36 protein-coding genes and 1 tRNA gene are annotated in these 57,412 nt (G+C 72.9%); 17 read left to right on the top strand and 20 right to left on the bottom strand.

From position 1 onward, the window contains the following. Nucleotides 1–192: 192 nt before the first annotated feature. Nucleotides 193–789 (bottom strand): cysteine hydrolase family protein, encoded by a 597-nt coding sequence (locus ABZ497_RS27575; protein WP_329489941.1) that lies wholly within the window; start codon nt 787–789, stop codon nt 193–195. 116 nt (nt 790–905) lie between these two features. On the opposite strand from ABZ497_RS27575, the gene ABZ497_RS27570 reads away from it, so the two are divergent. Continuing rightward, nucleotides 906–1,964, top strand: coding sequence for a helix-turn-helix domain-containing protein (locus ABZ497_RS27570; protein WP_359809041.1), 1,059 nt, complete (start codon nt 906–908; stop codon nt 1,962–1,964). Here the strand turns inward: ABZ497_RS27570 and ABZ497_RS27565 are convergent. Beyond that, nucleotides 1,865–2,899, bottom strand: a complete 1,035-nt coding sequence (locus ABZ497_RS27565; RefSeq protein ID WP_359809039.1) for a TetR/AcrR family transcriptional regulator C-terminal domain-containing protein — start codon at nt 2,897–2,899, stop codon at nt 1,865–1,867. The genes ABZ497_RS27570 and ABZ497_RS27565 overlap by 100 nt on opposite strands. 246 nt (nt 2,900–3,145) lie before the next feature. Between ABZ497_RS27565 and ABZ497_RS27560 the strand changes: the two genes are divergently transcribed. Beyond that, nucleotides 3,146–4,258, top strand: coding sequence for an FAD-dependent monooxygenase (locus ABZ497_RS27560; RefSeq protein WP_359809037.1), 1,113 nt, complete (start codon nt 3,146–3,148; stop codon nt 4,256–4,258). A gap of 54 nt (nt 4,259–4,312) precedes the next feature. Here the strand turns inward: ABZ497_RS27560 and ABZ497_RS27555 are convergent, their stop codons facing one another. The 3 genes from ABZ497_RS27555 to ABZ497_RS27545 form a co-directional block, all read right to left on the bottom strand. Then, nucleotides 4,313–4,840 (bottom strand): hypothetical protein, encoded by a 528-nt coding sequence (locus ABZ497_RS27555; RefSeq protein ID WP_359809036.1) that lies wholly within the window; start codon nt 4,838–4,840, stop codon nt 4,313–4,315. Between the two features lie 81 nt (nt 4,841–4,921). After that, on the bottom strand, nt 4,922–5,584 hold the full coding sequence (locus ABZ497_RS27550; RefSeq protein WP_359809035.1) for a response regulator transcription factor: 663 nt from the start codon (nt 5,582–5,584) through the stop codon (nt 4,922–4,924). Continuing rightward, nucleotides 5,581–6,816, bottom strand: a complete 1,236-nt coding sequence (locus tag ABZ497_RS27545; protein ID WP_359809033.1) for a sensor histidine kinase — start codon at nt 6,814–6,816, stop codon at nt 5,581–5,583. The genes ABZ497_RS27550 and ABZ497_RS27545 overlap by 4 nt, the downstream gene beginning before the upstream one ends. 132 nt (nt 6,817–6,948) lie before the next feature. Here ABZ497_RS27545 and ABZ497_RS27540 point away from each other — a divergent pair, with 132 nt between their 5' ends. The 3 genes from ABZ497_RS27540 to ABZ497_RS27530 all read left to right on the top strand — a co-directional run bounded on the left by ABZ497_RS27540 (nt 6,949) and on the right by ABZ497_RS27530 (nt 9,409). Next, complete coding sequence (locus ABZ497_RS27540; RefSeq protein WP_359809031.1) at nt 6,949–7,869, top strand: ATP-binding cassette domain-containing protein; 921 nt, start codon at nt 6,949–6,951, stop codon at nt 7,867–7,869. Further along, entirely contained in the window at nt 7,866–8,714 is an 849-nt protein-coding gene (locus ABZ497_RS27535) for an ABC transporter permease (RefSeq protein ID WP_359809029.1), read from the top strand. Before ABZ497_RS27540 ends, ABZ497_RS27535 begins: the two co-directional genes overlap by 4 nt. Nucleotides 8,715–8,890: 176 nt before the next feature. Further along, on the top strand, nt 8,891–9,409 hold the full coding sequence (locus tag ABZ497_RS27530; RefSeq protein WP_329489950.1) for a cupin domain-containing protein: 519 nt from the start codon (nt 8,891–8,893) through the stop codon (nt 9,407–9,409). A gap of 188 nt (nt 9,410–9,597) precedes the next feature. On the opposite strand, the gene ABZ497_RS27525 is transcribed toward ABZ497_RS27530, so the two are convergent. After that, nucleotides 9,598–10,092 carry an ATP-binding protein gene (locus ABZ497_RS27525; RefSeq protein WP_359809027.1) on the bottom strand — a complete coding sequence of 165 codons (495 nt, stop codon included), beginning with the start codon at nt 10,090–10,092 and terminating at the stop codon, nt 9,598–9,600. 170 nt (nt 10,093–10,262) lie between these two features. Between ABZ497_RS27525 and ABZ497_RS27520 the strand changes: the two genes are divergently transcribed. From ABZ497_RS27520 to ABZ497_RS27505, 4 genes are all read left to right on the top strand, one after another. Beyond that, nucleotides 10,263–11,213, top strand: coding sequence for a helix-turn-helix transcriptional regulator (locus tag ABZ497_RS27520; protein WP_359809025.1), 951 nt, complete (start codon nt 10,263–10,265; stop codon nt 11,211–11,213). Further along, nucleotides 11,131–11,307: a DUF397 domain-containing protein gene (locus tag ABZ497_RS27515; protein WP_359809047.1), complete on the top strand. Its 177-nt coding sequence runs from the start codon at nt 11,131–11,133 to the stop codon at nt 11,305–11,307. Before ABZ497_RS27520 ends, ABZ497_RS27515 begins: the two co-directional genes overlap by 83 nt. 148 nt (nt 11,308–11,455) lie before the next feature. Continuing rightward, the gene (locus ABZ497_RS27510) at nt 11,456–12,784 is read left to right on the top strand and encodes a hypothetical protein (protein WP_359809024.1); all 1,329 of its coding nucleotides are present in this window, start codon (nt 11,456–11,458) and stop codon (nt 12,782–12,784) included. 71 nt (nt 12,785–12,855) lie between these two features. After that, nucleotides 12,856–12,939: transfer RNA gene (locus tag ABZ497_RS27505), tRNA-Leu, on the top strand. Nucleotides 12,940–13,016: 77 nt separating this feature from the next. On the opposite strand, the gene ABZ497_RS27500 is transcribed toward ABZ497_RS27505, so the two are convergent. Continuing rightward, complete coding sequence (locus tag ABZ497_RS27500) at nt 13,017–13,940, bottom strand: RNA polymerase sigma-70 factor (protein WP_359809022.1); 924 nt, start codon at nt 13,938–13,940, stop codon at nt 13,017–13,019. 70 nt (nt 13,941–14,010) lie between these two features. Further along, nucleotides 14,011–14,484, bottom strand: coding sequence for a carboxymuconolactone decarboxylase family protein (locus ABZ497_RS27495; protein ID WP_359809020.1), 474 nt, complete (start codon nt 14,482–14,484; stop codon nt 14,011–14,013). Between the two features lie 249 nt (nt 14,485–14,733). On the opposite strand from ABZ497_RS27495, the gene ABZ497_RS27490 reads away from it, so the two are divergent. Continuing rightward, nucleotides 14,734–18,708: a hypothetical protein gene (locus ABZ497_RS27490; protein ID WP_359809019.1), complete on the top strand. Its 3,975-nt coding sequence runs from the start codon at nt 14,734–14,736 to the stop codon at nt 18,706–18,708. Nucleotides 18,709–18,857: 149 nt separating this feature from the next. Here the strand turns inward: ABZ497_RS27490 and ABZ497_RS27485 are convergent, their stop codons facing one another. Next, entirely contained in the window at nt 18,858–21,326 is a 2,469-nt protein-coding gene (locus ABZ497_RS27485) for a SpoIIE family protein phosphatase (RefSeq protein ID WP_359809018.1), read from the bottom strand. A gap of 704 nt (nt 21,327–22,030) precedes the next feature. Here ABZ497_RS27485 and ABZ497_RS27480 point away from each other — a divergent pair. The 3 genes from ABZ497_RS27480 to ABZ497_RS27470 all read left to right on the top strand — a co-directional run bounded on the left by ABZ497_RS27480 (nt 22,031) and on the right by ABZ497_RS27470 (nt 26,179). Beyond that, the gene (locus ABZ497_RS27480; protein ID WP_359809016.1) at nt 22,031–23,116 is read left to right on the top strand and encodes an alpha/beta hydrolase; all 1,086 of its coding nucleotides are present in this window, start codon (nt 22,031–22,033) and stop codon (nt 23,114–23,116) included. A 245-nt stretch (nt 23,117–23,361) separates the two neighbouring features. Further along, nucleotides 23,362–24,279, top strand: a complete 918-nt coding sequence (locus ABZ497_RS27475) for a diiron oxygenase (protein WP_359809014.1) — start codon at nt 23,362–23,364, stop codon at nt 24,277–24,279. A 238-nt stretch (nt 24,280–24,517) separates the two neighbouring features. Further along, nucleotides 24,518–26,179 (top strand): FAD-dependent oxidoreductase, encoded by a 1,662-nt coding sequence (locus ABZ497_RS27470; RefSeq protein ID WP_359809012.1) that lies wholly within the window; start codon nt 24,518–24,520, stop codon nt 26,177–26,179. A gap of 219 nt (nt 26,180–26,398) precedes the next feature. Here the strand turns inward: ABZ497_RS27470 and ABZ497_RS27465 are convergent, their stop codons facing one another. The 9 genes from ABZ497_RS27465 to ABZ497_RS27425 form a co-directional block, all read right to left on the bottom strand. Continuing rightward, entirely contained in the window at nt 26,399–27,151 is a 753-nt protein-coding gene (locus ABZ497_RS27465) for an SDR family oxidoreductase (RefSeq protein WP_329489963.1), read from the bottom strand. Nucleotides 27,152–27,239: 88 nt separating this feature from the next. Further along, a complete protein-coding gene (locus ABZ497_RS27460) occupies nt 27,240–28,208 on the bottom strand; it encodes a GNAT family N-acetyltransferase (RefSeq protein WP_359809010.1) in 969 nt (322 codons plus the stop codon). Between the two features lie 453 nt (nt 28,209–28,661). After that, nucleotides 28,662–29,681, bottom strand: coding sequence for a BadF/BadG/BcrA/BcrD ATPase family protein (locus ABZ497_RS27455; RefSeq protein WP_329489965.1), 1,020 nt, complete (start codon nt 29,679–29,681; stop codon nt 28,662–28,664). Nucleotides 29,682–29,816: 135 nt separating this feature from the next. After that, nucleotides 29,817–31,097 carry a 6-phospho-beta-glucosidase gene (locus ABZ497_RS27450; RefSeq protein WP_359809045.1) on the bottom strand — a complete coding sequence of 427 codons (1,281 nt, stop codon included), beginning with the start codon at nt 31,095–31,097 and terminating at the stop codon, nt 29,817–29,819. Nucleotides 31,098–31,105: 8 nt separating this feature from the next. Further along, nucleotides 31,106–32,020, bottom strand: a complete 915-nt coding sequence (locus ABZ497_RS27445; protein WP_329489966.1) for a carbohydrate ABC transporter permease — start codon at nt 32,018–32,020, stop codon at nt 31,106–31,108. Between the two features lie 20 nt (nt 32,021–32,040). After that, the gene (locus ABZ497_RS27440; protein WP_359809008.1) at nt 32,041–33,039 is read right to left on the bottom strand and encodes a sugar ABC transporter permease; all 999 of its coding nucleotides are present in this window, start codon (nt 33,037–33,039) and stop codon (nt 32,041–32,043) included. A 21-nt stretch (nt 33,040–33,060) separates the two neighbouring features. Further along, a complete protein-coding gene (locus ABZ497_RS27435; RefSeq protein ID WP_359809007.1) occupies nt 33,061–34,371 on the bottom strand; it encodes an extracellular solute-binding protein in 1,311 nt (436 codons plus the stop codon). A gap of 199 nt (nt 34,372–34,570) precedes the next feature. Beyond that, nucleotides 34,571–35,761, bottom strand: a complete 1,191-nt coding sequence (locus ABZ497_RS27430) for an ROK family transcriptional regulator (protein WP_329489969.1) — start codon at nt 35,759–35,761, stop codon at nt 34,571–34,573. A 297-nt stretch (nt 35,762–36,058) separates the two neighbouring features. After that, nucleotides 36,059–37,279: a mechanosensitive ion channel family protein gene (locus ABZ497_RS27425; RefSeq protein WP_329489970.1), complete on the bottom strand. Its 1,221-nt coding sequence runs from the start codon at nt 37,277–37,279 to the stop codon at nt 36,059–36,061. A 524-nt stretch (nt 37,280–37,803) separates the two neighbouring features. Between ABZ497_RS27425 and ABZ497_RS27420 the strand changes: the two genes are divergently transcribed. Next, on the top strand, nt 37,804–38,448 hold the full coding sequence (locus tag ABZ497_RS27420) for an HNH endonuclease (protein ID WP_352293908.1): 645 nt from the start codon (nt 37,804–37,806) through the stop codon (nt 38,446–38,448). A 145-nt stretch (nt 38,449–38,593) separates the two neighbouring features. On the opposite strand, the gene ABZ497_RS27415 is transcribed toward ABZ497_RS27420, so the two are convergent. Both ABZ497_RS27415 and ABZ497_RS27410 read right to left on the bottom strand, forming a co-directional pair. Beyond that, complete coding sequence (locus ABZ497_RS27415) at nt 38,594–42,565, bottom strand: beta-N-acetylglucosaminidase domain-containing protein (protein ID WP_359809004.1); 3,972 nt, start codon at nt 42,563–42,565, stop codon at nt 38,594–38,596. Between the two features lie 205 nt (nt 42,566–42,770). Continuing rightward, nucleotides 42,771–46,979 carry a ricin-type beta-trefoil lectin domain protein gene (locus ABZ497_RS27410; protein WP_359809002.1) on the bottom strand — a complete coding sequence of 1,403 codons (4,209 nt, stop codon included), beginning with the start codon at nt 46,977–46,979 and terminating at the stop codon, nt 42,771–42,773. A 322-nt stretch (nt 46,980–47,301) separates the two neighbouring features. Between ABZ497_RS27410 and ABZ497_RS27405 the strand changes: the two genes are divergently transcribed. The 3 genes from ABZ497_RS27405 to ABZ497_RS27395 all read left to right on the top strand — a co-directional run bounded on the left by ABZ497_RS27405 (nt 47,302) and on the right by ABZ497_RS27395 (nt 57,290). Continuing rightward, on the top strand, nt 47,302–54,285 hold the full coding sequence (locus tag ABZ497_RS27405) for an RHS repeat-associated core domain-containing protein (protein WP_359809001.1): 6,984 nt from the start codon (nt 47,302–47,304) through the stop codon (nt 54,283–54,285). A gap of 664 nt (nt 54,286–54,949) precedes the next feature. Beyond that, on the top strand, nt 54,950–57,049 hold the full coding sequence (gene malQ / locus ABZ497_RS27400) for a 4-alpha-glucanotransferase (protein ID WP_359809043.1): 2,100 nt from the start codon (nt 54,950–54,952) through the stop codon (nt 57,047–57,049). A 1-nt stretch (nt 57,050) separates the two neighbouring features. Next, on the top strand, nt 57,051–57,290 hold the full coding sequence (locus ABZ497_RS27395; RefSeq protein WP_329489973.1) for a hypothetical protein: 240 nt from the start codon (nt 57,051–57,053) through the stop codon (nt 57,288–57,290). Nucleotides 57,291–57,412 lie beyond the last annotated feature (122 nt).

Here is a 57,412-nt window from a genome sequence, read left to right as displayed (position 1 = left end):
CTCGCCCTGGCGGTCGCCGCTGCGGGCATCCGGGTCAACGCCGTGCGCCCCGGCCTGATCCACACCGACCCGCCCCCGCACCCCGGTGTGCGGGGGCGGCCGCCGCCGGGTCCTGTCGGTGCCTGGAGTGACTGCCGGGGCGGGGTTTCGTCCTGCTCGACGCGGTGGAGGGCGCGGCCCATGAGGCGCTGATCAGCTGACCGCCGCCGCCAGGACGGCGCCGGTGGTGACCACCTTGGCGAAGCGCATCGCGTGCAGCACCGTCGCGGTGGCCCGGGCGAGTTCGGCGGCCGGCACGGTCACGCCGTCCGGCCCGGCCATGTCGAAGGTGTGCATGGCATCGGTCGGGAAGATCGTGTCGTACCCGAGGTTGCCCGCCATCCGCGCGGTGGTCTCGTTGCACACGTTCGTCATGATCCCGACGATGACGACCTGGCGGGCGCCCCGCTGCCGGAGCCAGGCGTGCAGGTCCGGGGTGCCGTAGAAGGCGCTGTTCACCGGCTTGGTGATGTGCAGGTCCGCCTTGACGTCCGCCACCACGTCCTTCAGCTCGTACCCCGGGGTGCCCGGCGCCAGCGGCCCGGTCTGCGAGGCGTGCTGCACCACCACGACCGGGCGCCCGGTCTCCTGCCAGGTGCCGATCAGCTCGCCGATCCGCCGCTCGGCCTCCGGGTTGTCCCGCTCGCCCCAGAACGCGTGGTCGTCGAAGCCCTTCTGGACGTCGATGACGACGAGTACGGCGTCGGAGTCGATGGTGAGCGGGGCGTCGAATGCGTCGGTGTTCGTCATGCGTCCATCGTGTCGGCGCCCGGGCAGCCCGGGTGAGGGGCGCCGGCGCCACCCATCGATCGATTCCTGCCACCGCGCCCGGGCGCCAGGGCGCCCTTCGTCGCTAGATTTCTGCCATGCGGACTGTGGGTTGCCTGATCTTCGAGGGCGTGCGGGCGTTCGACTACGCGGTGATCGGCGAGGTGTGGTCGAACCGGCTGACCCGGCCCGGGCTGCCCGCCTTCGACCTGCGGGTCTGCGGGCCGCAGGGCGCCCGGGTGCGGCTCGGCGGTGGGCTGGAGCGGGTGCCGGACTTCGGCCTGGAGACGCTGCGGGAGTGCGATCTGGTCGTCGTCCCGGGGATGGAGCGGCTGAACGAGCCGCGCGACCCGGCCGTGCTGGCCGCCCTGCGCGCCGCCCACGAGGGCGGTGTCGCCATCGCCTCGCTCTGCGCGGGCGCCTTCGTCCTCGCCGAGGCCGGGCTGCTGGACGGCCGGACCGCCACCACCCACTGGGCGCTCGCCGGCGAACTGGCCCGGCGCTTCCCGGCGGTGGACGTCCGCCCGGAGGTGCTCTTCACCGGTGAGGGCGGGCTCTGGACCTCCGCCGGGGTGGCGGCCGGCATCGACCTCTGTCTGCACCTGGTGCGCGCCGCGCACGGCCAGCAGGCCGCCGCCACGATCGCCCGGGCGATGGTCACCGCGCCCTTCCGGGCCGGCGGGCAGGCGCAGTTCATCCCGTCGCCGGTCCCCGAGGACGCCGGCGGTGACGACGTCCTGGCCCGGGTCCGCGCCGAGGTCCTGGCCGCCCTCGACACCCCGTGGACGGTCCGCGGGATGGCCGGGCTGGCGCTGATGTCGGAGCGCTCGTTCGCCCGCCGCTTCGCCGGCGCGACGGGCACCACGCCGCTGCGCTGGCTGCTGGAGCAACGCGTGCTCCTGGCCCAGCGGTTGCTGGAGGAGACGGACCTGCCGGTGGACGCCGTCGCGGTCCGCTGCGGCTTCGGTGCGGCGGTCTCGCTGCGGCCCGTCTTCGTCGCCCGGGTCGGGGTCGCCCCGCGCGAGTACCGCCGGGCCTTCCGGGGGCGCGAGGGGGATCAGGGACCGGCGGGCGCCCCCGGGCCGACGCGCGAGGCCAGTCCGTCCAGCAGGTTGGCCAGGCCGAACTCGAACAGGGTGTCCAGGTCCAGGTCGTAGCCGTTCGGGAGGTCGGCCATCAGCCGGCCGAACACCGGGAAGCGGCCGGAGTCGGCGAGCGCGCCGATGACGGGGAGCTGGCGGTCCATCCACTGGTCCTCGGTGACGCCGGTGGCGGCCCGGGCCTGGTCCTCGCGCTCCAGGTTGACGGCGATGCCCTCGATGTAGCTGTACAGCAGCACGTGGATGTCGAGCATGGCCGGCGCGGAGAGGTCGTGGCCGTCGAGCGCGGCGAGCGCCCATTCGGCGTGGACCAGCAGGTTGGGCAGCAGCAGCGGCCGGGTGACCGGGCTGAGCTGCGCGAGCCAGGGGTGGCGGCGGAACAGGGCCCAGAGGGTGCGGGCGCCCAGCTCCAGGCGGGGCCGCCAGCCGGCGGGCGGGTCGGCCGGGTAGCGGGCCTCGCCGAATGCCGCGTCGGCGGCCAGCATGACCAGCTCCTCCTTGCTGGTGACGTAGCGGTACGGCGACATCGCGGACACCCCGAGCCGCCCGGCGACGGCGCGCATCGAGAGCGAGCCGAGCCCTTCGGCGTCGGCCAGCTCCAGCGCTGCCCGGACGATCCGCTCCCGGCTCAGCTCGCCGTCCCCGGCGGGCGCGCGGTCCGGTGCGGGGGTGGTGGCGGCTGCGGTGGGCGGGGCGGGCACGGGCGCGACGGCAGCTGCGGCCGGCGCGACCTCCGGGCCTGCCGCGACCGCCGCGTCCGGTCCGGTCGGGCCGCCGGCCACCACGGTGCCGACCCGGGCCCGGGCCTCCACCAGCCCCTCCAGCCGCAGCACGGTCAGCGCCTTGGTGGCGGTGGCGAGGGCGACGCCCCACTCCTGGGCGAGCCGGCGGTTCGAGGGCACCCGCTCGCCCGGGGCGAGCGTGCCGGTGGCGATCCGCCGTCGGAGGTCGGCGGCGATGCGCCGGTAGGGCGGGTCCATGTCCGTGGCCATGCTGTCGACTCCTCGGAAGATCTTTTCGCGGTCGTCCGCCCTGTACTAGCTCAGAGCCGACCGGCCGAGATGCCTGCCGAAAGGCTTGCTGTACTAGCACAGATGCGGCCTGACCTGCTGGTCAGGCCCTTGCGTGGCTCTGAATTTACGTCGTACATTCAGGGCGGGAGCTGCGCGCGAGCAGCTCGCTTACAGCGTACAGACACAGGCGTCCGGGTGACCGGCCGCGAACAGGGGGAGTTCCTCATGCAGACCGTCCTCGTCTCCGGTGGCGGCATCGCCGGCCTCACCCTCGCCCACTGGCTGCGCCGCAACGGCTTCGCCCCGACGGTGGTGGAACTCGCCGCCGCCCCGCGCCGTGGCGGCCAGGCCGTCGACATCCGGGGCGTCGCACTCGACGTCGTCGACCGGATGGGTCTGACCGGGCCGATCCGGGCCGCCCGGACCCGGATGCGCGGCATGTCCGTCCTCGACGCCGACGGCAACGAGGTGCACCGCTCCACCGAGGCCACCTACAGCAGCGGCCGGCTCGACAGCGACGACGTCGAGCTGCTGCGCGAGGACCTCGTCGCCCTGCTGCACGAACACGTCTCCGAAGGCGTCGAGTTCGTGAGCGGCGACAGCATCACCGGGCTCCGGGAGGACGAGCACGGCGTGCACGTCACCTTCGCGCACGGCGCGCCCCGCACATTCGACCTGGTGGTCGGCGCGGACGGCCTGCACTCCGGGGTCCGCAGGCTGGCCTTCGGCCCCGAGGAGCGGTTCCTGCGCCACCTCGGCTCCCACGTCGCCATCTTCGGCGCGGACAACTTCCTCGGCCTGGAGGACTGGCAGGTCTGGCAGCGCGACGGCCACGCCGGCTACGGCATCTACCCGGTGCGCGGCAACCGCGAGCTGCGGATCACCTTCGGCTACGGGAGCGACGAACCGGCCGTGCGCGACATGGCGCTGGCCAGGCGGCAGGTCGCCGAGCGGATGGGCGCGCTGCGCTGGGAGACGCCCCGGCTGCTGGCCGCGCTGGAGCGGGCGCCCGACTTCTACGCCGACGTGATGGCCCAGGTGCACCTCGACCGCTGGTCCGTCGGCCGGACCGCCCTGGTCGGCGACGCCGGGTACTGCGCCTCGCTGCTCTCCGGCCAGGGCACCAGCCTCGCGCTGGTCGGCGCCCATGTGCTCGCCGACGAGCTCGGGCGGGAAAGGGCGGCGGGCGGGGACCACCGCGCCGCCTTCACCCGCTACGAGGAGCGGATGCGCCCCTTCGTGGCCCTCAACCAGGCGCTGGCCACCGAGAACCCCGGCGGCCCGCCGGCCGAGGAGTCGGTCGAGCGGGCCAAGCACGCCATCGCCCTCGACCGCTGAGCGGCTCAGGCGCCGAGCGGGCGCAGGGGCAGGGGCAGGGGCAGGGGCAGGGGCTCAGGGCCGAGGACGCCCCTGGAAGTCGCCCGCCCGGCGCAGGACGAGGTCGGCGACGGCCTCCCAGTGGGCGTCCGGCGCGGTCACGACGAGATGCCCGGCGCCGCACGGCAGCGAGGCGCTGGTGCAGCCGTGGGACCGGTACCCCGCCACCCGGGTGGCGAGCCCGTCCAGGCGGAGGACGACCTCGTGGCGGACGGGCCCGAGGTCCTCCGGGAACGTCCCGTGGCTGATCCGCCCGGAGTTGGCGAGGAAGACCCAGAGCTCGGACTCGGGCGTGCTGAATGGCCGGACCCGGTGGCTCTCCGGCAGCGGCCGGGAGGTCTGGACGGTCGCCACCAGGTCGGTGCCGCGGTGGTAGCCGACGTCGAGGCAGTGGAGGAACCCGTCCGAGCTCTGCCGCCCCAGCAGGGTGAGCCACCCGGCCGGGGCGTCGCGGAGCACGGCGACCGGCTCGCCGAACTCCTCGGCGGTCTCCCGGTCGGGCGTCCGGATGCCGGGCGGGCGCCGGTCGTCGCTGTGGAACACGGCTCCCCCAAGTGCGGGCTGCGCGGGTCGACTTGGCCCGGTACACCACGGCGGGCCGGTCCCCCGGGCCGGGTCGGGCGGTCACCGGGACGGCGTGACCAGCCCGGCCTCGTAGGCGGTGATCACGAGCTGGACCCGGTCCCGGGCGCCCAGCTTGGCGAGCAGCCGCGACACGTGCGACTTGGCGGTGGCCACCGTGATGAAGAGGTCCTCGGCGATCTCGGCGTTCGACCGGCCGCGCCCGACCAGGGTCAGCACCTCCCGCTCCCGCTCGGTGATGCCCTCGACCGTCGGGGGCGGGCCCTCCGGGGCGGCCCCGGGGCGCCCGACGAAGTCCGCGATCAGCCGGCGCGTCACGCCCGGCGCGATCAGCGCGTCGCCGTCGGCGACCACCCGGACCGCCGCGAGGATGTCGTCCAGCGCCATGTCCTTGACCACGAAGCCGCTCGCCCCGGCCCGCAGCGCGTCGTAGACGTGGTCGTCCTCGTCGAAGGTGGTCAGCACGAGGACGCGGGCCGTCGCCGGTCCGGCCGTGATCAGCCGGGTGGCCTCGATCCCGTCCATGCCGGGCATCCGGATGTCCATCACCACGACGTCGGGGCCCAGCTCGCCGACCAGCCGGACGGCCTCGGCGCCGTCGGCGGCCTCGCCGACCACCAGCAGGTCGGGGTGGTCGGCCATGATCACGCGCAGTCCGGACCGCACCAGCGGCTGGTCGTCGACGAGCAGGACGCGGACGCTCATCGGGCCACCGCCGTGACTGCGGCGGGCAGCGGCAGCCGGGCGGCCACCCGGAAGCCGCCCCCGGGGCGCGGCCCGGCGCTCAGCCGGCCGTGCAGCAGGGCGACCCGCTCCCGCATGCCCACCAGCCCGAAGCCGTGGTCCGGCCCGCTCGTGGCGGCGCCGCGCCCGTCGTCGACGATCTCCACCGACAGCTCCCCGTCCCCGTGATCGATGGTCACCTGGCAGTGCCCGGTGGCCGCGTGGCGGACCACGTTGGTCAGCGCCTCCTGGACGATACGGTAGGCGGACAGCTCGATCTCGGCCGGCAGCGGACGCCGCTCCCCCCGGTGGCGCAGGTCGACCCGCACCCCCGCGTCGGCCGTCGCCGCCACCAGCCCGTCGATGTCCGCCAGACCCGGCGAGGGCGCGAGCGGCGCCCGCTTCGACTCCGCGGGCCCCGGGTCGCTCTGCCGCAGCGCCACCAGCGTGCGGCGCAGACCCGCCAGTGTCTCGCGGCTGGTGGCCTCGATGGCGCGCAGCGCCTCCCGGGCCTCCGCGGGCTGGGTCTCGATCACCCGGCTCCCGACCCCGGCCTGGATGGCGATGATGCCGATGCTGTGCGCGACCATGTCGTGCAACTCCCGCGCGATCCGGAGCCGTTCGGCGGTCACCGCCTCGGCCACCTCCTGCGAGCGCAGCGCCACCGCGTGCTCGCGGCGCTCGCGGACCAGCAGGCCGACGGTGCAGGCCGCGGCCGTCGCCAGGACGGCGATCACGGCGTTGGCGGTCAGGTTGTCCCCGTGGGCGAAGCCGCCGACCAGCAGCAGTTGGACGAGGGTGGACACGGTCACGGCGCCGATCCAGGCCCGGCGCGCACCGGTGGCGACGACGAAGCCCAGGAGGGCGTCCACCGCCAGGAAGGGCAGGAACTGGCTCTGGTAGGTCAGCGCCAGGTGCGGACCGCCGGAGTTCCCGGTGCCCACCACCACGAGGGCGGAGCCGAGCAGAGCCATCGTCAGCGCCAGCAGCGGCATCCTCCGCAGCACACCGACGAGCAGGCTCACGGCCAGCAGCGACCCGACGGCGTGCAGCGCGTGCGGAGCCCGCGGCGTGGCCCCCGCCAGCAGGGCCGTCGCGAGGACGTAGACGGAGCCGCCCACCCAGGCCGCGACCCGCGTGCCGGTCACCGGCACGGCGCCTCTCGGCCGGGGCGGGGGCGTGGCGGTGCGCGGGGTGATCGTTCCGACGTTCATGCCGTGAGGTTAGCCAGCGGCCGGCCACGCGGCATCGGCCCGGGGGCGTACGCCCGTGGGCGGATCCCGCCGGCCGAGGTGTCGCCCCGGGCCCGATGCCCGGACGAGGGCCGCCCGGGCAGAGTCGTCCTCGTGATCGAAGTCAAGGAACTCACCAAGCACTACGGCGGCAGGACCGCCGTCGACCGTCTCACCTTCACCGTGCGGCCGGGCCGGGTCACCGGATTCCTCGGCCCCAACGGTGCCGGCAAGACCACCACCCTGCGGATGATCCTCGGCCTGGACGCGCCGACGGCCGGCACCGCCACCGTCGGCGGCCTCCCCTTCCGCACCCACCCGCGCGGCCTGCGGCACGTCGGCGCGCTCCTCGACGCCAACCAGGTGCACGGCGGACGCAGCGCCGCGGCCCACCTGTCCGCCCTGGCCCGCAGCAACGGCATTCCGCTGCGCCGGGTCGACGAGGTGCTGCGGGAGGTGGGGCTGGCCGAGGCGGCGGCCCGCCGGATCGGCGGGTTCTCGCTGGGCATGAAGCAGCGGCTCGGGATCGCCTCCGCCCTGCTCGGCGACCCGCCCGTGCTGGTCTTCGACGAACCGGTCAACGGCATGGACCCGGAGGGCGTGCTCTGGATGCGCCGGCTGTTCCGGCGCCTGGCCGCCGAGGGGCGCACGGTGCTGCTGTCGAGCCACCTGATGTCGGAGATGGGGCACACCGCCGACGACCTCGTGGTGATCGGCCGGGGCCGGCTCATCGCCGCCGAGCCGGTCGGGGAGTTCGCGGCCCGCAGTGCCGGCCGGGGCGTCGTGGTGGGCACCCGGCAGGCCGCCGAACTGGCGGCGGTGCTGACCGCCGCGGGCGGCTCGGTCGCACCGCCGGACCCGGCCGGTACCGGGAGGCTCACCGTGACCGGACTGCCGGCGGACCGGATCGGCGCGCTCGCCCTGGAGCACCGGATCCTGCTGGACGAACTGACCACCCGGAACGCCTCCTTGGAGGAGGCCTTCATGGAACTCACCGCCGACAGCGTCGAATACCTGGCAGGAGAGCCCCGATGACCACGTCCACGGCCGCCCCGGCGGCAGCCCCCTCAGGCGCCCCCGCAGTCGTCCCGGCGGCTGCCTCTCCCGTGCGCTTCGGAGATCTGCTCGCCTCCGAGTGGATCAAGATGCGGTCGCTGCGCTCCACCCCGTGGGCGATCGCGGTCACCACGGTGTTCGTCATCGGCTCCGCCGTCGCGGCGACGATGGCGGCGCACGACGGCGACGCGGTCCCGGGCGCGCCCCGCGAGTTCCTCCCCTTCAACGCCTTTCCGGCGGCCGGGTACTGGATCCTGATGATGGTCGCCGCCACGATGGGCGCCATCACCGTGGTGAGCGAGTACAGCAGCGGGCTGATCCGCACCACCACGGTGGCCGTCCCCGCCCGTGGCCAGGTGGTCCTGGCCAAGGCGGCCGTCACCGCCGTGCTGTGGACCGCGGTCGGCGCGGTGACCGCCGTCGGCTCCTTCCTGGCCTCCCAGGCCGTGCGGGGCGGGGGAGCCCCCGCCACCCACCCCGGGCTGGCCCGGGCCCTGGTGGCGTGCACCCTGGTGGCCCCGATCTGCGCCCTGGTCGGGCTGGGTCTCGGGGTGCTGATCCGGCACACCGCCACCACCGTGGTCACCGGGGTCTTCACGCTGGTGCTGCTGCCCACGATGTTCTCCGAGGGAACGCGCTGGTCGGCGGACGTCAACCACCTGATGCCGTCCGCCGCCTGGCGGCGCCTGGTCCAGAACTGGGCGGCGGATCCCGACTCCCTCGCGTACACCGCGACCGTCCCCGGCTCGTGGGCGGTGTACCTGCTCTGGCCGCTGGTCGCCGTCGTGCTCGCGGTGGTCGTCGTGCGGCGCCGGGATGTCTGAACGGCTGGTGCGGAGAGCGCGGATGACGCCGGGTCATGTCGGGCGGCATCGAGAATTGACCCATGGAAGTGGGTCGGAAATGCACCCTGGCCCGGGTCTCTCGACTGCGTAGAGTCGTAGACACAAGGCCACGGCGAGAGACCCGGGGCCCACCACCCGAAACACGGAGAACGACTGTGAACACCGCTGCGAACCTCATCCCGGCCGCCGCCGACCTCAAGCCCGTGCTGACCCGCGCGGCCGAGGCCGAGACCACCAGTGACCCGAGCAGCGTGATGACCCTGCTGGCCGACTGCGGCACCGACGGCAGCTCGATCACCAGCTACCGCTCGACCTTCGCCAAGGGCGCGGTCGGCGCCCCGGCCCACTTCCACACCCGGGCCTCGGAGCTGTTCTTCGTGATCGACGGCTCGCTGCAGGTGCTGGTCGAGAACGAGATCAAGGTCCTCGGCGCCGGCGACCTGCTGCTCGTCCCGCCGCACACCCCGCACGCCTTCGCGGCGGCGCCCGGCTCCGAGGCCGACGTGCTCTTCGTCTTCACCCCGGGCATGCCCCGCTTCGACTACCTGCGCCTGCTCGGCCGGGTGATGCGCGGCGAGGCGAGCCCGCAGGAGATCAAGGACTCCTCCGAGCAGTACGACAACCACTACGTCGACAGCCCGCTGTGGCGCGCCACCCTCGACGCCGCGAAGTAACGAGCAGCGGATAGTCGTCGACCGGGGGAGGAGCGGCGAACGGGGTGGCAGCCCTCAGCGCCGCCACCCCGCCCGGGACTTGCGCCGCATGGGGCATCGGTACGCACGGGCCGATGGGTTGAGCCAAACCCCACGTTGGGGGGAAACCGTTGCGGGGCGCACGGTGAGTGCGCCGGGCGGCGCTGCCGTCAGACGGCGATGACGGCGGGAGAACGACCGAAGGCGGGACCGGTGTACTCGGGTCCGGGGGCGACCAGGGCCCAGACGAACTTGCCCACCCCGCCCGCACGCGGGCGGCAACCCCACCGGTCCGCGAGCTCGTTGACGAGGAAGAGGCCCCGCCCGTGCTCGTCGTCGGTGGCGGAGAGCCGGGCGGTCGGACGGCCCGTGCCCGCGTCGTGCACCTCGATCCGGAGTCGGTCGGTGATCAGCGCGAACCGGACCTCGATCATGCGGTCCGGCGGCGCGTCACTGTGCTGGACGGCGTTGGCGAAGAGTTCGCCGAGCAGCAACTCGCCGACGTCCGAATAGCGTTCGCCCTGCGGCATCCCGGCCAGATAGGCCCGCAGCATCAGCCGGGCCAGGGGAGTGCAGGCAGCCCGGGAGTCCAGCCGCGCCGCGAATTCACGCGGCCGACGGTGCTGGGGGCCGAACAGCCGGCGGTCTACGCAGTTCTTGGACATGGCGTGGCTACCTCCTGGGGCGATGGGGGAGTGGAAGCGGCTCGCGGGACGGCGCGTGGTCACGCGGTGCAAGCAGAAGATTGCGTTCCGGCATCAATCATCGAGGGGACGGAGGTACGGTGGCGACCAATTCGGCGTGACGGGGGGTCCCGCCACGAGAGGGGGCGGGGATGTCACATCGGAAGGGCCGCTCGGGGCCGACTGCCAGTTCGGCCGAACTGTTCGGCGAGGAGCTGCGGTTCGCACGAGAGGCGGCCGGGCTCACGCAGGAGGAGCTGGGCAAGCTCCTGCACTGCGACCGGACGGTGGTCACCAAGTCGGAGGGCGGCAAGCGCAAGTTCCCGGTCGAGCTGCTGGAGGAGGCGGACAAGGCGCTGCGGACGGGAGGCCTGCTCTCCCGGCTGTACGAGCGGGTCGACTGGAACGCGGAGGTCGAGCACCCTGACTGGTTCCAGAGGTTCGTGGAACTGGAGGCCGCGGCAGTGGCCGAGAGAGTCTTCCAGTACGCCCGGATCAATGGGTTGCTCCAGTGCGAGGAATACGCCCGTGCCCTGTTCAGTCTGGGAGAGGCCCGTGGCAACGCAGAGCTGCTTGCCGAGCGTGTGTTGGCTCGGCTGAGTAGGCAGGACCGCTTCCTCGCGTCCGACGGTCCGTTGCTGCTGGTGGTCCTTCATGAGAGCGCCATTCGCAATGTCACTGGAGGGCCAGGTGTCATGCGGGCCCAGATGGAGCACCTTCTCGCGATGAGTGATCGACCCAACGTCGGCATCCAGGTGGCGCCCTTCCAGAATGCGGGGATCAGGCTTCCATCTGTCTCAATGTTCCTTCTGGAGATGGCAGATGGGGTCGAGTGGCTCTACTCGGAGAGCCTCGTCCGAGGGCACTTCAGCGAGGAGCCGGCGCTCGTTTCGGAGCATCGGCGCGACTATGATCTCGTGCGCGGGGAAGTACTCTCGGCCAGCGACTCCCGCGCGCTGATCGCCGAAGCGATGGAGGAGTACCGAGATGACGAAGTCCGAGTTCGCCGCGGCTTCTTGGCTGAAGAGCAGCTACAGCGCCGATCACGGCGGCGAGTGCATCGAAGTAGCCCCCGGATTCCCCGGCCTCGTGCCGGTGCGTGACTCGAAGGACCCCGACGGGCCCGCCCTCCTCTTCCCCGCCTCCGCCTGGGACTCCTTCCTCGCCGCCGTCCGGGCCGGCGACTTCCCCGTCTGACCGGTCGGCCAACTCCGGCCATCCACCGACTGCGGTCGAACAATCTCGATCACTCTGCGTGTTCCGCTGGTGCGGTGCGTAGTCAAACCATTACGGTCACCGACTGTGCGCACGTGATCCCCCGTTCGACTGGACCGAGGCGGTAGTCATGACACAGGAACCCCGGATCGACGTAGCCCTGACCCTCAAGGGGGGCCAGGCGGAGCCCAGCCAGGCGGAGGTGGCGGAGCTCGCCGCCTCGCTGACGACCGACGTGTGGTTCGCCTCCGCGCTGGAGCGCTCGGCTCCCGGCGGGCGCCAGGCCGACGTGGTCTGGGAGCTGACCGGCGCCGAGTACAAGGGCCAGGCCGCGAAGGGCAAGGCGGCCGTCTACTACGCCAACCCGAAGCTCGGCCTGCGCAAGCCCTTCCTCTTCGCGGACGGCTTCAGCTACGGCCCGAGCAAGCTCCCCGAGCTGTTCGCGTACTTCAACCAGCCCTACGACGACAAGCAGGGGCTCTTCGACCAGCTGCTCGCCCGGGGCTTCGACATCGTCCTGCTCGGCTTCGAGGAGCGGCACACCCACATCCAGGCCAACGCCGAGGTCGCGATCGCGGCGATCGAGAAGCTGATCGACGAGCGGGTGGGCGACGAGCGGCTGACCGTCGGCGGGGTGAGCATGGGCGGGATCGTCACCCGCTTCGCGCTCGCCAAGCTGGAGACGCAGAAGATGGACCACCAGACGGAGACGTACCTCTCCTACGACTCGCCCCACAACGGCGCGTGGATCCCGCTCGTGCTCCAGCAGATGGCCTACTTCTTCGAGGACTACACCCCGGCGGGCCCGGACGGCGCCAAGCAGGCCGACCTGATCCGCAGCCCCGCCGCCCAGCAGCTGCTCTGGGCCTGGGTGGAGAACTCCAAGTACTCCGGGCCGGTCGCCACCTCCAGCCCGCTGCGCGAGGAGTTCCTGGCGGACCTCAAGCGCTTCGACGATTTCCCGTCGATCCCGCGCAAGCTGGGCGTCTCCAACGGTCGTCGCGACGGCGTCGGCCGCCCGCTGCCGGCGGGCGAGGTCGCCTTCGACTGGCAGGCCCTGATCGCCAGCGCCACGGCCCGCTTCCAGCCGGAGCGGGGCGAGGAACAGCCGATCGGCGGCATGCACCTCGGCCTGGCGATGCGCCGCAGCACCACCACCGAGGTCCCGGCACTGGACGGGGCGCCCGGCGGCACCCTGGACTCCTTCGGCAAGGTCGCGGACGCGCTGAAGGCGAAGATCTCCGAGGACTTCCGCAGCGGCGCCTTCGTCCCGTCCGTCAGCGCGGCGGCGCTGGACTTCGACCCGGTGCAGTGGAACGTCGACGTGAACCTCTCCATCACGGACGCCGACCTCGACCGGGGCCACCTGGACGAGGTCGCCTTCGACGACGACAACACCGTGCACAGCAACGGGTCGCCCGTGCTGCTGGACTGGATCGTGGAGCACCTCGCAGGCTGATCCCGGCGGCCCCACTGACCTGGTTCGGAGCACCCGCGCGGATGGGCTACGATTTACCTCATCACCCAGATGCGCGGGTGGCGGAATAGGCAGACGCGCTGGATTCAGGTTCCAGTGCCCGAAAGGGCGTGGGGGTTCAACTCCCCCCTCGCGCACACTTGGTCGTCAGACCAGCAGAAGGCCGGTCGGCCCGACTCACGTCGGACCGACCGGCCTTCTCGTTGTCCCGGGGTCACCGCCTCGAGCGGCCGGCCTTCCGGACCTCGTCGTGGACGGCCCAGGCGTCGGCGACCGGGCCGAGGTGGCCGAGCTTGTCGGGGTTGAGCACCAGGCGGATGGCCTGGATCCGGCCGTCGAGCACGTCGAGCGACAGCGCCTGCAGCACCCTGCCGTCCCGGTCGCGGAGGATCGCGCCCGGCTGGCGGTTGACCTCGTGCGGCTCGCAGGTCACGTCGACCAGCGCCAGCCGGGGGAAGAAGGCGGCCAGCAGCCGGGCCACGTTCCCGGCGCCGACGATGGCCCTGGCCAGCTGCGGGGTCTTGCCGCCGCCGTCGCCGACCATCGTCACGTCGGCGGCCAGCAGCTCCTGCAGACCGGCCACATCACCCTCGCGCAGGGCCTCGAAGAACCGCGCCGACAGCTCCTCCTGCTCCGTGCGGACCGCCTCGAAGCGCGGCCGTCCGGCCTCCATGTGCCGGCGGGCCCGCACTACCAGCTGCCGGCAGGCGGCCTCGGACCGGCCGACCGTCGCCGCCACCTCGTCGTACCCGAAGCCGAACACCTCCCGCAGCACGAACGCCGCCCGCTCCAGCGGGCTGAGCCGCTCCAGCAGCAGCAGCGCCGCCATCGACACCGAGTCGGCCAGCTCCGCCGACCGCGCCGGGTCCTGGTAGGGGTCGTCCAGCAGCGGCTCGGGGAACCACGCGCCCACGTACGCCTCCCGCCGCACCCGGGCCGAGCGCAGGACGTCGATCGAGATCCGCGTCACCGTCGCCGACAGGAAGGCCCTGACCGACGTGGGCCGGGTCGCCGAGCCGTCGTAGCGCAGCCACGTCTCCTGCACCGCGTCCTCGGCCTCGCTCACGCTGCCCAGGACGCGGTAGGCGATCGAGAACAGCAGCGACCGCAGCTCCTCGAACTCCTCGACCTTGCTCACGCCGGATCCCCTCTCCTGATCGTCCGAACCATCCGCGGGCGGGGGCCCCTCGCCCCCGCCCGTCGCGTACTCAGTGGAACTGACCGACCTCGTAGTCGCCGGCGGGCTGCCGGGTGATGACGTTGAGCCGGTTCACCATGTTCATGAGCGAGACCAGCATCGTCAGGGCGGCCAACTGCTCCTCGTCGAAGTGCGCCGCGGCCCGCGCCCACACCTCGTCGTCGACCCCGCCGGCCGCGTCCGCGACCCGCGTCCCCTGCTCCGCCAGCTCCAGCGCGGCCCGTTCGGCCTCGGTGAAGACCGTCGCCTCCCGCCACGCCGCCACCAGGTTGAGCCGCGCCGCGGTCTCGCCGGCGGCCGCGGCCTCCTTGCCGTGCATGTCGATGCAGACCGCGCAGCCGTTGATCTGGCTCACCCGCAGCGCCACCAGCTCCTGCGTCGCCGCCGGCAGCGGTCCGTCCTTGAGCGTCCTGCCCAGCGCCATCAGGTGCCTGAAGGCCTTCCCGGCGGCCGGGGTGGCGAACAGGCTCAGTCGCGCGTCCATGGGGGTGCTCCTCCGTTGTCGTCCGTCCCTGCACCCCTTGAGACGGACTGGGCGGCCGGGTTGTGACACGCACGGATGTGACCCGCGTCTCGGCGTCGCCGGTGCGTCCCGCGGGGCGCGAAATTGGCGATCAAGGCGGGGCCGTCGTCGCTAGACTCCGCCTGCCCAGGAGCTGCTGTGACGGTCACGGCAGTCGGGCGTTCCAGACCTTGGGGGGTACGTATGAGCATGCTGCCGTCAGGCAGACGCGTGCGACAGAGACGGAGGGGAGCGGGCATCGCCGCTCCGGGGACCCTGCTGCTCGCCGTGCTGGCCGCACTGGTGGGCCAGATCGCCCCCGCGGCGGCGGCCACACCGCCGGCCGCCTCGGCCTCCGCCGCGCCGTCGGCCGCTTCGCCGGCCACGCCCGCCGCGCCGTCCGCGAGCCCGGGCACGGCGCCCGCCGCCGGCCCGAAGGCCGCGCCCACGATGGACCCGACGACCGAGCAGGCGGCCGCGGCCCGCGAGCTCGCGGAGGCCGGGCCGACCGGCGCCTGCCCGGAGACGCTGACCGCGGGGACGGTGGTCACCTGCACCCTCGGGGGCTACCAGAGCGCCACCCTCTCGTTCACCCTGACGCAGGCCCAGGACCTCGTGTTCGTCCAGGCCGTCGGGTCGAGCGGCGGAGCGGGGATCTACCAGTCCCTGGCCGCCCCGGACGGCACCGCGGTGACCTGCGAGAGCCCGTCGGGCGGGCCCACGTGGGGGAGTTCGCTGCTGCGCTGCGCCACCGGCCAGGCCGGGACGTACAAGCTCACGGCCCGCGACGGCAGCGGTCAGCAGAACGGCCTCGCGGTCTCGTACCTGCCGCTGCTGTCGCCCGGTTCCTGCAAGGCGGCGAGCGGCACCGACCTCGCGCTCGGCGCTCCGACCGCGTTCCACGGTGAGCTGCCGGTCGGCTCCTCGGGGCACTGCTTCGCGCCGGCCGAGCTGGCCGCCGGGGACGTGCTGCGGCTCCACTCGTCGGTCTACCAGACCGCGGAGGACGTCTACGACGCCACCGGCAAGCGGGTCTGCACCACCTACGGCACGAGCGAGTCCACCGAGCTCGACTGCACGCTCGCCGGTCCGGCCCCGTACCGGGTGACGACGCAGCAGGTCTGGGGCTCGGCCCAGACGTACGACCTCACCCTGGCGCGGCTCACCCGCCCGGAGGGCTGCCCGGTGGTGGACGCCCAGGCGTTCGGCGTCGCCCCGGACCTGAGCCCGGTCGCGCGCTGCCGTGCGCTGCGGTTCACCGAGCAGGCCCCGTACTCGTTCGCCGCGCTCCGGGCCGACGGGTCCGAGCTGTACGGCGGACTGTTCGCCGCCGACGGCACCCAGCAGTTCGGCGGCTGCGCGACGCACGCCGGCTGTCAGCTCCCTCCCGGGACGTACACCTGGGTGGTCGAGGGGCGCAGCCCGAGCGTCGGCGCGTTCGGGATGTCCTTCCGCTCGGACGCGGAGACCCGGGGCTGCACCCCGGCCAAGGACGACGGCCTGGTCTCCGGCCCGGCCACCGGCACCTTCGGCGCCCAGGGCGCACAGGCCTGCCGCACCCTGCCGACGGCCTCCGGGAACGGTCTCTACCTGCTCGACCGGCCACCGACGGGCGGGAGCAGGACGAGTGTCACGGTCTACGACGCGGCCGGTGCGGTCCAGTGCGACCACGTCGTCTGCAAACTGACCGGTACGGCGCCGTTCCGCGCCGTCCTGAGCGGCACGGCGAACCAGGCGTACCAGCTGGTGATCCACCGGACCGGTGAGACGGCCGGCTGCGCCGCCTGGTCGCGGAGCGGGTACGACGGCTCCTGGGGCGCGGAGGTCACGCTGACCAACGAGCTGCCGCAGGCGTGCCTGGCCCTGCCCGCCGATCAGCACTCCACCGCCGAGATGGCCGACTACACCAACACGCAGAACCAGCTGAACGCCGCGCTGGAGATGGTCGACCCGCAGGGCAACGTGGCCTGCTCGACGGCTTCGAGCTCGGTCATCACCTGCCCGCTCACGGCCGGCGTGTCCTACACGGCGCTGCTGACCAACCTGCGGTGGGGCGACAGTTACAAGCTGGTCCGCCGGGACATCTCACCCAGCGCGGACTGCCTCGCACCCGTCTCCACCACGGCCGGTGGCCGCTCCGTCCCGATGGACCTGCACTCCGCGCTGGACGCCCGGTGCGTCCGGGTCGCCGCCGCCGCCACGGACAAGTTCTGGCTGGGCGCGCGGCCGACCGGTGGCTCGGTGCAGGCGCAGGTCCTCGACGCGGACGGCAGGAACGTCTGCGTCCAGGGCGGTGTCTCCTGCAAGGTCACGGGCTCCACCTCCTACACCGTGCTGGTGCTCGCGGCCGGCTACCAGGGCAAGGACATCCACGTCAACGTGGACACCTGGAAGGTCGGTACCGCGGACGGCTGGGCCGCGGAGTGCACCGCCCACCCGCTCCCGGCGGACGGCTTCCCGGTGCGGAGCGGGGTGCTCACCGAGTCGTCGTCCGGCTACTGCGCGGTGATCGACATGAAGCCGTCGCAGTCCTTCAGCGTCTTCGGCACCAGTAGCGCCGTCGGCGGGGACCAGCCCTCCATCTCCCTCGTGGGACCGGCGATGTGGGACGGCTACGACCTCAGCTACCAGTGCAGCGGCAGCTACGGCCAGTTCGGCACCCGCTGCCAGACCACCCAGAGCGCCGCCGCGGGGCAGGCCGTCCTGGTGGTCAGCGCGGCGAAGGCGGCGACGCCGGTCGAGTACAGCATGCAGGGAGCCTGCGGCGTGTTCGACTGCAGCAGGCCCCGGGTGGAGGTCCTCGGCTCGATCAGTCCCGCGACCGGCGCGGCCGGGACGCAGACCCAGGCCGTGCTGCGCGGCAGCAACCTCACCCTGGGATCCAAGGTGAAGCTGAGCCGCAACGGCTCCTGGAGCAGCACCCAGCCGTTCGTCAAGCCCATCTCGGTCAGCCCGGACAGCACGTCGCTCACCGTCCTGGTCGACACCAACGGCCTGGAGCCGGGGAGTTACGACCTGCTGCTGGACGCGGGCGGCACGGGCAGCGGCCTCACCAAGGCGTTCACCGTGACGCCCGCGGTGGCGGCGGCGAAAGGCCGGTTCGTCCCGGTCACACCGGCGCGCATCCTGAACACCGTCTCGGGCGTCGGCGCTCCCGCCGGCCGGCTCGGCCAGGGCGGCGTGGTGTCGCTCCAGGTGACCGGCGTGGGCGGCGTCCCCACCACCGGCGTCACGGCGGTCGTGATGAACGTGACGGCGGTCAACCCCTCGCAGAACAGCGCCGTCTCGGTGTACCCGAGCGGCCAGGCGGTGCCCGACCTGCCGACGGTGAGCTTCGCGGCCGGGCAGAACGTGCCCAACCTGGTGACCGTGCCGCCGGCCAACGGGAAGGTGGACATCCGCAACGCGTGGGGCTCCGTCGACCTCGGCGTCGACATCGCCGGGTACTACACCGACAGCGGGGCCGGCGCCCTGCTGAGCCCGGTCACCCCGGCGCGCATCCTGAACACCGTCTCGGGCGTCGGCGCTCCCGCCGGCCGGGTCGGCGGGGGCGGCGTGGTGCCGCTCCAGGTGACCGGCGTGGGCGGGGTCCCGGCGACCGGCGTCACGGCGGTCGTGATGAGCGTGACGGCCGTCAACCCCTCACAGGTCGGCTATGTGACGGTCTACCCGAACGGTCAGGCGGCGCCCGACGCGTCCAACCTGAACTTCACCGCCGGGCAGAACGTGTCGAACCTGGTGACCGTGCCGGTGGTGAACGGGAAGGTGGACATCCGCAACGCCTGGGGCTCCGTCGACCTCGGCGTCGACGTCGTCGGCTACTACGGCGGCACGGGCGCGAGCTACTCGGCGGCCCGGCTGGTGCGGTTGCTGGACACCCGGGACGGCGAGGGCGCCCGCGCCGGTGCGCTGGGCGGGGCGGAGGACATGGTCAGCCTGAAGGTGGCCGGCGTCGAGGGCGTGCCTGCGACCGGCGTCACCTCGGTGCTGTTGAACGTCACGACGGTCTGGCCCACCGAGACCAGCTTCCTGACGGTCTATCCGCACGGGATCGACCGGCCGGACGCCTCGAACGTCAACTACCGGCCGGGCACGGTGGTGTCGGCCCTGGTGATGGTCCCGGTGGTGGACGGCCGGGTGTCGTTCGCCAACCAGTGGGGCTCGACCGACGTGGTCGCCGATCTGATCGGCTACTTCTCGGCCTGATCCCCGGGCTGGTTCCAGGTCTGATCCCCCGGCCCGCTTCCGGGCGGCCGTACGAGGGCCGGTCGGCCCGACACTTCGTCGGGTCGACCGGCCCTTCGCCGTCCCGGCCCTTCGCCGTCCCGGGCGGGCCCGGGCCCGGGCCGGGGTGGCTACGGCAGCTCCTGCTCGGCCCAGATGGTCTTGCCGTTGCGGGTGTAGCGGCTGCCCCAGCGGCTGGTGAGCTGGGCGACCAGGTACAGGCCCCGGCCGCCCTCGTCGGTGAGCCGGGCCCGGCGCATCCGCGGCTGGGTGGCGCTGGGGTCGGAGACCTCGCAGGTCAGCCGCTCCGCCAGGATCAGCCGCACCTCGACCGGGCCGCCGGCGTAGCGGATGGCGTTGGTGACCAGCTCGCTCAGCACCAGCTCGGTGGTGAAGACCAGCTCCTCCAGGCCCCAGTCGCGCAGCCGCGCCGTCGCACTCCCGCGGACCCGGGCGACGGCCGCCGGGTCGGCCTCCACCGACCAGGTGGCGGTGGCGTCGGTCGGCACCGCCCGGGTGCGGGCGAGCAGCAGGGTGACGTCGTCGGCCAGCCGGTGCGCCGGCTGACCGTCGACGATGGCGCGGCCGAGCTCCCGCAGCGGCGCGGCGGCGGCGCCGGGGCGGGACATCCGGCTGCGCAGTTCGGCCAGCCCCTCGTCGAGGTCGCCCCCGTACCCCACGATCAGCCCGTCGGTGTAGAGCGCCAGTACGCTGCCCGGCGCCAGCTCGACCTCCGCCACCTCGAACGGCAGACCGCTGACGCCCAGCGGCGGGCCCGGGCGCACCGGCACGTACTCGACGGTGCCGTCCGGCGCCGCGACGGCGGGCGGCGGGTGTCCGGCGGAGGCCATCGCGCACCGCCGCGAGACCGGGTCGTAGACGGCGTAGACGCAGGTGGCGCCGAACGGGCCGGTTCGCTGACCGGCGGGCCACTCGCCGTCCTCCTCCGGCCTCTCGCCCTCGATCAGCAACTGGCAGACCAGGTCGTCGAGATGGACCAGCAGCTCGTCGGGTTCCAGGTCGAGGTCGGCGAGGGTCCGGACGGCGGTGCGCAGCCGGCCCATGGTGGCGCTGGCCTCCAGTCCGTGACCGACCACGTCCCCGGCGACCAGCGCGACCCGGGCCGAGGAGAGCGGGATCACGTCGAACCAGTCGCCGCCGACGCCGCTGGCGGTGTCCGTGGGCAGGTAGACGCTGGCGGTGGTCACGGCGGCGGTCTCGAAGTGCGCGGGCGGCAGCAGGCTGCGCTGGAGGCTGACGGCGGCGCGGTGCTCGCGGGTGTAGCGGCGGGCGTTGTCCAGCGCGAGGGCGGTGCGGGCGGCGATCTCACGCAGCAGGTCCAGATCGGCCGGTTCGTAGGCGAGGCGGCCGGCGGCGCGGTGGACGGTCACCCGGCCGAGGAGGCTGCCCCGGGCGCGCAGCGGCGCGGTCATCGTGCCGGCCGTGCTCGGGGAGGCGTCCGCGGTGGTCAGGGTAGGAGGGCCGGCGGGGGCGATCGGTGAGCCCTCGGTGTCGAACTCCACCGCCGTCGTCTCCGCCACCCGGTCCAGCCCCGCGTCCTCCAGCAGGTCCGCGTCCCCGGTGACGGCGGTCCGGCGGAGCAGCAGCCGGCCGTCCCGGCCCGGCGCCGGCTCCTCGCCGGTGAACACCGCCTCGGCGATCTCGACCACAGCCAGGTCGGCCAGCCCGGGCGCCAAAACGGCGGCGAGGTCCCCGGCGGTGCCGGTGACCGAGAGCGATCCGCCGACCGCCGCCGTCGCGCGGTGCAGCACGGCGAGCCGCTCGCCGGAGCGGTGGAGCGCGGTGACGTCGGTGAACAGCGCCGTCACCCCGATCACCTGACCGTCGGCGGCCTGCAGCCGGAAGGCCGAGATCGCCATCGCCGCGCCGCCGCCCGGCTCCTCGATCGTCCGCACCAGCTCCCCGGAGATCACCAGCGGCCGGCCCGTCCGCAGCACCTCGTGCAGTTGCGTCTCGACCGCCTCGGCGCCCGCGGGCTCCAGGAAGTCCCCGAGGCGCCGTCCGGTCAGGTCCGGCGGGAGGCCGGAGTAGGGGAGCAGGTGGGTGTTGGTCCTGACCAGTCGCAGCTGGGTGTCGAACACGGCGAGGCCCACCCGGTCCTGGAGGAACAGCTCCCGGGTGAACGCCTGGTCCTGCCGCCACTGGGTGACGAGTTCGGCGGGGGCGGCGAGCACGAAGTACCGGGCCGCGCCCGAGGGCTTCCGGCCGTCGCTGTCCTCCAGCGGGAGCACCTGGAAGACGATCCCCAGCTCCTCGCCCCGGCCGGAGCGCACCAGCGCGGTGCCGGACCAGGTGTCGGAGGACTGCTCCGGGGACTGCGTCGCCGCCGGCTCGGCGGAGGCCGCCCGCTCCGCTGCCGCCCGCTCCGCTGCCGCCGCGCGTTCGGCCCGGCGTTCGGCCAGTAGGGCGGTCCAGGTGGCCGGGTCGGCCAGCAGCTCACGGACCGGGCGGCCGCAGACCTCGGAGGCGGGCAGGGACAGCAGCTGCTCGGCCTCCCGGGTCCAGCGGACGATCCTGCCGTCCGCGTCCAGCAGGGCACCGGCCGCGCTGTCGACGAAGGGGGGTCGTCGGCTGTCCATGGTGCGCACCTCGGATGTGTCGTGCGGTCTCGGCCGTCTGGGGTTCGTCCGTCCGTCCGATGGTCACCCTCCCTCCGGCCGTCGGGCCGCATGCCGCCGCAGGCCGCCATCCGGGTGATGTGCTGCCCCGCCGTCGCCGGGCCGCCGGGTCACCGCCCGCCGGGCAGGGGCGGCGGCAGAGCCGGCGTCCGCCGGGGGGACCGGGTGCCGGGCGCGGCCCACCGGTGACCGGGGGCCGAGGGGGAGGAGGTCCACCGTGCTCATCCGGTCGCTCCTCTCCTCCGGCCGCGAGCGCGCCGCTCCGTACTCCCCGCTGCCTGGCCCGGGGCTTCTCCATCATCCCTCCGGCGCGCTTCGCCGCCAGTCACGGCGGGCTACCGGCGGCGGCCGGGCCGGGGCCTGTGCGGGGCCCGGGCCGGGGTGTCCCGTCAGGCGTTGCCGGGGTGTCCCACGGGCTCGGGGTGCGGTCGGTGCGCCGGGCCGGGGCCCGTCCCGGCCCGCGCCCGTCCGGTCGAGGACCGCCGGGCGCCCGGCATCCGCCGCGCGGACATCGCGCGAGGCCCGGGCCGTCACCGACCGGACACACGAAGGGGCCCGCTGGGCCGAACCGGCGAGTAACACTACGCTGAGCCGCCTCGATCCCGAGCCGTCCTGCCGGTCCACCGCGAGCGGCCGGCCCGGGCCCCGACCACGCAGGAGGCACCATGACGATCCCGACCCGGGCACCGGCACCGGCCCCGATCCCGGTCCAGGTCCGTGCCCAGGCCGCCGCCGTCCGCGCGGCCTACGCGCTGCCGCGGCCGCTGCGCCGGCTGATCGCCGGCGCGCCCGTCCGACGGGACGGCCAGCGGCTGGCCCTCGACGCCCAACTGCTGCTGAGCCTCCAGCGGATCTCCGGGAACCACCTGGTCAGGCCCGCCGGAGTGGCCGCGTCACGGGTCGGGCTGGACCACGGCCGCCACCTGGTGAGCGGCCCGGTGATCGAGCCGGTGGCCACCCGCGAGATCCGGATCCCGGTCGAGCACGGCGAACTGCCGGCCACCCTGTACACGCCGGACGGCCTGGCCGCCCCGTCCGGGCTGCTGGTCTTCTTCCACGGCGGCGGCTGGGTACTCGGCACCCGGACCAGCCACGACAACACCGCGCGCTTCCTCGCCCGGCACGCGGGTGTCCGGGTGCTCTCGGTCGAGTACCGGCTGGCCCCGGAGCACGTCTTCCCGGCTGCCGTGGACGACGCGCTGGCCGCCTTCGACCACGCCCACGCCGAGGCCGCCGACCTCGGCGTGGACCCGGACCGGATCGCGGTCGGCGGCGACAGCGCCGGCGGCAACCTGGCGGCCGTCACCGCCCAGCTGGCGGTCCGGCGCGGCGGGCCCGCGCCCGCGTTCCAGCTGCTCTTCTACCCGGCCGTCGACGCCTCCCGGCGCCGCCCGTCCCGGGAGCTGTTCGCCGACGGGTTCCTCCTCACCAGCGCGCACATGGACTGGTTCGCCGACCACTACGCACCCGAGGGCGTGGACCGCTCGGACCCCCGGCTCTCCCCGCTGCTCACCCCCGACCTGACCGGCCTGCCGCCCGCGTACATCGCCACCGCGGGCTTCGACCCGCTGCGCGACGAGGGGGAGGCGTACGCCGAGCGGCTGCGCGAGGCGGGCGTGGTGGTCGCGCTCAGCCGCCAGCCCGACCTGATCCACGGCTACATCAACTACCTGGGGATAGGCCGGCGGTTCCGCGAGGCCACGGCGGAGGCCGCCGGGGCACTCCGGCTGGCGCTCAGCCCGAACGCGTGAAACCCCCGGCAGCGTGACGGGCCGCGATGCCCGAGGGACCGCAACGCCCGAGGGACCGCAACGCCTGACGGCCCGCAACGCCCGAGTGGATGCGACACCTGACGGGCCGCCATGCTGACGCGCCGCCCGGGTTCCGCCGGAGGCCGGTGCGCGAGGGCTTCTCGCGCCCGGCCTCTTATTGTACTCTCCGTCTAATAAGCGGGGCGGGCGGGAACCCCGCGCAGGGCACGCACCTGGAGGCAGCCATGGCTCACCCCGGCACGGCAGCAGGGATCCACGCTCACACCTCGGCCGACGACGACGTCTCGAAGCGACTGCTCGACTCGGCCGCGACCCTCTCCTACGACCCGGCGACCGAGATCGACTGGGAGGCGCCGCTCCCCGAGGACGGCTACGGGCTCAACCCCGAGTGGAGCACGCTCTACGGCACCCGGCTGTGGGACGAGATGACCGAGCGGCAGCGGGTCACCCTCACCCGGCACGAGGTCTGCTCGATCATGACCACCGGCATCTGGTTCGAGATGATCCTGCAGCAGATGGTGCTGCGCGACCAGTACCTGAAGAACCCGGCCAGCGCGGAGTTCCGCTTCGCCCTCACCGAGATAGCCGACGAGTGCCGGCACTCGATCATGTTCGCGCGCGCCTGCGAGAAGATGGGCGTCCCGCAGTACCGGCCGGCTGCGGTGATCGCCCAGGCCGGCCGCCTCTTCAAGGCCACCGCCAAGGGTGAACTCGCCTACGGCGGGATCCTGGTGGCCGAAGAGGTGCTCGACGTCATGCAGCGCGACTGGATGCGCGGCGAGAACGTCCTGGACATCGTCCGCGGGACGTCCCGGATCCATGTCGTCGAGGAATCGCGGCACATGAAGTTCGCCCGCCAGGAGATCCGCGAGCGGCTGCGCGGCGCCGGCCGCGCCCGTCGGCGGGCCGCCGGGACCGGCATCGCGGTGGCGGCCTACGTCATCGTCAGCAGCATGGTCCACCGGGGCGTGTACCGGGCCGCCGGGCTGGACACCGAGCGGGCGCTGGCCGAGGTGCGGGCCAACCAGCACCGCAAGGCGATGATGCGCACCAGCTCCAGCCACCTGATGGCCTTCCTCGGCGAGGCCGGGCTGCTCAACAGCTCCGCGGCCGCGGTCTACCGCCGCGTCGACATGCTCTGACCCGAGCCGACCCGAGCCGACCCGAGCCGACCCGAGCCGGCGCTCGCCGACCCGAGCCGACCCGAGCCGGCGCTCGCCGACGCGACCGCGACGCCGCCCCGTCCCGACCCCGTCCCGACCCCGATCCGTCCCGCCCCGAGAGCCGGCCGACGCCCGCGCCGACCGGCTCGACGCCTGCGCCCGACCCGACCCGGCGTGACCCGACCGCCCCCCCACGCAGCGAGGACCCCACCCGGCCATGGCCTACGCGATCACCCAGACCTGCTGCAACGACGCCTCGTGCGTGTCCGTCTGCCCGGTCAACTGCATCCACCCCACCCCGGACGAGCCGGAGTTCGGCCGTACCGACATGCTCTTCATCGACCCGGTCGCCTGCATCGACTGCGGCGCCTGCGCGGACGCCTGCCCGGTCGACGCCGTCTACCCCGTCGACCGGCTCGCCGGCCCCGACACCGTCTTCGGGGAGCTCAACCGCGACTACTACCGGGACCACCCGGCCGACCACAGCTGGGGAGCGCCGACCTTCCCCCGGAGCCTGCCGGACGACCTCGGGCCGCTGCGGATAGCGATCGTCGGCACCGGCCCGTCCGCGAGCTACACCGCCCAGTCGCTGCTGCGCACCACCGGCGCGGAGATCACCATGATCGACCGGCTGCCGGTCGCCGGCGGCCTGCTGCGGCACGGCGTCGCCCCCGACCACCAGTCGACCAAGCGGATCGCCGAGAGCTTCGCGAGCGTGTTCCACCACCCCCGGCTGCGGGTCCACCTCAACGTCGAGATCGGCAAGGACCTCAGCCACGCCGAACTGGCCGCCCACCACCACGCGGTCGTGTACGCGGTCGGCGCCGCCACCGACCGCCGGCTCGGCCTGCCCGGCGAGGACCTCCCCGGCAGCCTGCCCGCCACCACCTTCGTCGGCTGGTACAACGCCGACCCGACCGTCCCGGCCGAGGCCGTCGACCTCTCCGCCGAGCGGGCGGTCGTCGTCGGCAACGGCAACGTCGCCGTGGACGTCGCCCGGATCCTGCTGCTCGACCCGGACCGGCTCGCCGCGACCGACATCGCCGACCACGCCCTCGCCGCCCTGCGGGACAGCCGGGTGCGGGAGGTGGTGCTGCTCGCCCGCCGGGGGCCCGAGCAGGCGGCCTGGACGCGGTCCGAGTTCCTCGCGCTCCAGCACCTGCCCGGCGTCGAACTCGTCGTCGAGGACCACCCCGAGGTCCGCGCCGCGATCGCCGCCGCGCCGGAGGGCTCCAAGGCCGCGCTGCTCGCCGGGCTGCCGCTGGAGCACGCCGACGGCGGCGAGCCGCCGCGCCCCGGCCGCCGGATCGTGCTGCGCTTCTTCGCCGCGCCCACCGAACTCCTGGGCACGGGCCGCGTCGAGGGCGTCCGGCTCGGCGGGACGGCGCTCGTGGCCGGCCCCGACGGTCCGCGTGCCGAACCCACCGGCGAGCACGGCACCCTCCGGGCCGGGCTGGTGGTGCGGTCCATCGGCTACCGGGGCGTCCCCGTGCCCGGTCTGCCCTTCGACGCCGCCGCCGCGGCCGTGCCGCACCGGGGCGGCCGCGTGATCGACCCGGAGACCGGCCGGCCGCTGCCCGGCACCTACGTCGTGGGCTGGGCCAAGCGCGGCCCGTCCGGCGGGATCGGGGCCAACCGGGCCTGCGCGCAGGAGACCGTGGAGGCCCTGCTGGACGATGCCGCGGCCGGTGCGCTGCCCGATTCGTCCGGCACCCGACGGGAGTTGGCCCGGCTGGTCCGCAGCCGGCGGCCGGACGCCGTCGGGCTGAAGCAGCTGCGGGCCATCGACCGCGCCGAGCGCGCCCTCGGTGAGGCCGCCGGCCGTCCCCGGGTCAAGTTCGCCACCCTCCCCGCCCTCCTGGCGGCCGGCCGCCGCTGACCCCCGGGCCCGCCCCCGCGCCCGCCCGGGCCCCGGCCGGTCGTCGCCCGGTCCCGGGCGAGGGCGCCCGGCCGCGCGCGGGTCCGCTGTCCCGGCCGCAGCCGGCGCGGGTTGGCGTAGCAAGCCGGTGGTGAGGCGCCCGGCCCGGGAGCCGCCGGCCCGCCGACGGGTCCGCACCGGGCGGGACCGGCCTGCCCGGTGCGCGTCCGCTGATCGGCCTCAACGCCCCAGGACGGCGCCGCCGTTGACCCCGATGACCTGGCCGGTGACGTAGCCGGCCTCCGGGGAGGCCAGGTAGGCGACGGCTGCCGCCACGTCCTCCGGGGTGCCGGCCCGGCCGACCAGGGTGGCGGCGATCTTGTCGGCGTGGAACTCCGGCGTCCAGCCGCTGCCGAAGATCTCGGTGGACTCGACGTAGCCGGGGGCGAGCATGTTGACGGTGATGCCCTCCGGGCCGAACTGCCGGGCGAGGCCGAAGCCCCAGCCGTGCAGGGCGGCCTTGGCGGCGGCGTAGGAACCGGCCGAGTGCGGGCCGGCCCCGCCGCGCTGGGCGGCGGCGGAGCTGATCAGGATCACCCGGCCGCCCGGTCGGCGCAGCCGGTCGGCGAGCGCGCCGGTGAGCAGGACGGCGGACAGGAGGTTGGTGTCCAGGTCCCGCCGCCAGGCCTCGGCCAGGGCTTCGAGGGAGGCGTCGGCGGGCGGGGTGATCACCGCGCCCGCGTTGTTGACCAGCACGTCCACCGGGCCGAGTGCCGCGATCGCCTCGGCCGCCGCCGCGACCTCGGCGGCCACCGTGAGGTCGGCCGCGACCGGCACCACGTCGCCCCCGATCTCCGCGGCGGCCTTCGCCAGCACCTCGGCCCGTCGTCCGACGATCGCCACCCGGTAGCCGCGTCCGGCGAGTTCGGCGGCGACGGCCCGGCCGATCCCCGTCCCGCCGCCCGACACCACCGCGGTCCGTCGCTGCTCCATCGTGTGCGCCCCCTGCTCCTGCGTCGATCGACGACCCCGGCCCGGAGCCTACCGAACGGTAACTTCCCGGCGGGCCCGAACGGCCGGCTCACGCGCCCGATCGGGCCGGCCCGCCGGTCCCGCCCGGGTGGAGCGGCTTGCCGTACACCGTCGAGCCGAGCCGGACGGTCATCCCCACCCGCTGGTACAGCGCGAGCGCGCCGGTCTCCGAGTGCGTCCACAGCGTGCAGGCCCGCCGGCCGCGCCGGTGGAACGCGGCGAACGCCTCCCGCAACAGCGCCCGGGCGACGCCCCGGCCGCGGTGGTCCCGCCGGACCGCGACCCGCTCGATGTAGCCCTCGCCGGTGTCCGGCAGGTCCAGCGACAGCACCGCGCCGACCATCTCCCCGGCCGCGAACGCGACCGGTGAGAGCGCGGGCGCGAAGGTGTCCCGCTCGACGGTGTGCCGCGCCCACTCCTCGTAGGGCTTGCGCCGCACCTGCCACTCGTCGAACGCGTCCTCGGTGAGCCGGTACGCGGCCCGCTCGTCGCCGGCGCGGAACGGCCGGACGGTGATCCCGTCCGGTGGTACGGGCGCCGCCGGCCCGGCGGGCAGCGCGATCTCCAGCAGCCACTGCGTGACGAACGGCCCGTACCCGCGCGAACGCAGCAGCGCGTCGGCGGCGCGGTCGCCGTCCCGGACGGTCTGCGAGAGCCGCTCGCTGCCCAGCTCCCGGGCCCGCGCCTCGACCCAGTCGAGCAGCGCGCCGCCCAACCCCCGGCCCCGGTGCGCCGGGTGGACGTCCACCTTGCTCCGCCGGCCGCCGTGCACCCAGGCCCGGGCGACCACGGTGCCCGCCGCGTCCAGCACCAGCAGCGTGTCGCGGGCCGGGTCCAGACCGGGCAGGGCCAGGTCGGCGGCCACGCCGTCGACCGCGTGCTCGGCCCCGCCGCCGGCGCCGCCGGGCAGCTCGCGTTCGCGGGCGGCGACCAGCCGGTGGATCGCCGGTGCGTCGGCCGGGGTGGCGGCCCGGCTCCGGTAGTGGGCCGGGAGGGACGGCAGCGGAAGTCGGGGCATGCCGCGACTCTGCGCCATCGGCGGCCGCCCTGTCGACCGGATCGGGCGAGCCGACCCGGCCGGACGGGGCCCGGGGCCGCCTCCGGCACGATCGGGTGCGGAGGCGGCCCACTGGCCCGAGGCCGGTCGTCACCCTACGGACGGGGCATCGACCGCGTCGTTCGACCGGCCACGATCCCCGGCGGCGTGCGCCGCCGTCGATGCCCATCCCACACCATGAAGTGCGGTTGAGGTCAAGGCCGCACGGCGCGAGAAGTCGGCCGGTCCGACTTCTCGCGCGGCCGCGGTCACGGTGGCAGAACGGCCGCGGCGACAACACGGCTGCGCGGCCGCGGTCGCCGGGGGAAGGCCCGGCACCCGCGCCGCCACCGCCCCCGGCGCCCGCCGCACGGGGACCGCCCCCGACGGGTGTGCGGACCTGTCGGGGGCGGAGTCTCGGGGGCCTGCGGTGGGTCAGGCGGCGACCGGGTGGGCCGGGTCGTACGCCTCGCGCACCCGGGCCTGGGCCGCCGGCCCGGCCGCGAGGTGGTCGAGGCCGAGCAGCGCGGCGCCGAGCACCGGCGGCGCCACGACGACCCGCGGCTCGGCCAGCGGCGCCGCCGCGGCCAGGCGCGCGGTCAGGTTGTCGAGCAGCAGCGGCTGCCGGGAGGAGAGCACCCCGCCGCCGAGCACCAGCGGGGTGGGCTCGTCCAGCAGGTCCAGGCGGCGCAGCGCGACGACGGCGAGCCGGGTGATCTCGTCGGCCTGCCGGTCGATCAGCTCCAGGGCGACCGGGTCGCCGGTCTCCGCCACCGCGAACAGCACCCGGACGATCTCGTGCAGCCGCCCGAAGGGCAGGTGCCCGAGGTGGATCGCCTCGGCGACGGCGCCGGTGTCCGGCAGGCCGAAGTGCTCGGCGATGGCGCGGGCGAGCCCGGTCGGGCCGCCGCGGCCGTCCTCGGCGCGGACGGCGTGCCACATGCTGCTGACGGCGAGGCCGCTGCCGCCGCCCCAGTCGCCGGTCAGCTCGCCGAGGGCGGGGAACCGGGCGGTGCGGCCGTCGGGCAGCAGGCCGACGCAGTTGATGCCGGCCCCGCAGACGACGGCCACGCCGCGCGGGCCGTCGGTGCCGGCCCGCAGCAGGCCGAAGGTGTCGTTGACGACGGTGTTGCTGAGGCCCCAGGGGTGCGACTCCAGGGCGGTGCGCAGGGCGGCCTCCTCCACCGGGAGGTCGGCGTTGGCGAGGCAGGCGCTGACGTGGGTGGTCAGCACACCGCTGCGGAAGGTCAGCCCGGCAGCGGTGGCCGCCTCCTCGACCAGCGGCGCGAGGCCGGCGACGGCCGCCGCGCCACCGATCTTCTGCGGTGCGAAGCCGCCGCCCCGGGCGGCGCCGAGCACGGTGCCGTCGGCGCCGATCAGGGCGACGTCGGTCTTGGAGTTGCCCGCGTCGATGGCGAGAACGCCGGGCAGTAGTGGTTCGGGCTGGTGGGTCATGAGGTCCCCGCGGCTCGTACGTGGCCCGGCCGTTGTCCCCGGCCGGGGGTGGTCGGTCTCCTCGCGGCCCGGCGGGCCGTCGCCGCGGTCGGCGGCGACGGCGGCCGGGGGCGCGGGCCGGACGGAACGGGCACGTCAGGCCCAGGCGAGGTGCTCGCGGTTGTGGGCGAGCAGCCGGTCCGTCAGCTGGTCGGCGAGTTCGATCTGGCCGACCAGCGGGTGGGCGAGCAGGGCGTCGAAGACCCGGTCGCGGCCGCCGTGCAGGGCGGCGTCGAGGGCGAGCCGCTCGTACGAGGTCACCGCGGCGATGAGGCCGGCGTACAGCGGCTCGACGGGGCGCTGCGGCAGCGGGCGCACGCCGGCGGCGTCCACCTCGGCGGGCACCTCGATCACGGCGTCGTCGGGCAGGAACGGCAGCACGCCGTCGTTGCGGGCGTTCACCACCTGCACGGACGTCCTGCCACCGGTGCCCAGCAGGGCGGCGATCAGCTGGACGGCGGCCTCGGAGTAGAACGCGCCGCCGCGCTGCCCGAGCAGCTCCGGCTTGGTGTCCAGGGCCGGGTCGGCGTACATCTCCAGCAGCTGCCGCTCGATCTCGGCGACCTCGGCGGCCCGGGAGCCCTTGACCTTCAGCTCCTCCACGACCAGGTCGTGCTGGTAGAAGTACCGCAGGTAGTAGGAGGGCACCACGCCGAGGCGCTCGACGACGCGCCGCGGCAGCCGGATGTCGTCCGCGATCTCCTTGCCGAAGCCGGTGAGCAGCTCGGGCAGCACCTCGCGCCCGGTGGTCGCGCCCGGGGCGTCGAGCAGGGTGACGCCGCGCTCCCAGGTGAGGTGGTTGAGGCCGACGTGGTCGAGGCGGATCAGCTCGGGGTCGACGCCGAGGTGCCCGGCGAACCGCCGCTGGAAGCCGATCGCGACGTTGCACAGGCCGACGGCCTTGTGCCCGGCGCGCTGCAGCGCCCGGGTGACGATGCCGACCGGGTTGGTGAAGTCGATGATCCACGCGTCGGGGTTGGTCCGGCGGACCTTCTCGGCGATGTCCAGCACCACCGGCACCGTGCGCAGGGCCTTGGCCAGGCCGCCCGCCCCGGTGGTCTCCTGGCCGACGCAGCCGCACTCCAGCGGCCAGGTCTCGTCCTGGTTGCGGGCCGCCTGCCCGCCGACCCGCAGCTGCAGCAGCACCGCGTCGGCGTCGGCGACGCCCGCCTCGACGTCGGTCGTCGTGGTGACCACGGCGCCGTGCCCCTGCTTGGCGAAGATCCGCCGGGCCAGCCCGCCGATCAGCTCCAGCCGGTCGGCGGCCGGGTCGATCAGGACGAGTTCGGCGATCGGCAGGGTGGCGCGCAGCCGGGCGAAACCGTCGATGAGTTCGGGGGTGTACGTCGAACCGCCACCCACGATGGCCAACTTCAGTGCGGACATCAGCCCTTGACCCCTGTCAGTGTCACGCCTTCGATGAAGGCCTTCTGTGCGAAGAAGAAGAGGACGATCACCGGCGCCATCACCAGCAGGGTGGCGGCCATGGTGAGGTTCCAGTTGGTGTGGTGGGCGCCCTTGAACGACTCCAGGCCGTAGGAGAGGGTCCAGGCGCCGGGCTTGTTGCTGGCGTAGATCTGCGGGCCGAAGTAGTCGTTCCAGCAGTAGAAGAACTGGAACAGGGCGACGGCGGCGATGGCCGGCTTGGCCATCGGCAGCACGACCTTGAGCAGGGTGCGCAGGTCGCCGCAGCCGTCGATCCGGGCCGCCTCGATGTACTCCTTGGGGATGGTCATCAGGAACTGCCGCAGCAGGAAGATGGAGAAGGCGTCCCCGAAGGCCATCGGGATGATCAGCGGCCAGAGCGAGCCGCTCAGCCCGAGCTCCTTCGCCCAGAACAGGTACATCGGGATGATGGTGACCTGCGGCGGCAGCATCATCATCGAGATGACGGCCATCAGCGCCAGATTGCGGCCTCGGAAGCGGAACTTGGCGAGCGCGTAGGCCACCGGCAGGCTGGAGACGATGGTCAGCGCGGTGCCGAGGCCGGCGTACAGCAGGGTGTTGCGCCACCAGGTGAGGAAGCCGGGCGTGTTCCAGACCTTGGCGTAGTTGCCCCACTCCCAGGAGGTCGGCCAGTAGTCCGTGGTGAGCGCCTGGTTGTCCGTCATGACGGAGGTGAGGAAGGCGAAGACGAACGGCAGCAGGAAGAACAGCGTGGCGGCGATGGCGAGCGAGTGCACGGCCACCCAGTTGAGCAGCGCGCGGCGGCGGGCGGCGCGGGCGGCGGCGGTGGGGGCGCCGCGCCGGGCGGGCCCCTTCGCGGGGGCCTGCGCCGTGAGGGTGGAGCTGAGAGTCATGATCGTGTCCTCACTGGGCCCTAGTCGTCGTTCGACATGAAGCCGGACTTGCGGCGGAGCAGGACCGAGGTGACCGCCATCGAGATGGCGAACAGCACCAGGGCGACGACGCACGCCGCGCCGTAGTTGAAGCGCTGGAAGCCGAGGTTGTAGACCATCTGCGGCAGGGTCCAGGTGGAGCCCTGCGGGTAGCCGGGTTCGAACTGCTGCCCGGAGTTGCCCGCGTTGCCGCCGGCCACCTTCCCGGCGACGATCGCCTGCGTGTAGTACTGCATGGTCTGGATGACGCCGGTGACCACCGCGAACATGATGATCGGCGAGATGTTCGGCAGGGTGACGAACCGGAACCGCTGGAGCGGGCCGGCGCCGTCCAGTTCGGCGGCCTCGTACTGCTCCTTCGGGACGTCCAGCAGGGACGCCATGAAGATGACCATCAGGTCGCCGATCCCCCACATGGCGAGCATGGTGAGCGAGGGCTTGGACCAGGACGGGTCGGAGAACCAGCCGGGCTGCGGCAGTCCGATCTCGCCGAGGAAGTGGTTGACCGGGCCGGTGCCGGGGTTGAGCAGGAAGGCGAAGGCGACGGTCGCGGCCACCGGCGGTGCCAGGTACGGCAGGTAGAACGCGGTGCGGAAGAAGCCGGCGCCGGTCTTGACCTTGGTGATCAGCAGGCCGATGCCGAGGCCGAAGGCCACCCGCAGGCCGACCATGATGAAGACCAGCCAGACGGTGTTGCGCAGGCCCTGCCAGAACGCCGGGAGGTCGTTGAAGACGTAGTCCCAGTTCTGCAGGCCGGTGAAGGCCGGCGAGCCGAAGCCGTTGTACTTGGTGAAGGAGAAGTAGACCGTCGAGATCAGCGGGTACAGGAAGAAGACGCCGAAGCCGATCAGCCAGGGGGAGAGGAAGGCGAGGGTGCGGGCCGCCTCCCGGCGGCGCTTCCGGCGCAGCAGGTGCTGCGTGGAGGGCGCCGCCGGGTCGGTCGATCCGGGGCCCTTGCGGGTGCCGAACGCGAGTGACATGGGAGCTCCGTGGGCCGCTGGCTACTTGGCCTGGGCGATGGCGGCGTCGATCTCCTTGGCGGTGGCCGTCAGGCCGGCCGGGAGGTCCTTCTGCTGACCGGACTCGTAGGCGTAGCCGAGGTTCTGCAGCGACACGATGTACGCGCCGCCGTTGACGCTCGCCGGCGTGGTGCCGGAGTGCTGGTTCTTGGCGATGTCCAGGAAGGTCTTGAAGTTCGCGTCGCTGATCAGCTTCGGCGAGTTGAGCGCGTCGAAGGTGCTCGGCACGTTGTGGATCGCGTTGGCGAAGCTGACCACCGCGTCGGTGTCGGTGGTCAGGAACTTGACCAGCTCCCAGGCGGCGGCCTGCTTCTTGCTGGTGCTGGCGATGCCGACGATGGTGCCGGTCTGGTAGCCGCGGCCGTAGGTGTCGACCTGGTCGTCCGGCACCGGGAACGGCGCGGTGGCCCACTCGAAGTCGGGCTTGTTCTCGGCCAGCGAGGCGGTCCGCCACTCACCGTCGATGGCCATCGCGACCTGGCCGGTGTGGAAGGGGTTCTTGGCGCTGAACTCCTCGCCGAAGGTGGCGCGGAACTTGTCCAGCTTGTCGTAGCCGCCGAGCTTGTCGACCAGGCCCTTCTGCCAGGTCAGCATCGAGGCGATCTTGGGGTCGGTGGCGAGGTTCGACTTGCCGGAGCCGTCGAAGTAGCTGGGGCCCCACTGGCCGAGGAAGTGCTCGGTGGTCGACTCGTAGCCGTGGTACAGCGGCATGAAGCCGAGCTGCTTGTAGCCGTCGCCCTCGGGGACGGTCAGCGCGGCCGCGGCGGCGGCGAACTCGCTGAAGGTCTTCGGCGCGGCGGTGATGCCGGCGGCGGCGAAGGCGGCCTTGTTGTAGTACAGGCCGAAGGCGTCGCCGAGCAGCGGCAGCGAACACTGGTTGCCCTGGTACTGCGTGTAGTTGAGCATCGCGGCCGGGAAGGTCTTGGCCGCGTCGATGTTGTCCTTGGCGAGGAAGGGCTTGAGGTCGGCGAAGGCCTTGGTCGAGCAGAACATGCCGACGTTGTTGGTGGTGAAGGAGGAGACCACGTCGGGGGCCGCGTCGCCGCCGGCCCGCAGCGCCTGGTTGACCTTGTCGTCGGCGATGTTGCCGGTCGTCTTGACGTGGATGTTCGGGTGGGCCTTCTCGAAGGCGGCGATGTTGTCGTTGATCGCCTTCACCTCGGAGTCCTGGCTCCAGCCGTGCCAGAAGCTGATGGTGACGTCCTTGCCGGAGGCGGAGTCGTCGCTGCCGCCGCCGTCGCTGGACCCGGTGCAGGCGGTGGCGAGCAGGGCCAGTACGGCGCTGCCGGTCACGGCGGCGATCGTCCGGCGGCTTCTGCGAGAGGTGGTGGAGTGCACTTCGAGATCCTCCTGGGGGCGCGCGGGCAGGCGTCATTGCCTCTGGTCCCGCGTAAGGGGGTTGGGGAGAGGTGTGCAGGGGCTTTGGTGCAGGGCTTCGGTGCGGTGGGAACCGGCGGTGGGCGGTGCGGCGGGGGCCGCGGTGGGGCGGCCTTCAGTGCGTGGAGAAGACCGCCTCGCGAGCGGCTGCCAGGGCGCGTTGCAGTGCGCCGAGCAGGACGGGTGAGCCGGGCAGGGCACTGCTGCGGACCTCCGGCCGGGCGATCGAGATCCGGGCCAGCTCCTCCTCGACGAGGGCGCGCAGCCGCTCGCCGCCCGCGTTCGGCACGCCGCCGGAGACCACCACGAGCTCGGGGTCCACGACGGCGACGATCGCGGCCAGTCCGACGGCGAGCCGGCCGGCCAGCGCGGCGAGGAACTCGTCGCCGGCCCCCGGGGTCGCCAGGGCCTTGGCGAGCGACTCCTCCGCGCTGGGCGCGCCGAGCCCGTACTCCCGGGCCAGGGCCCGGACGGCGGGTGCGCCGGCCAGCTCCTGGAACCCGCCGGAGTTGCGGCGGCGGACGTCCCGCACCACCGGCGAGCCGGGGACGGGCATGTAGCCGACCTCTCCGGCGCCCCCGGTGAAGCCGCGGTGCAGCCGGCCGGCGATCACGATCGCCGCGCCGATGCCCTCGCCGGCCCAGAGCAGGACGAAGTCCTCGAACCCGCGCGCCGCGCCGGAGGCCTGCTCGGCGACGGCGGCCAGGTTCACGTCGTTCTCGATCGACACCGGTGCGCCGATCGCCTCGGAGAGGTCCTGCACCAGTCGCGGGGAGTGCCAGCCGGGCAGGTGGGAGGCGTAGCGGAGCTTGCCGGTGACGGGGTCGGGCGCGCCGCCGACGCCGATCGCCACCGTGCGCAGGGCGCCCTCGGCGAGCCCGGCGGCCCGGACCGTCCCGGCGACGGCCGCGGCGACCCGGGTGACCGTCTCGGCGGCGGTCCAGCCCTTGGTCGGTACGACGTGCTCGGCCAGCGTGACGCCGGTGATGTCGGCGACCGCGATCCGGGCGTGGCTGTTGGTGACGTCCAGGCCGGCGACGTGACCGGCCGCCGGGTTCACTTGGTACAGCTGCGCGTTGGGGCCCGGCCCGCCGGCGGTGGTGCCCACCGGCAGGACGAGCCCGGCCGCCTCCAGGCGGGCCAGCAGCTGGGAGGCGGTGGGCTTGGAGAGGCCGGTCAGGGTGCCGATCTGGGTCCGCGAGAGCGGGCCGTTCTCCAGTAGCAGTTCGAGGGCCGCGCGGTCGTTGATGGCGCGCAGCAGGCTGGGGGTGCCGGCGAGGGGGGCCTTGGCGGATGGTCTGCTCACGACGCGGATCCTCCTCTCCTGACACGTCACGGTGATCACCGGGTGGGCTCGAAGCGAACTGTTAGGAAACTTTCCAGTCGCTTGGACAGGACCGTACGGTCCTCGTCAGGAGGGTGTCAATGGTCCCTCCGGCGGTGGATGCCGAAGCGTTACCGGGCAGCGCGAAGCCCCGCTCCCCGATGTCCGGGAGGCGGGGCTTTGCTCCGGTTCGCGCCGCGCTCCGGCGCCGTCGGCGCCCGGGTGCGCGGGTCGCCCGGGCCGGGCGGCGGGGCCGTCGGCGTCCGGGCGCCCGGGCCGTCAGGGCGCCTTGGAGGCGTCGTCGGCGGGCTTGACGGGAGCCGGTATCGGCGCCGTCGCGAGGTAGCGCGGCGAGGCCGGGTCGGCCAGCGCGGACGGCGGGGCGGTGTCGGCGGACGGTGTCACCGAGGCGGCCGTCAGCACCACCCCGGAGGCCGCCGCCCCGGTGGCCGCGGCGACGCCGGCGGCGGCCGGCGGCTCCTCCTTGACCTTGATCCCGGCCTGGTCGAACGCGGTCTTCAGCCGGTGCCGCAGCGCCCGGGCGACCGACAGCGCCTTGCCCGGGGCGGTGCGCGCCTCGACCCGCAGCACCACCGAGTCCACCGCGACGGACTCCACGCCCAGGATCGAGACCGGCGCCCAGACCAGCTCGTCGAACGGCGCCTCCTTGGCCAGCGTCTCCGCGGTCTCCTGGATCAGCGCCTCGACCCGGGCCAGGTCCTCCTTGTAGCCGACCTGGACGTCCACCGAGGCGGTCGACCAGCCCTGGCTCATGTTGGCGATCCGCTTCACCTCGCCGTTGCGGATGTACCAGATCTCGCCGCCCGCGCCGCGCAGCTTGGTGACCCGCAGGCCGACCTCCAGCACCGTGCCGGTGGCCACCCCGGTGTCGATCTCGTCGCCGACGCCGTACTGGTCCTCCATGATCATGAAGACCCCGGAGAGGAAGTCCGTGACCAGGTTGCGGGCGCCGAAACCGATCGCCACACCGGCCACACCGGCACTCGCCAGCAGCGGCGCCAGGTTCACCCCGAGCGCCGAGAGGACCATCAGCGCGGCCGTGCCCAGGATGCTGAACGACGCGACGCTGCGCAGCACCGAGCCGATCGCCTCGGAGCGCTGCTGCCGGCGCTCGGGGTTGACCACCCCGGTGTTGGCCAGCAGCCCGCCGAGCCGGCCGGGCTCCTCGTCGGCCTCGTTCGGCTTGATCATCCGCGCTATCAACTGGGTGATCAGCTTGCGCACCACGGCCCGCAGCACCAGCGCCAGCACGACGATGAAGACGATCCGCACCCCGCCGGCCAGCCAGTCCTGCCAGTGCGAGTCGAACCAGCCGGCCGCCTGCTTGGTGGTGTCGCTGACCTCCTGCGCGCTGGTCGGGATTCTGAGGTCGAACTGCGGCAGCTGCGGGGCCGTGGGGCTCGGGGACGGGCTCGGCGGCGTGGACGAGAGCGTCGTGGACGCGTCGGCGAGGAGACCGGCGGCACCGGACCTGAACACGTGCGGGGACCTTCCTGCAGGGGGCGTGGCACAGCCCGCCGACGCGGAAGCACACCCGGGGCCTGCGGACCGTCCGCCTTAGCCTATCCGCCGTCCGGCCGCGCCCCGGACACGCCGGGCGGCCGCCACCCGCCCGGCGGGAGCCGCTCCGGGGCGCGTGACCACCGTCCGGACGCCCCGTCAACGCCCCGGCACGCCCCGGGTCGGGCCCCAAGGCGACCCCCGCGCGGCCCCTGAACGGTGCCGGGACGGCCCGGGCGCCGTCCGGGCGGCACCCGGGTGGCCCGCTGCTCCGAGCGGGCGAAGGGTCCTCCGGGAGGGCACCCGGGTGCAACCCGTCCTTCGCCCGGGCATATCGGGTATGACAGAACCCACACCCGGAGTTCACATCCGCTCCGTTACACAGGAGTGGTGGCGCCGTACAAAGGCGTAAGGCGACACTGGGGGAGATCACGCACCCGTTGCGCGGTCGAACCGCTCGTCCCGGCGCGAGCCACGCGCCGCAGGCGTCCAAGGAGGCATCCGTGCCGCATGTCCTGGTCCTCAACGCGTCCTACGAGCCGCTCGGCGTCGTATCGATGCGCCGCGCACTCATCCTGGTCCTCAACCACAAGGCGGTCAGCCTGGAGGACTCGGGAGTCACTCTGCACAGCGCCACCAGCGCCCTTCCGGCGCCGTCCGTCGTCCGTCTGACCCGCTTCGTCCGGGTCCCGTTCTGCGGGCCGGTCCCGCTCACCCGCCGGGCGCTGTTCGCCCGTGACCACGGCCGCTGCGTCTACTGCGGGGCCGCCGCCACCAGCGTCGACCACGTCATCCCGCGCAGCCGGGGCGGCCAGCACCGGTGGGACAACGTGGTGGCAGCCTGCCGCCGCTGCAACCACACCAAGGCCGACCGCCACCTCACCGAACTCGGCTGGCGGATGAAGCGCCCGCCCGCCCCGCCCAGCGGCCTGGCCTGGCGCATCATCGGCACCGGGATCAAGGATCCGCGCTGGCGGCCCTACCTGGAGCCGTACGGCGGCGGCGACCAGCTGCACGCCCCGCAGTGGGCCGAGTACGAGCACCACGACCATACCGAGGCCGCGCACGCGCTGCCGCTCACCCGGGCGCACGGCGCCCACTCCGCCCCCGTCCGCCGCGGTGAGCAGGCCGAACCGCTCTCCGCCTGACCCCGCTCCACCAAGGGCTTGCCCGTCATATCTCCGGTACGCCTCATGGGCCGCCGCGCACCCCGTATCGGGGAGCGCGGCGGCCCGCCGTTCGAGGGCCCGTCACGGCCCCGCGCGGCGGGCTCCGCCACGGCTTCCGCGTGGGCTACGGCTTCTGCGAGGGCGATCCGGACGGCGTCACCGGTGCGGTGGTCGCGGGCGGGGCGGCCGGCACCGCGGGCGGCGTGGCCGGTACCGCCGGGGTGCCCGGTGTCGTGGCCGGCTGCCCGGCCGTCGCCGGGTCGGTGACGGCGTACAGCTCCACGCCCCAGAGCGAGTAGCCGTACTTGGTCGCCCGGGCGACGCCCTGGACCCGCAGGAACTTCGCGTCCGGCGCGTCGAACCGCACCGTCTCGTTGCCGCCCTTGCCGTCGTCGACCGTCGCCACCGTCGTCCAGGAGACGCCGTCCGCCGAGGCCTGGATCTTGTACGAGGAGGCGTACGCGGCCTGCCAGTGCAGCACCGCCGAGCCCAGGTGGGCGGCCTTCGGCAGCTCCAGCTGGACCCAGGCGTCGTCCTTGGCGGGGGAGGACCAGCGGCTCTTCGGGTCGCCGTCGGCCACCGCCGAGGCGGGGAAGGCCGAGGTCTCGTCGGCCGAGGAGGCGGCCTTCGCGGTGCCGGCGAGGTCCGGGCCGCCGGTCGGCGGCACCACGTGCACCTGCAGCACCTGCCGCACGGTGGTCGAGCCGGTCACGAACTGCACCGGCACCTGGTAGGTGCCGGACGGCGTCCCCGGCGCGGCGCTGATCAGCAGCGGCACGCCCACCCGGCCGCCGCGCGGCACGCTCACCCCGGAGGCCGGCGCCACGGTCAGGCCCTTGGCCACGGCCGGCACCTCGGTGCGCAGCTCGCCCACCGCGCCCTCCGGCCGGCCCGCCTCGATCATCGCGCGGGCCTGCACCGGCGCGGCCGCGCCGGTCACCACGTCCAGCGCGGCGTCGGCCAGGCTCAGCCGGGCGGCCGGGGCGTCCGCGTACCAGGGGATCACCTGGTTGACGACCGGCGGCTCCCCGCCGGGCTTCCAGGCCAGCCGGAAGGCGTCCGCGCTCTGGCCGCCGGCCGGCAGCTCGTTGTAGCCGGGCTGCACGGTGCCGATCTCCGCCCAGCTGCCGTCGGCGCGCCGCACCGAGACGGTGGCCGAGGCCCGCACGGTCGGGTCGGTGAGGACGGTCAGCCGGTCCAGCGGCCGGGCCGCGCCCAGCTCGACGGTGAGCGGCTCGTCGGCGGCGGTCGGCGCGGTGGCCGCCCGGTAGGCGGTGTCCGGGTTGCCGTCCAGCACGGCGCCGGCCGAGGCGCCGGGCAGCGCGGCCGGGCCGCCGGTGACACTGGCCGGGGCCTCGTCCGGCGCGGTCACGGTGAACTCGCGGACCGCGACGGCGGTCTTCTGGGCGGCGGTGGCCCGCAGCCGCACCCCGCGCACGACCGCCCCGCCGGGCAGCTGGGCGGTGACGCTCTTCTGGTTCCTCACCTGGGTGAGCTGCTTCCAGCCGCCCTCGCCGGTGGAGTACTCCAGCACCCCGTCGTGGATGTAGTCGTCCAGCGCGTTCTGGCCGTCCGGGCCGCTGCCCCAGGAGCCCATCAGCACGGTGACGCTGCCGACCGGGCGGCCGCCGCCGAGGTCGAGGCCCACCGAGTCGCCGGGCTGCGGCGGCGCCGAGCTCCAGTAGAAGGTGTCGGCCACGCCGTCGGTCATCAGCGCCGGCAGGTGGTCGTGCGCGGTGCCCAGGGTGGTGGTCGGGGCGGCCCCGCCGCCGACCACGCCGGCCCAGTTGTCGGCGGCCCGCACGGCGCGCTCCAGGAACGGGCCGAGCACGCCCGCCCCGACCGTCGCCGGGCTCTGGGCGAGCTGCTCGCGCAGCTTGTTGAGCTCCACCCGGGCCCGCCAGGCCGCCGCGCCGTCGCCGCCGCGCTGGGCCAGCAGCATGTCCAGCGCCGCCTGGCCGGCCAGGCCGTAGTCGCGCAGCGGGGCCAGCCAGGGGCCGGCCTCGGCGGCCAGCGGGGCGGTGGCCGGCGTGGCGCTCAGGGTCTGCTGGGCGCCCGCCATCGCGGCGAAGGACTCCCGCAGCGGGGCCGCCGCCTCTATCAGCCGGGCGAGGTCGGGCGCCGCGCCGGCGTTCGGCTCGGCGGTCGCCCAGAACCGCTCCAGCAGCGGGTTGAGGTAGCCGGACTCCTCCTTGGACAGCGGCGAGGAGGAGCTGTTGCCGGCCAGCGCGGTGACGGAGGCCAGGACCGCCCCGGCCGGGGCGGCGGTGGCGCCGGCCGGGCCCGCCAGCGAGCGCAGCGCGGCCTGCCAGGAGTCCTCCGGCTTGTACCCGCCCGGGTTCCAGGCGAAGTCCCCGGCGGTCGCCAGGGCGATCCGCGAGGCCACCGGCTGCTCCATCGCACCGGTCAGCATGACGGCCGACCGGGTGGCGACCTCGGCGTCCCGGCCGGTGTAGGCGCCGAGGAAGAGCCGGTCCGGGCTGGCGTCGTTCACCGGGTAGTTGTCCATGGTGACCAGCGGGTGCCCGTACAGCTCGGCGGTCTCGGCGGCCTGAGCGCCCGTGATCTTCTCCGGGATCACCCCGACACCGCTCCAGGCCACCTGCACGCCCGCCGGCAGCGCCGCCGCCAGCGCCTTGCGGTACGGCGTGGAGCCCTGCTGGTGGTACTCGGTCGGCACCACGGACAGCGGCGCCAGCCCCGGGTGCTTCGCGATCAGCCGGTCCTGCACCTTGGCCGCCAGCTCGGCCTGCGCCTTGGCGGCGGCGGCCGGACCGGTGCCGTACTTGGAGCGGTCGTCGCCGCAGTGCCACTCGTCGTAGGAGACGTCCAGGAACTGCAGCTGGAAGGCGGTGAAGCCGAGCGCCCGGAGCCCGTCCAGCTTGGCGACCAGCGCGTCCGCGTCCTTGGCCGAGCTGTAGCAGAACGACTGCCCCGGGTCGATCGCGTAGCCGGCCGTCACGTGGTTCGCCCCGGCCCGGGCGGTCAGCGCCTTGAGGTCCTCGGCCCGGGCCGCCGGGTATGCGTCGCGCCAGCGGGAGAGCCGGTACGGGTCGTCACCGGGGGCGTAGAGGTAGAAGTTCTGCTTGGAGCGGCCCAGGAAGTCCAGCTGGTCGAGGCGCTGCTGCTGGCTCCACGGGGTGCCGTAGAACGCCTCCGCGGTACCGCGCACCGGTGCGCCGGACGGCCAGTCGCGCAGCGTGATCCCGGGCAGCCCGAGACCGGCCGCGCCCGGCGCCTGCCCCTGTCCGGCCGGTACGGCGGCCAGCAGCTGGCGCATGCTCTGCGCCGCGTAGAAGGTGCCCGCCTGGTCGGCCCCGGCCAGCACCACCACGCCGTACGTCCCGCCGCCCGGGGCCGGCAGCTGGCCGGCCGAGAGCACGTACCCGCCGGCCGGCATCCCCGCCGTGGAGGGCGCACCGCCGTCCTTGCCGCCGGCCGCCGCGGTCAGTTCGCGCAGCGCCCGGTCGACCTCGCCGCCGGCCTCCTCGGCCGGTCCGCCGACGTAGACCACCAGCGATCCGGCGGCCGGCGTCCCGGCCTCCGCCTGCGGCGTCACCGTGGTGGCCCCGGCCACGCCCAGCACCTCGCGCACGGTGTCCACCGCGCCGTGGTCCGCCTTCGCCGAGGTCACCAGCGTCACCGCGGCGGGCACCGTGACCGGCCTGCCGGCCACGCTCTGCTCCTGCGGCCGCGGGAAGACCTGAGGGTTGCTCACACTGCCCAGCGGCGTCTGCGCCGCGGTGCTCACCACGTCCGGCCCGGGGCTGTAGGCGTACGCGGCCGGGCCGCTCACCAGCAGTCCGCCGACCACGGCCGCGGCCGAGAGCGTCGCCGCCACCTGCAGCGTCCGGCGCCGGCTCGGCGTCCAGGCCCGGGCCCGCTCGGCCCGCACCGACGCCAGCAGCGGCTCCGTGCCCTTGAGATCCGCGATCAGCCGGTCCGCCGTCCGGGGCGCCAGCTGACGGCACGTCCGCGCCGTCGCCCGCCGCGCCGCTAGCGCCGCCGGGTGCTGCAACACGTCCCGCAGCGCCGGACTCTGCTCCAGCTGCTGCCTCAACCGCCGCCCCGCGGCGACGGACACTCGGGCTTGCACAGGAGCCTCCTCGCCAGGCATCGACCACAACGCGCCAAAGCCCACCAGTTGGCCATGCCGGTGTCAACGTCACCGACGGGTATGCCAAGTTTGTCCCTTTTGTACTTTCCTCGCCCTGCTGCCGGAAACCTCCGGGTCCGTTCCGCCGATCACTCGGCGGAACGGACCCGGAGGGCTGCTCATGCTCCCGGTCGGGAACCGGGCATCACGACAGCGGTGGGGCGGGGAGGACGGCTGTCCTCAGTGCGGAAACGATCCACTGCTGGGACGCGCCGGGGTGGCAGTCCCAGAGCTGCAGCCGGTTCCCGTTGGTGGCACTCCAGCCCGGCAGGTCCAGACAACGGCCGGAATCCGGGTGGAACAGTGTGTTGTCGGCGAGCGGGATCCACTTCTGCGATTCGGTGCCGTTGCAGGTGCGGTACTCCATCTTCACGCCGTTGTCGCGCCCTGCTCCGACCGGCGTCAAGCATCCGCCCAGCACCCGGACCGTCCCGTCGTTGCCGAGCGAGAACTGCTGGGAGGTGTCACCGTGACAGTCCCAGAGCTGAATCGGGGTGCCGTCGGCGGTCCCGAAACCGGCGTCGTCCGCGCACATCGACGGGTTGACGGCGGACTGGACGGTGCTCCTGGCGCCGGAGGCGGCCGGTCCGACCGCGAACGGGTAGACGGCGGTGCCGCTGATGCTCCCGTCGAAGCTGGTGCTCGCGGCCGACTGGTACTTGTACCGGCCGAGCATGAACGGCCCGGAGGACGGCGGGCTCTCGTTGGACCTGTGGTAGCCCGTTGCGGCGAGCACACCGTCGACGTAGAGCGACATCAGTCCGGTACCCGCGTTGTACGAGGCGGTGAGCCTGGTCCAGACACCGGGCCGGACCGCCGCTGAGGCGTTCGTCCCGCTCGTCCAGTGGTAGGGCCAGTTGTCGTCGTCGCCGTAGGCGAGTGCGAAGGCCCAGTTCCGCCCCGCGCCCTCGCTGTACAGCATGAAGTTGCTGCCGTGGGCGGTGTCCTGGCTCGCGACCACACCCCCGCCGGAGCCGGACTTGGCCCAGCTGGAGACGGTGAAGCTCTTGCGGGTGTCGACCACCGGGCCGGACATGGTGATCACCGAGCTGTCCGCAGGGCCGAACCGCGCGACCGTGGTGCTGCGGCCGCCAACGGTGTCCTGAACCCAGCCGACCCGATCGGCGTGCGCGTTCGTCCGGCCTTGGCCGTCGGTGACGGAGTCGGTGCCGTTCGGGGCGGCCAGCCAGTTGCCGATCGGCCGGTTGAGGTTGCCGAGCACGACCGGTTCCGCGGCCAGCCCGGTGACGGTCGGGCCGCTCTTCGGGGTGCCTGCGGACGTGGAGCCGACACCACTCCAGACCACCAACTGCTTGTTGGTGTCGACAGCCCAGAGATCGGGGATTCCGTCACCGGTGAGGTCACCGTCGCTGCCGACCTTCGGGTACAGCTTCGCATCGAAGCCACCGCCGAGCCAGCCCTGGGCGGGGTCGGCGAACGCGGCGGCGTCGAACGTGGAGCCGTTCTTCTTGAACGCATACGCGTGGATGGTGCCGTCGACCTTCGAACGGGCCCAAAGGGTAGGGGTGTCCGAACCCTTGGCGGGTCCTGGGGCTACCAGGTCGTAGGAGCTCCAGTCCTGGTTGTTCTGAGAGAGCAGGAATGCCGACCCCAGTTGCTGAGTGCCGTCCGCACGAGCCAGCCACAACCTGCCGTTGTCGATGTAAAGCACGGAGGTACGGGGAAGGCCCAGCAGCCCTGTGCCACGCTTGATCGGCGTGTCCCCTTCGGGCGAGCCGAAAGCCGCGATCTGCGTGACGGTCGACCAGTTGGTCCCGGCGCCGTAGTCGGCGCAGGAGATCGGTGTGGCATCCGCCAGCATGCATTCCGTGGGCTTGAGCAGCTCGACGTTGGCCTGACTGTCGAAACGTCCGACTATTCCGTCGTTGGCATACAGGCGGGCGATGGGATCCCCTGGCACGTGTGCGATCAGATCGTCGTAGTTCTGGTCGGTGAACGAGCCGCGGTGGGTGACGTCGACGCCCTCCCAACCGCCACCGCCGGGTGCACCGGCGTTCAGGGCGCCCGCCGCGCTGTGGGGGTCCGTTCCGGCCCCCGTCAGCCGCAGGTTTCCGGCGCCGTCGGGAAGCAACACGTCCGGGTTGGAGTCGTAGTCCAGGTCACCATAGACCGGTGCGGGGCCGGCGGGGTTGTGCGGGACGTAGTAGGTGTACGCGACGGGCTGGGACATGTTGCCGGCGTTGTCCTGGGTTTGCAGGTAGAGGAAGTTGGTGCCCCAGCGCCACGGCGTCAGCGACAGCTGGTAGGCCCCTGCACCGTTCATCTTGACGATGTTTCCGCCGTCGTTGCAGTTCCATCCGGTGGCCGCGGCCTGGACCGGATCGGCGGTCCAACGGGCGCACGCCAGACCCGACGACCGACCGCCGGTGGCCGGCGCGGGGTCGGTACCGGTGAGCGTGAACGTGCCCTCCTGGCCGACGAGCTTCGGGTGGCCGCCGAGCGTGCCCGACTCCGGGAAGTCCGTCGAGGTGATCCTGGCGGTCGGCGGCGTCCGGTCGATGCGCAGGAAGCACATGTCGGTGTTCCCGCTGTGCAGTGTTCCGTCGTCGGTCACGCCGTACCAGCCGTACTGGTGGCCGTCGATCAGTGAACCGACGTCGAAGTTGACCCGACCGGAGCCGGCACCCCACCCGGTCTCGTATGTCTTGGACGAGCCGCCGTCGTCGTCGTCCCAGAGCTTGAACGTGGTCCAGAGTTGCTGGCCGGTCGGCGACCAGGTGTCGGCGCTGATGTTGATGTCGGTGTTGGCTCCGATCCACCCCGGGTTGTCCCAGGGATTGACGGTGCCGCGGGTCTTGCAGGCATCGAAGACGGCATCCTCGGCGAAGCCGGGCGTGGGGCTGGTCGCCGGCGTGCTGACGAGCGGCGCGATGTCGTAGGTGACCACGACGTGCGGGTTGTTGGCGAAACGCTGCCGGTAGTACTTGTTGGTCTCGTCATCGGGGGAGAAGGCGAAGGTCCAACCTCCCCACTTCTCGGCGGCCGCCCGGGCCATCAGTGAGGTCACGTCGAACTCGACCCCGCCGGTGCCCTTGAGCCAGGTCGTGGTGATTTTGGAGCAGGCGGCCCCGATCGGTCCCTTGCCGCACGGCTGGGCGTTCCAACGGGTCCACTGGTTGATCGGGTTGTCGTTGCCCGAGCCGGTCGAGTACAGGTTCATCGGCGTGGACGTGCTGGGGCTGGACGAGCGCACCACGTTGGCGTAGAGCGTGGCGTTCAGCACCGTGGAGTTCCAGAACTGCGAACTGAGGCCGAGCTGGAAGTAGGCCCGCTCGCGTCCCTTCCGCTCACAGGGGTTGGCGCTGTCGACGTAGTCGCAGTACCCGGTGGCCGGCTTGTCCTGGTCGTAGACGGTGCCGTTGTACTCCGGGTTGTCCGGCCAGCCCTCCTGGACCTGGGCCCAGGCCTGGGCGCCGTTGTCGACGCTCGGGTTCCAACCCGGGTCGATGTACCAGGGGCCGGTGCCCTGTCCGAGGACCGTCGTGTCGGGCACCAGGTCGATCCCGCTGCCGCTCACGGTTGTGGCGACCGGCGCGATCTTCGCATGGTCGCCGGGTGCCTCCGCGCTCGAGGGCACCGGGCCAGTAGTGCTGTCCGCCTGCGGTGCCTCGGCGGACTTTCCGAGGGTCGTCGGCTGCGCGGCGGCCGGTGCGGCTGCGGAGTCCCACATCACCGGGACCGGGGCGGTGAACCTGACCTTGCCCTCGGCGTCCTCGGCCGTCAGGTTGCCGTGTGTGTCGGCCTTGACCATCAGACCGTCGCCGGAGATGTCCAGGTGGAGCTGCTTGACCCGAGGGTCGGCCGCCGCCGTCACCGTACGGACGATCAGAACCTGCCGCCAGCCGCCGGCCGCGGTGGCGCTCAGCTGCAGATCGACGTCCGGCAGGACGGACCGGTACAGGGCACTGTCGCCGTCGAGTTGGGGCTTGGGGAGGTCGAAGGGAGCCTTGAACGCGAGCTTCTTCCCGTCCGACGTGGTCATGGTCGCCATCGGACCTTTGCCGCCTCCGGAGAACGTCAGCGCGGAGGGGACGGCGGCAGGAGTCAATGTGTCGTCGGACGCGGTGCGCAGGGTCGCATCGATGGCGCGCCACGTTCCGTCGTTGTTCCTGACGCGTTCCGCCACCGGACTGGAGTCGGTGGTCAGCGTTCCGTCGGGGTTGGCCGAGGTCAGGCTCCCCGCGCTGGTGAGTCTGTCGACCACGACGGGCTTGCCGGTGCTCTTCGCCTGAGCCATCGCCTTCGCGACGGCCGCCGCCTGCTCGCCCTGCGCCGGCTTGGCAGGGTGGGCGGGCCAGGAGGGATCGGCGGGTCCGTGGTGGCGATCGGCCACCGGAGTGGCTGCCGCCGTCTGAGGGGCAACCAGCACGGTGGTGCCGAGGGCGAGGGCCGAGGCGCAGGCGAGTGGGAGAAATGCTGCCCCGAACGTCCGACTTGCCGTAGTTCGCCTGCGAGACATGAGTACGGACGGTTTTGACCTTGGCATGAGTACCTGTCATCCGAGTGAAGTGAGCAGGGTCGTCCGCACGCTGCCTTCACGTCCGCTTCGCTGTCAAAGCGTTTTGTCGACAGGGTGTCCGGGTTGTCTCGGCTGGTGATGCATTGGCCGCGAAGTGACTCTGCTCACATCCGACGAACCCAGAAAACTACTACCTGTGATCGAACAAGTGCACATAGGGTGCCGGATGTCCTGGGCTGATGCATGGGCCTTTCGGGGCCTCGGCACTCTGTGGGGGGATCAGTTGTCTCGACGTGCACGTTTGTTCACCCGACCACATCGCTCGCGCGTTGCTGCGGCAGCCGCCTTGGCGGTTCTGATGTCAATCGTGACGATTCCCTCGGCGGAGGCGGTTGCCAAGGCGGTCAAGGACGAGAAGATCTGGGAACCGCCGAACACCCCGGTGCCGGTGACCAAGCCGGTGACGGGCACCGATGCCAAGGTGGCAGGTCATCGGGCCGACCCGGGCGCCAAGTGGACACCGCCTGCCGACTCGAGCCCGCCGTCCGGCAGAGCCGTCGCAGTGCTGGAAAGCACCGCCGGGAAGGCGCTTCCGGCGCAGCCCGAGGCGAACGCCGCCTCCGGGTCCACCGCCTCCTCGCCCGTTCAGGTCGGATCGTTGCCGGTCTGGGTCGCCCGGACACAGACGTCGAAGCAGGCGGCCAAGAGTGTGCCGCTCGCCCCGGCCCCGGGAGGCCCTGCCGCGCTCCAGGTCGAGGTGGCCGACCGCGGCCGAACCGACGCGGCAGGGGTCAACGGCGCGCTGGTCGCCCTCACCGACGCCGGCGAGAGCGGTGCGGCCGGTCGCGTCCAGGTCGGGATCGACACCACCTCCTGGGCGAAGAACGCCGGCGCCGACTGGGCTTCCCGTGTCCACGTCGTGCAGCTGCCCGGCTGCGCCCTGACCACACCCGGCCTGCCCGGTTGCACCAGGCGCACGCCCGTACCCTCCCAGCGTGACGGCGAGTCCGGCCGCCTGCTCGTCGAGGTCGACGTGCCGCAGACCTCGGCCGCCTCGGGTAAGTCGCTCTCCTCCAGCGCCTTTGCCGCGCCGCAGTCGGGAGGCGGCCCGGCGATCGCGCTCGCGGTCGAGGCCGCCTCTGCCGGCAGCGCCGGCGACTTCGCCGCCTCGCCGATCACGCCATCGGCCTCCTGGCAGGCCGGAGTCAACGCGGGTAACTTCACCTACGGCTACACCGTCGAGCTGCCCTCCGCGCTCGCAGGCGCCGCGCCCAGCGTCTCGCTCGGTTACGACTCCTCCGCATCGGACGGCAAGACGGCATCCACCAATGCCCAGCCGTCCTGGGTCGGTGAGGGCTGGGAGTGGCACCCGGGTTCCATCACCCGCGGCTACAAGGGGTGCAAGGACGCCGGCATCGACAAGTCGGGCGACCAGTGCTGGGGCGGTGACCTGCTCCAGCTCTCCCTCGCGGGCCATGCCGGACTGCTGGTCCGGGACGACACATCCTGCGAGTGGCACCTCAAGGGCGAGGACGGCACCAAGGTCGAGCGGCTGACCGATCGGAACAACGGCGCCTGGAACGGCGAGGCTTGGCGGGTCACGACCGTCGATGGCACGCAGTTCTATTTCGGTGCCAACCACCTGCCCGGCGGCGACGGTTCGGACCAGACCAGCAACTCGGTCTCCACGGTGCCGGTCTACTGGCCGGGCGGCCAGGACCCGTGCCTGAAGTCGGGCTCGCCGGCCACCGGCTCCTGGTCACAGATGGGCTGGCAGTGGTCGCTGGACTACGTCGTGGACCCGCACCAGAACCTGATCAGCTACCGCTACGAGCAGGAGCAGAACCACTACGTCCAGGGCGGGGGCCAGAACGACGGCAACGGCCCCCGGGTCCAGTACCAGCGCGCCAGTTACCCGGTCTGGGTCGGCTACGGTCAGCGACTGCCCGACCAGATCGCGGCGAAGGGCACGGCCAAGCCGGCCGCCCAGGTGTGGTTCCGCACGGCCGAGCGCTGCCTGCCGGGCGGCGACATCACCTGCGAACCGTCCCAGCGGACCAAGTCCAACGCGAAGTTCTGGCCGGACACTCCGATCGACCAGAACTGCGACGCGAGCGGTGAGTGCACCGTCTACTCGCCCACCTTCTGGTCAACCAAGCGCCTGACGAAGATCGACACCGAGGTCTGGGACGGCTCCGCGTTCCGGCCGGTCGACTCCTTCGCCCTCAACCAGTCGTTCCAGGACCCGGGCGACGGCACCTCGCCGGCGCTCTGGTTGGACTCCGTCCAGCGCACCGGGAGCAACGGGAGGGCTCCGATCACGCTGCCCGAGGTCTTCTTCGAGCCGCTGCAGATCGCCAACCGAGTGGACGGCAGGATCGTCCGTCCGGACGGTACCTCGGCATCCGTCGAGCCCTTCAAGCGTCCGCGCATCCAGAAGATCACTACCGAGACCGGCGGTCTGATCAACGTCGTCTACGGACCTGCCGAATGCTCGCGTGCGGCCGGCCGGATGCCGTCGTCCGAGGACGGCAACACGATGGCCTGCATGCCGGTGAAGTGGTACTTGCCGGGGCAGTCCGCGCCGGATCCGGTGAACGACTGGTTCAACAAAATCGTCGTCCAGTCCGTCACCTCGCAGGACACGGTCGCGGGCGCCGTCTCCGTGGTCACCAACTACGTGTACGGCGGCGGAGCGGCCTGGCACCGCAACGACTCCGAGCTCGCCGACCCGAAGTCGCGCACCTGGGACCAGTTCCGCGGCTACGCCACGGTGACCACCCTCTCCGGCAACGGCAGTGACCTCGAGGCGCCCAGGACCAAGACCGTCTCGACCTTCCTGCGCGGCATGGACGGCGACATCCTGGCCAGTGGAACCACACGGACGGTCGACGTCGCCGACGTGCATGGTGGCACGATCAAGGACCAGGACGCTCTCGCCGGGTACATCCGCGACACCGCCAACTACGAAGCGGAGAACGGAAGCATAGTCTCCACGGTGGTCTCCGACCCTTGGCTCGGCGCCGTGACAGCGACCCGCACCCAGTCCGGCGGCATGCCGGCCCTCACCGCGAGGGCGGTCAACACCTCGAAGGTGACCAGTCGCGAGAAGCTGGTGAACGGCTGGCGTACGAGCGAGAAGTCCACCGACTACGACGACACCCTGCTCTCCCGGCCGACCGTCGTGAGGGACAACGGCGATCTGGCCCATCCCGAGCAGTTGCTCTGCACCTCGTTCAGCTACGCCACCGGTCCGGGTGGTGCGTTGAGCCAACTCGCGTCGCGGACCGTCGTACTCAAGGGCACCTGCGGTCCGACGGCCACCAAGGACAACACGGTCGCCGACACCCGGGCCTACTTCGACGGGCTGCCGTTCGGTCAGGCGGGGGCCAAGGCCGAGCAGACCGCGACCGAGGTACTGGAGCGCTACGACACCTCCGGAAAGCCGGTCTACAAGCCCACGGCCCGAGCGAGCTTCGACGCCTACGGCCGAGTCGTCAGCACCGTCGACCCGAGTCGTACCGACGCCACCCATGCCACCAGCGCCGAGACCAGGACGGCCTACTCGCCGGCCTCCGGCCAGCTACCGACCCAGATCACCCACACCAACCCGATGGGATGGCAGACCGTCGCCACCCTGGACGTCGGCCGCGGCTCGGCGCTCAGGATCCGGGACGAGAACGGGCGCGTCTCGGAGCAGGAGTTCGACGGACTCGGCCGTTCGGTCGCGGGCTGGAGTCCTGGCAACGACCGGAGTACGCACCAGAACCGCCCGAACCGGAAGTTCTCCTACGCGGTCAACGGAGCCAACGCACCCTCACAGGTGCTCACCCAGGCACTGATGGGCGACCTGGAGACCTACACGTCGAGCTACACCATCTATGACGGCCTCGGCCGGATCCGTCAGACCCAGGCCAGCGCTCCATCGGGCGTTGCCGGGCGAATGGTCACCGATGCTCTGTTCGACTCCCACAGCTGGCAGACCAAGACCAGCGCCGCGTACTACAACGACCAGGCGGCCCCGAGCGGCCAGCTCTTCCTGCCCAACGGCGGGGTGACCCCGGACAGCAAGATCCCGTCGCAGACCGTGCAGAAGTACGACGGCATGGGCCGCGTCACGGACTCGATCTTCCAGTCCCACGGCATCGAGCAGTGGCGCAGCCGCACCGAGTACGCGGGGGCGGACGAGATCCGCACCATCCCGCCGGCCGGGGGGTACGCGACCGCGACCGTCATGGACGGGCGCGGGAACACCGTCGCCCTTCGCCAGTACAAGGCGAACACCCCGACCGGTGCGTACGACGAGACGACGTACGGCTACACGCCTGAGGGCAAGGAGGCCTGGCGCAGGGATGCGGCCGGGAACCTGTGGACCTATGAGTACGACCTGCTCGGCCGCCCGGTGAAGGGCACCGACCCCGACTCGGGAACGGGCACCACGACCTACGACGACAGCCGGAACCTCGTCACGGTCACGGACTCCCGGGGCAAGAGCGCCACCAGCGTCACCGACCTGCTCGGTCGCACCGTCGCGACCTACGAAGGTACGGCCGTCGACCCGGCCAAGCAGGTCGCGGGGTGGACCTACGACAGCCTCGCCCTCGGCAAGCCCACCTCCACCACCCGGTATGTCGGCGGTGCGAGCGGAGCGGCGTACAAGTCGGAGATCACCGGCTACGACATCGGCTATCGCGAGTCGGGGGCCAAGACCACGGTTCCGGCCGTTGAGGGCAAGCTGGCCGGTACCTATCTCACCGACAACACGTACGACAAGGCCGGTCGGCTGGCGAACACCCTGATGCCCGCTGTGGCGGGCCTGCCCAGAGAGCGGCTCAAGTTCGCGACCGACACCGTCGGTCAGCTGACCGCGATGTCGAGCACGATCGGTGGCGACCCGTCGACCACCTTCATCGCCGGAGTTCGGTACGACCCCTACGGACGGGCGTTCCGCACGACACTCGGTCCCGGCGGGGCCAATCTCGTCGCCACAACCGTGATCGACGAAGCCACGGGCCGGGTCACCCGCTCGATCCTGGACAAGGAGAACGCTCCGACCGCGAGCGTCGACGTCGTCGACTACACCTACAACGCGCTCGGCCAGGTCACTTCGGCCCGCAACGCCCAGGACGGTGAGGCCGCCGACCTGCAGTGCTTCAACCACGACTACCTCGGTCGGCTGACCCAGGCCTGGACGGACACCGGCGCGCAGACGACGCTGTCGCACCCGAACGTCCCGGCGGTCGGCTCCTGCGCCAACGCCAACGGCCCGGAACTGAACGCCGGCAGGCCGAGTGTGGGCGGCCCGGCTCCGTACTGGCAGCAGTACGAGTACGACCTGATCGGCAACCGCACCAAGCTCGTCAAGAAGGACGTCGACGGCGACACCGGCAAGGACGTCGTCACCACCCAGACGTTCGGCAGCGGTCCGAACACCCCGTCCTCCGATCCACGTACGGGCGGCGGCACCGGCGGCCCGCACGCGCTGATGAAGTCCACGGAGGCCGGCCCGGACGGGACCGCGGTGACCTCCTACACCTATGACGCCGCAGGCAATACGACGTCCGTCACCGACACCCCGGGCACCAAGACCCTGACGTGGAACGCCCAGGGCAAGCTCGACCAGATCACCGGGACCGGGCAGAGTGCCGGCACCAGCTACCTGTACGACGTCTCCGGCAATCAGCTGATCCGCCGAGATCCGGGGAAGACGACCCTCAACCTCGGCGCCGACCAGCTCACGCTGGACACCACGACCGGGGTGGTCACCAACGTCCGCTCCTACGGGGCACCCAACGGCCTCTCCATCACACGGACCACCACCGACGGCACCTCCACGCTCGCCTACCAGAGTTCGGATCCGCACGGCACCAACGGTGTCCAGTTCGACGCCTACGACCTCTCGCAGGTCCGCCGGCCCACCGACCCGTTCGGCAACGAGCGCGGCGCCCAGCCGGGCGCGGGGATCTGGGCCGGTGACAAGGGCTTCGTCGGAGGCACCAAGGAGAAGGCCACCGGCTTCACCCTCCTCGGCGCCCGCGAGTACGACTCGAAGACGGGCCGCTTCATCAGCCCCGACCCGATCACGGACGCTGGCGACCCCCAGCAATGGAACGCGTACGCGTACGCCAACAACAGCCCCATCAACAAGTCGGACGCCAACGGCCTGAAGGTCGGTTGTGACAACCCCGACGAGTGCAGGAACAACCACGAGCCTCGTGCCAATGGCCAGGCGGTCGATGCGGTATTCATCTACAGCCCTCCCGGCCCGGTCGAGCCGCCTGACGCAGGGGTGCAGAAGGCTCTGGCGAAGCAGGACGCCGCCGACCAGGTTGTCAAGGAGGGCAAGCGCAAGCGCGACGAGATCGTGCACAAGGTCGTCGACCTGATCGGCGAACTGATCGGCTTCAACGACGCCCGGGACTGCTTCACCAAGGGCGACGTGATGGCCTGCGTCAACACCGCGCTCAACGCGGTGCCCTGGGGCAAGCTCTTCAAGGCCATCAAGGTCGGCATCAAGGCCTTCAAGATCTACAAGGAGATCGACAAGGTTTACGACATGATCCGCTCCGGCGAACGCGCCGCAGCGGAGGCCAGTCAAGCCGTCGCCGTAGCCAGGACGGCGGCCGCAGAAGCGAAGGCGGCGGAAAGAGCCGCAGCCAAGGCCGCAGAAGAGAAGGCGGCGAAGGAAACGGCTTCTGATGCTGCTGGGGTCGAATCGGGAGCAAGTAAGGCAGAGTCGGATGCTGAGGTTTCCCCGAAGGAGAAGGATGGCGGAGCGGAGGTATCGGCCGATACGGAATACGGTGGAGGGCATGAAGGGAATGTATGGGCTGACCGGGCCACCATCGAAGCCGCTAATGGCAAGTCATCCACTTCGCGCACCCGCGCGCTGGCTTCCGTTGTGGCCGAGGATTTTAAGGATCTGAACTTCACTTACATTCCTCAATATAGTCCGACTGCGAATACCGGAATGGCGAAGAAGGGTGTGGGGACGCAGATTGGGCGGAAGAGGTTCTCGAGTCGAAATGACCTAAGGAATACGGTGGTCCACGAGGAGCTTCATCACCGATGGTATGCTCGGGGAATAACAGGTCACCATCCGCGTGATGGCTCTGGTGCATCTCAGCGCTTTTATGACACAGTCGACAGGTATATGCGAATGAGGGGGTGGGCGGAATGATCGAGCAGGGGGTGCGGGTCGGCCTAAAGTGCACAAACTGTGGCGCTGATGCTCGTGGCTGGAATGCCCAAGTGATCCGGGCGGGTTTGCTGGGTTGGGTCTCTGAATGGGAATGTGAGTCCTGTGGGCTTGTCAGTGACGATGGCGGATCTGGGCCTGGCCCGCAGTGGCTGCGAAGTTCTGTAATGCGTGAGCATGGCGCAGTGCGGCTTAGGGTTGTCTCTATAGGGCCTCGACGTGCTCTTGTGATCAAAGAGATCAGGCGGGTGCTGGGTCTGACTATCGGCGATGCCGTCGCGCTGCTGGGGGAACTGAATTCTGCGGGGATCACGCAGACCGCAGCCGAGGCTAAGATTCTCAGGCGGGCCCTCGAGGTTGCTGGGGCAGAATGTTCCGAGGAGCCGATCTTCGCTCGATCATGAGTTGCTGGGATCGGTAGTCCTCCGGTGTCAGGCAGGGCGAGCTGTCTCGCGAGTGAGTGATGGTGCTTCGGACACGCTGACCCGAGGGTCGCGGCGGTGTGATGCTTCGCCCGTGTGTCGCACCGGGTGACCGGGGTGTCACGCGGGTAGGACTGTGGCTGTTCTGACCGGGCGTTGCCGAGACATCGCAGGAGCCGCGAGTGGCCGCTTATCTCGACCGTGACGGAGCCGACGGCCTGGAGGTGCCCGCGCAGGACGCGCCGCCGCCTCCCGCCGAGCTGGTCGCGCTGGCGCAGGCGTACGGGGTGGACACGGCCCTCCAGCCGTCGGCGCGGACACTGGTGGCGGTGCTGGCCGCGCTGGGCGTGGAGGCGGGCAGGCCGGAGGCGGCCCGGGCGGCGCTGGAGCGCCACCGGGCCGGGCAGCGGGCGCGGTCGCTGCCGCCCTGCGTGGTGGTGCGGGCCGGGCGGCGGACGGCGCTGGACGCGCCGGCGGACGCCCGGCTCAGCGTCGAGCTGGAGGACGGCGGCGTCTGGGAGCTGCCGCGCGGGCACTCCCACTGGCTGCCCGCCGACCTGCCGCTCGGGCGGCACCGGCTCAGCGCGGTGACCGACGGCACGCGCCAGGACGCCCATCTGATCGTCGCCCCGGAGCGGCTGCCGCAACTCCCCGGCCGCGGCTGGGGCTTCCTCGCGCAGCTCTACTCCGTGCTCTCCGACCGCTCCTGGGGCATGGGCGACCTCGCCGACCTCGCCGAACTCACCCAGTGGGCCGGGAGCCTCGGCGCGGGCTTCGTGCAGATCAACCCGCTGCACGCGGGGCTGCCGGGCACCCCCTCCGACCCGTCCCCCTACCGGCCCTCCTCGCGCCGCTTCGCCGACCCTGTCCACCTGCGGGTCGAGGCGGTGCCCGAGTACGCGTACCTGACGGGCGAGCAGCGGGCCGAGGCCGAGGAGCTGGGCCGGCGCGCCGCCCGGCTGCGCGCCGAGGTGCTGGGCCACGACGGCCTGATCGACCGGGACGCCGTCTGGGCGCTCAAGCGCCGCGCCCTGGAGCTGCTGCACGAGGTGGAGCGCGGCGCGGGCGCCCGGGCCGCCTACGAGGCCTTCCGGCGGCGGGAGGGCGAGTGGCTGGAGCGGTACGCGCTCTGGAACGCCCTCGCCGAGGTGCACGGCGCCGACTGGCACGCCTGGCCGAAGGGGTTGCGCCATCCGGACAGCCCGCACGTCGTCCTCGCCGCCGAGGAGCTGGCGGACCGCGTGGAGTTCCACCGCTGGCTCGCCTGGCAGGTCGACCGGCAGCTCGCCGCGGCCCAGCAGGCCGCGCGCACCGCCGGCATGGCCGTCGGACTGATCCACGACCTCGCCGTCGGCGTCCACCCCGACGGCGCCGACGCCTGGGCGCTCCAGGCCGCGCTGGGCGGCGGCATCTCGGTCGGCGCCCCGCCGGATGCCTTCAACGCCCACGGCCAGGACTGGGGCCTGCCGCCCTGGCGTCCGGACGCCCTGGCCGCCTCCGGCTACGCCCCGTACGCGGAGCTGCTGCGCTCGGCGGCCCGGCACGCGGGGGCGATCCGGATCGACCACGTGATGGGCCTGTTCCGGCTCTGGTGGGTGCCGGCCGGCCACCCGCCGACCGAGGGCGCCTACGTCCACTACGACGCCGAGGCGATGCTGGGCGTGCTGGCCCTGGAGGCGCACCGGGCCGGCACGGCGGTGATCGGCGAGGACCTCGGCACCGTGGAGCCGGGCGTCCGCGAGGAGCTGGCGGCGCGCGGCGTCCTGGGCACCTCGGTGCTCTGGTTCGAGCGGGACTGGCAGGCCGGGGGCGAGATCCTGCCCCCGGAGCGCTGGCGGCCGGGCAGCCTGGCCACCCTGACCACCCACGACCTCCCGAGCACCGCCGCCCGGCTGACCGGCGAGCACGTGGAGCTGCGCCACCGGCTCGGCCTGCTCGCCAGGTCGCTCGACGAGGAGCAGGCGCAGGCGGCGGCCGAGCTGGCCGAGTGGCGGGCCGAGCTGACCCGGCTGGGCCTGCTGGCCGAGGGCGAGGAGCTCTCGGCGGCGGCGCTGTACCGCTTCCTGCGGGCCACCCCGGCCGAGCTGGTCGGCCTCTGGCTGCCCGACCTGGTGGGGGACCCGCGCCCGCAGAACCTGCCCGGCACCTGGGACCAGTACCCCAATTGGCGGCTGCCGGTCGCGGACGGCTCCGGCCGCCCGGTGACGCTGGACGAGCTGGCCGCCGCCCCGGCCGCACAGGCCCTGACCGGCGTTCTGCGGGCCGCCGGCGGGCAGGCCCGAAAGGCCGACCCCGCCGAGCGCGGCGACGTAAGCGGCGGGTAAGTTGAGCAGCGTGGACAAGAGGAACGCTTTGCGAGCCGGCGCGGTCACCGCAACGGTCACGCTGATGATGCTGCTGTCGTCGCCCGCCATGGCCCTCTCCCGGGACGACGGCGACGACCCGGGTAGCGGCCTGAGCGTCGCCCAGACCCTCGGCCTGTACGTGCTGCTGCCGATCGTGGCCTTCGTGGTCATCGCCGGCCTCGCCGGGCTGCCGTACGGCAGCAAGGACAAGAAGAAGTAACCGAGGGCTTCCACCCGAGCCTGGTACAACGCCCGAGGGCCAACGAGACCCACGTGTTCTCCACCAGCAGCGGTGCCCGCCTGAGCAACTGACGCTCGCGGCGGCGAACGACCCGGGCGGAG

This window comes from Kitasatospora sp. NPDC005751 (genome assembly GCF_040630835.1).
GTDB lineage: Bacteria > Actinomycetota > Actinomycetes > Streptomycetales > Streptomycetaceae > Kitasatospora.
Note: the sequence above shows the minus strand (reverse complement) of the source record. Positions and strands in the feature narration are given on the sequence as shown.

Excerpts from the sequence above, each read along its gene's own strand:
- ABZ497_RS27495 (WP_359809020.1), bottom strand. The coding sequence starts at position 14,484 with ATGGACGCGCGACTGAGCCTGTTCGCCACCCCGGCCGCCGGGAAGGCC.
- ABZ497_RS27510 (WP_359809024.1), top strand. The coding sequence starts at position 11,456 with ATGACACAGGAACCCCGGATCGACGTAGCCCTGACCCTCAAGGGGGGC.
- ABZ497_RS27545 (WP_359809033.1), bottom strand. The coding sequence starts at position 6,816 with ATGAACGTCGGAACGATCACCCCGCGCACCGCCACGCCCCCGCCCCGG.
- ABZ497_RS27465 (WP_329489963.1), bottom strand. The coding sequence starts at position 27,151 with ATGGAGCAGCGACGGACCGCGGTGGTGTCGGGCGGCGGGACGGGGATC.
- ABZ497_RS27455 (WP_329489965.1), bottom strand. The coding sequence starts at position 29,681 with ATGACCCACCAGCCCGAACCACTACTGCCCGGCGTTCTCGCCATCGAC.
- ABZ497_RS27525 (WP_359809027.1), bottom strand. The coding sequence starts at position 10,092 with ATGTCCAAGAACTGCGTAGACCGCCGGCTGTTCGGCCCCCAGCACCGT.
- ABZ497_RS27485 (WP_359809018.1), bottom strand. The coding sequence starts at position 21,326 with ATGGACAGCCGACGACCCCCCTTCGTCGACAGCGCGGCCGGTGCCCTG.
- ABZ497_RS27575 (WP_329489941.1), bottom strand. The coding sequence starts at position 789 with ATGACGAACACCGACGCATTCGACGCCCCGCTCACCATCGACTCCGAC.
- ABZ497_RS27440 (WP_359809008.1), bottom strand. The coding sequence starts at position 33,039 with ATGTCACTCGCGTTCGGCACCCGCAAGGGCCCCGGATCGACCGACCCG.
- ABZ497_RS27475 (WP_359809014.1), top strand. The coding sequence starts at position 23,362 with ATGGCTCACCCCGGCACGGCAGCAGGGATCCACGCTCACACCTCGGCC.
- ABZ497_RS27565 (WP_359809039.1), bottom strand. The coding sequence starts at position 2,899 with ATGGCCACGGACATGGACCCGCCCTACCGGCGCATCGCCGCCGACCTC.
- ABZ497_RS27460 (WP_359809010.1), bottom strand. The coding sequence starts at position 28,208 with ATGCCCCGACTTCCGCTGCCGTCCCTCCCGGCCCACTACCGGAGCCGG.
- ABZ497_RS27445 (WP_329489966.1), bottom strand. The coding sequence starts at position 32,020 with ATGACTCTCAGCTCCACCCTCACGGCGCAGGCCCCCGCGAAGGGGCCC.
- ABZ497_RS27520 (WP_359809025.1), top strand. The coding sequence starts at position 10,263 with ATGTCACATCGGAAGGGCCGCTCGGGGCCGACTGCCAGTTCGGCCGAA.
- ABZ497_RS27480 (WP_359809016.1), top strand. The coding sequence starts at position 22,031 with ATGACGATCCCGACCCGGGCACCGGCACCGGCCCCGATCCCGGTCCAG.
- ABZ497_RS27560 (WP_359809037.1), top strand. The coding sequence starts at position 3,146 with ATGCAGACCGTCCTCGTCTCCGGTGGCGGCATCGCCGGCCTCACCCTC.
- ABZ497_RS27550 (WP_359809035.1), bottom strand. The coding sequence starts at position 5,584 with ATGAGCGTCCGCGTCCTGCTCGTCGACGACCAGCCGCTGGTGCGGTCC.
- ABZ497_RS27535 (WP_359809029.1), top strand. The coding sequence starts at position 7,866 with ATGACCACGTCCACGGCCGCCCCGGCGGCAGCCCCCTCAGGCGCCCCC.
- ABZ497_RS27470 (WP_359809012.1), top strand. The coding sequence starts at position 24,518 with ATGGCCTACGCGATCACCCAGACCTGCTGCAACGACGCCTCGTGCGTG.
- ABZ497_RS27570 (WP_359809041.1), top strand. The coding sequence starts at position 906 with ATGCGGACTGTGGGTTGCCTGATCTTCGAGGGCGTGCGGGCGTTCGAC.